Consider the following 55147-nt stretch of genomic DNA (forward strand, 5'->3'; position numbering starts at 1 on the left):
TTGGCGAGTTCCAGGACGTCGTCGTCGCCGCAGCCCTCGATGCCGCAGCCCTTCAGGATCTCGCCGTCGACTCCCAGGTCGCCGAATTCGTTGATCACCAACGCCAGGCGTTTGCCGCCGGCGTTCTCCAACATGTGCCGGATCATCGAGGTCTTGCCGGCGCCCAGGAAGCCGGTGATCACGGTGGTCGGGATCTTGGTGGTCTGCGTGTCCGCGCTCGGCGCGGCGGGAGACGTGCTGCTGTCGTCGGGTGCGGTCATGGCAAAGGGCCCGTTCGTGAGGGGTGGAGTCAGGTGTGCGGGATGTCTTTCAGGGTTTGCGGCAGGCCGGCGGTGACGAAGACGACACGTCCGGCCACGGCCGCGACGGCCTGGTGCAGCCGCCCGGCCTGATCGACGAAGGCGCGCGCCAGCTTGTTCTCGGGGATCACGCCCTGGCCAACCTCATTGGAGACCAGCACCGCCGGACCGGCCAGCGCCGCCAGCGTGTCGCACAGGCGTGCACGCTCGACCGCGACGTCGCGGTCGTGGCCCAGCAGATTGGACAGCCACAGGGTCAGGCAGTCGACCAGCACGGTGCGTCCCGGCGCGGCAGCCGAGGCCAGCGCGCCCGGCAGATCCAGCGGCGCCTCCACGGTCGACCAGCGCTCGCCGCGGCGGGCTTGATGCTCGGCGATGCGGCGGGCCATCTCGCCGTCATGCGGCTCGGCGGTGGCGAGATAGACGCACGCGCCCGGCTGCGACTCCACGAGGGATTCCGCATAGCGGCTCTTGCCGGAGCGCTGACCGCCCAGCACCAGGGTCGCGGGGGCGCTCATGCGCCTGCCTGTGGGATCAAGATCATGTGACGGCCCGAGCTTCCTGTGCCCCTGCTCAGGCCAGCGCGGACGCGCACGGCACCGCCCTGAATACGAGATGGCCAGGGCATGCCATGCACCGCCGGTTTCCCCGCCCGGGCGGCGTCCGCGTTGGCGCGGTCTGGGGCCGGCGGCAGGTCTCCTGGCTCGCGCCCTGCGGCCCCGTCGTCGCGGAGCCGCGTGCCCTGCCCGCCTTCCCGGCTGCGTCGTCTGATACGACGGCCAGTGGCCTACACGGCAGAGCGCCCGATAGCGCTTACAGTTGCGGGGACAGCCGGGGCCTTGGCGACGCACGCCGCACCCCGTTCCCTCTTGATCCCGAGCGAGGGCCGCCCGGGAACCGCCGGCAATGTCTGAGAGGCGAGCCTAGGACAGTGGACGCGCCGGGACAAGCTGGCGTTTGTGTTCCAGGCAACGACGGCGGCAACCACCTCATCCCGTCCCTCCTTCACCTGGCGGAGGGACAGGATAAAGCGCGGCGCACCTTATACAGCGCTGGCGTGACGGCGCTGCTGGGTAGACTCGAGGTAGGCGTCGAACACACTGGACACGGTACGCAACAGCGGCCGCCCGCTTTCGAGCACGGTGACGCGGCCACCGGTGATCCGCAGCAAACCATCCTGCTCCATCTCACGCAGCTGCTCGATCGCGTTGTCGAACACGCTCGGATCGGCACCGTGCCGTTCCGCAACCTCGCCCACGTCGACGGTCATGAAGCACATCACCTGTTCAATCGCGTCCGAGCGCATCGCATCGTCGGTCCCGATCGCCACGCCTTTGACCGTGGGCAACTGACTATCCTTGATCGCCGCCGCATAGTTCGGAACGTCGCGGTGGTTCTGCGTGTACCCCTGCGGCGTCTTGCCGATCGCCGAGGCCCCCAGGCCGAGCAGTGCGGGGGCCTGGTCGGTCGTGTAGCCCTGGAAGTTACGATGCAGCCAGCCCTCGCGCAGCGCCTGGGCCATCGAGTCCGTCGGCTTGGCGAAGTGATCCAGGCCGATCGGCCAATAGCCGGCGCCGACCAGCCAGCCGGCAGCCTCGCGATACTGCTGCCAGCGCTCCTCGGTGCCCGGCAGGGCATCTTCCGGGATCAGCTTCTGATGCTTCTTCATCCACGGCACGTGGGCATAGCCGAACACCGCCACGCGATCCGGCGACAACTCCAGATTCTGGCGCACCGTCTCATGCAGATCGTCGATCCCCTGGTACGGCAGGCCATACATCAGGTCGAGGTTCAGCTTGTTGACCCCGTGCTTGCGCAGCAGCTCAACGCACCGCGTGGTCGTCTCGTGCGACTGGATACGGTTGATCGCGTCCTGGACCTTCGGATTGATATCCTGGACGCCGATCGACGCCCGGGACAGGCCCGCCTCGGCGAAGGCCGCGATCACCTCTTCCGACAGCCCACGCGGGTCGATCTCGACGGCGACTTCGGCATCCGAACGCAGATCGAAGTTGTGGCGCAGGCGCGTGAACACGCGATGGACCTGCTCGGCGTTCAGGATCGTCGGACTGCCGCCGCCCAGGTGGATCTGCGACACCGCCCTGCGGTCCCCGATCGTGCGCGCGACCATGTCGATTTCCTGCAACAGCAGGTCGACGTAGCGTGCGACCGGCTCCGGCCGGTTCACCACGGTCGTATTGCAGCCGCAGAACCAGCACAGGCTGTCGCAGAACGGCACGTGCAGGTAGAGCGACAGCGGCGCACCCTCGGGCAGGTCACGCAGCCAATGGGCGTAGACCCCAGGCGTCACCCTATCGCTGAAGTGCGGCGCCGTGGGATAGCTGGTGTAACGCGGCACGCGCCCATCATACTTCTCCAGCAGCTCGGTGGTGGCGAGCTGGACATTGTCGGTGGGCGCAACGGTGGCGGCGGGGGTCGGGACGTCGGTGATCGTGCTCATGTGTGAACCCGACCACAGCGCTGGGTCGCTGTCCTTGATGTACCTCAAAAACCATTGCACCGACACTGACCGGTGCACATGAAAAGGCCCCCGGGGGTGCAACCCCGGGGGCCGTCGCAGTCGCAAAACGGAAGTGCGTCGGTGCGTTCTGGCAGAGCCAGCGACCCCGTGCCCGTGGACACCGCCACTAGGCGCCAGTGGTTGTGTCCACCGGCATGTCGGCGCTGCTCAGCACCCGCTTGCGCAACTCCTGCAGGGCGCGGTGCTCGATCTGACGCACCCGCTCCTTGGAGATGCCGAGTTCCTCGCCCAGTTCGGCGAGGGTAGTCGATTGTTCCTTGAGGTGGCGTTCGCGGATGATGTGTTGCTCGCGCGCCGGCAAGGCGGTGAGCGCGGCCTTCAGCCACTTGCCGCGGACCGCGTTGTCACGCGACTTCTGCACCATGTCTTCCGGCGAGGGGCCGTCGTCGACCAACAGGTCCTGCCACTCCGAAGACCCATCCTCGCCCAGCGGCGCGTTCGCCGACTGGTCCGGTCCCGCCAGACGAGCTTCCATGTTCTCGACCTGGCTGAGTTGTACCTTCAGCTCACTGGCGATCCTGTCGCGCGCATCGACGTCGCTGACCTTGCCATCGGCACTGGCGATCTTCGCGCGCAACCGGCGCAAATTGAAGAACAAGGACTTTTCCTGCGTGGTGGTGCCCAGGCGCACCATCGACCAGTTGCGCAGGACAAAGTCCTGAATGGCCGCGCGAATCCACCACACCGCGTAGGTGGAGAAGCGTACCTCGCGCTCGTGATCGAACCGGGCGGCCGCCTGCATCAGACCCAAGTTGCCCTCTTGCAGCAGGTCGGACATGTTCAGGCCATAGCCGCGGTAGGCCGTCGCTTGTGACACCACCAGTCTGTGGTGGGCGCTCACCAGTTCGTGGAGAGCCTCTTCGTCGCGGTCCTCGGTCCAGCGTTTGGCGAGATCGGTCTCGCGTTCGCGGGACAGCAAGGGAGCTTTCATCGCCTCGCGGATAAAGCGCTGCGTGGCGGCTTGGCTGTCAATACTCTCGCTGGACACCATAGCTTCCATCCTGCCGTTGAAGATCAGCCCGTCGTGCCCGCCTAGCGTTCGCCTTATACGGCTCTGTTCTTATTTACGCGGCTCCGCCTCCCCTAGATCATTTGGACCCCAAAGATGATCACATATCCACGAAGTAGTTCAAAATGCGCCCGAACGGCCCGGTCATCTTGAGCGGTGCGTCCGTGACCGCCAGGCAGATGCAATCACATTCCTTACCGGCCACCGGCTGGTGGGTGACCTCGTCATCCGCGACCGCAACGTCGCCCCGCGCGTAGCGACCGGTCGCGTCGGTGAAGCTGCCTTCCAGCACCAGCGTATATTCAGCCCCATCGTGCGTGTGCTGGGGAATGCCGGCGCCGGCTGCGATCCGCAGCAGCCGCGTCTTATAACCTGGAACGTCCGGCAGCAGGTCGAGTTCCGCGACACTGCCGCCGCGCTGGCGCCAGGCCGACGTCCCCGCCGCCCCAGCCAGGTAGTCCCGCAGCGGCGCAGGTACATCGGCAGCGATACGCACCCCCTCCGGCAGGGCCGCGCGGGTCCGCTCCGCATCATCGGCCGGCGCCCTGGCCGTCCCGCCATCGGCGACCACCGGCGCATCGGCCTCGATGCGCGCCATGACAGCCTCGAACGCGTCGTCAGCCAGGGGCACAGGCTCGCTTTCCTCCAGCAGGGCGCCGCCAACGTCCTCGTAGAAACGCAGGGTCCGACGACTTTGCGGCGACAATACGACATGGGTTGCGACCAGCAGGGACAACGGCTCCGACAGGTTGCCGGCCGCGTACTCCTGCAGCAGGTCGTCGGGTGCAAGATGCTGCGCCATTAAGTTGCGTCCTCCAGCAACGTCTTCAGTCGTGAAAGCGCGAGACGTAGGCGCGATTTGACGGTGCCCAACGGCAAATCGAGCTCTTCGGCAATCGCGCTGTGCGACTTTTCCTCGAAGTACGACAAACGAAGCAACGTCGCCTGCGCCTCCGGCAGACGCTGCACCGCCGAGCGCAGCAGGGCCTGACGCTGGCTGGCCTCGACCTGCTGGTCGGCCGGCGTCTCGGCTTCCGGGACGATCGCGGGATCCTCGGGGTCCAGTTCCGGCCGCTTGTCGCGGCGGATCGCATCGATCCGCTTGTTCCGCGCGATCGTGAAAATCCAGGTACTGGCCCCAGCCTGATGGCGGTCGTACAGCTGCGCACGACGCCACACCGTCAGCATCACCTCCTGCGCCAGCTCTTCCGACAGCTGGTCTTCCGCGCCGAGGCGACGGAGGTAGGACTTCACCCTGGGGGCGAAGTGCGCAAACAGACGCCGAAACGCCTGCCGGTCGGGCCCAGCGGCGAGCGCGTCCAACAGGTCGGCGGCCTGGGCGGGCGTCAGCTCGCCCGCGATCTCGTCGGCGTACTCAGGGTCCATACCTTTTTGTACGAGCCCACTTGCCGACGCCACAACCCAAGACGGCTCCACCCCGCGAACCCGGTGACCGTCACTGGCCCTTTCCAGATGCATGCACGTTCATCCATTCGTCGCTTTCTCTCCTAGCTACGCGGCCGGTTGGCGGACGGATCAGTGGCCGGGACGGATTTTTGACGCACCGCACACATTTTCGTGAGCGGCTGGGCCGACAGCACGTACCGCGCGTCCGCACACACGTGATCCAGCCTTGTTTGGCGCGCGTATTGAAGGCACAAGCGTAAATTGGCGCCCTTCCAAGGCGTCAGACCACGCAGTGTGGGGGCAGGGTCCTTAGTCGAGCTGTGTTATCCTGGTTGGAGTGGGAATGCGTATCGCCGTCGTCGGAAGCGGGGTCGCCGGTCTCGGTGCGGCCTGGGCTCTTTCACGCCGTCACGACGTCACTGTTTTCGAGGCCGAGGCGCGCTTGGGCGGACACGCCAACACCTTGGACGTCGCCTGGCCGGACGGTACGACGACAGCCGTGGATACCGGCTTCATCGTCTATAATCCGCGCAACTACCCGTACCTGATCCGTCTGTTCGACCAGATCGGCGCTCCGACCGAGGGATCCGACATGTCGTTCGCCGTCTCGCTCGACCAGGGACGGCTGGAATATGCGGGCAGCCCGATCGGCCTGGTGGCGCAGCCGTCGAACGTCCTGAAACCGTCCTACTGGGCGATGGTCCGGCAGATCCTGCGCTTCTACAAGGAGGCCCCGGCCCTGCTGGCGCTTGACCCCGAGGATCCAGCGGCGATGCAGGCGCTGGGCGACTATCTGCAGGACAACGGCTACGGCGACAACTTCACCTACAACCATCTGCTGCCGATGGCCGCCGCGATCTGGTCCTGCCCGGTCGACGCGGTCATGCGCTTTCCGGTGCGCAGCTTCGTTCAGTTCCTGGACAACCACGGTCTGATGCTGATCCGCGGCCGGCCGCAGTGGCGCACGGTGGCCGGCGGCAGTCGGGAATACGTCCAACGCATCGCGGACGCCGTCGGTCACGAGCGCTTCCATACGAACGCCCCGGTTCGTGCACTCAGGCGGAGTCGCGACGGTGTGACGCTGTTCACCGACGCAGGCCCGCACCATTTCGATCAGGTCGTGCTGGCCACCCACGGCGACCAAGCCCTGCGCATCCTCGGCGACGATGCCAGCGATGCCGAGCGGCAAACGCTGGGCGCGTTCACGTACGAGGCCAACCAGACATATCTGCACAGCGACCCGACCCTGATGCCGCGCCGCCGGGCTGTCTGGTCGTCCTGGAACTACATCGGCGACGGAACACAGGATGCCAGCGCCAAGGTCTCCGTGACCTACTGGATGAACCGGCTGCAGAACCTGCCGGGTCGGAACCTGTTCGTCTCGCTCAACCCGCTGACGGCACCGGCGCCCGACACGGTACACGCGGAGATGGCCTACACCCACCCGGTCTTCGACGGCCCGGCCATCGCCGCACAGGGACGCCTGCCCTATATTCAGGGCGCCTACCACACTTGGTTCTGCGGCAGCTATTGTGGCTACGGCTTTCACGAGGACGGCCTGGAAGCCGGGCTTGCCGTGGCGTCGGCGCTCGGGGCTCCGCCTCCCTGGAGCGAGGATGTCACGCCGGCAAGCCCGGCGGCGCGTTGCGCAGACGGCGCCCAGCCGACGCCACAGGCCGCGGCAGAATAGGCCAGACGCACGAGGCGCCCGATGACCGCAACAACGCCCCCTCCCCCTGCGCGCACACAAGCCTCGGCGCTCTACTTCGCCGGGGTCATGCACAAGCGCCTGATGCCGTTCCGTCACCGCTTCGACTACAAGGTCGTGACGCTGCTGGCGGACCTGGAGGAACTTCCGACGTTGGCTCGGCGGCTACGGCTTTTCTCGCTCGACCGCTTCAACGTCTTCTCCTTCCACCAGAAGGACCACGGGCCGCGTGATGGTTCGCCCCTGCGCCCCTGGATCGACGCCCGGCTGGCCGAGGCCGGGATCGATCTGGAGGGGGGATCGGTGCGCCTGCTGGCCTATCCGCGGCTATGGGGCTACGCCTTCAACCCGCTCACCGTGTGGTTCTGCTACCACCGCAACGGCCGCCTGATGGCGGTGGATTACGAGGTTTCCAACACCTTCGGCCAGCATCACCACTATCTGATCCCGGTACCGGACGGGCATCGTCCAGGCCACGCGCTGCACCAGGCCTGCCGCAAGGACTTCCACGTTTCGCCCTTCATGCCAATGGAAGGCGGCTACGATTTCCGCGTCAGCGAACCCGGCGACAAGCAGGCGACCGTGATCCGCCAGCATGTCGAGGCGGGAGAGATCCTGGTCGCAAGCCAGGTCGGCCGACGGATACCGCTCACCGACGCCAACCTGCTGCGCGCCCTCGGGGCGCATCCATTGATGACGTTCAAGGTGATCGGGGCGATCCACTGGCAGGCGCTGAAGCTGTGGCGCCGTGGCGCCGGCTTTCACACGTCGCCTGCCCCACCCGAACAGCCGGTGACGATCGTCTATCCCACACGTGAGGCCGCCGAATGAGTACCAGCGAGCGCACCGGACTTCCGAGCGTTCCCTTCCCTGGGCGTGGGCGTGCCGGCCTGCGCGTGATCGAGACGCTAGCCCGTCGGCTATCGGTCGGCCGGCTGGACCTGACCCTGCCCGACGGCCGGGAAATCGTCACCCACGGCAGCCAACCGGGTCCACACGCCCGTCTGACCATCCGGCACCCACGGTTCGCCCGGAAGATGCTGTTCGGCGGCGCGCTCGGCTTCGCGGAAGCCTATCTGGACGGCGATTGCGAAACCGACGACCTGGTCTCGGTGATGGAACTCGCCGCGCGCAACGACGCCGCGCTGGGCGCAACCCTGCGCGGCCAGACGACCAGCCGCGCGCTGTCGCGGATCACGCACCTGATGCGGCCGAACACCCGCCGCGGCGCGCGCAAGAACATCGCCGCGCACTACGATCTGGGCAACGCGTTCTACGGGCTGTGGCTGGATCACACGATGACCTACTCCGCAGCCGTGTTCCCGCGGCCCGACGCCGACCTGGCGACGGCGCAGACCGAGAAGTACCGCCGGATGGCGCAGATGGCCGAAATCCGCCCGGAACATCACGTGCTGGAGATCGGCTGTGGCTGGGGCGGCTTCGCCGAATTCGCCGCGCGGGAGATCGGCTGCCGGGTCACCGCGATCACGATCTCCCAGGCGCAGCGCGACTACACGACCAAGCGCCTTGCCGCCGCCGGTCTGGACGACCGGGCCGAGGTCCGGTTGATCGACTACCGCGACCTGGAGGGGCAGTACGACCGCATCGTCTCGATCGAGATGATCGAGGCGGTCGGCGAAAACTGGTGGCCGACCTACTTCACCCGCCTGCGCGAACTGCTGACCGCCGGCGGCCGAGCCGCCCTACAAGCGATCACGATCGACGACACGCAGTGGGACAACTACCGCCGCAGCGCGGACTTCATCCAGCGCTACATCTTCCCCGGCGGCATGCTGCCCGCGCCAGCCGTGATGAAGGAAAAGGTGCAACAGGCCGGCCTCGCCCATGCCGGGGAGGAGTGCTACGGCCTGCACTACGCGGAAACGCTCAAGCGCTGGCGCCACGCTTTCGAGGAGTCCTGGCCGCGCATCGCTGCGCTCGGGTTCGACGACCGTTTCCGTCGGATGTGGCGCTATTACCTCGCCTACTGCGAGGCAGGCTTCCGCACCGGCCGCATCGACCTACGTCAGCTGGCCCTGGTAAAAGCATAAGCCACCGCCTCGTTACGAAATCCGCGGCGCTTTCCATCCGTATTAAGTCCTAGGGCATCGAGCGCGCTCTTCACGCCGACCCCGGCATCGGAGCAGCGCTGCGGCGACGAGGGAAAGCTATGAAACCGGAAGATTTCGCGAGCAACGAACCGGCGTTTGCGCTGGAGGACTTTTTCGCCGGCAAGGGCAAGGCCTGGGGCCTGTTCCAGGACCGCTTCGGCAAGGTTCGCAAGCAGTTCGTCGCCGACACGCATGGCACTTGGGACCCCGTGGAGAACAAGCTCGCACTGACCGAGTCCTTCGTCTACGACGACGGCAGCCAGGAAGCCCGCACCTGGCATATCCGCAAGCTGGACAACGGATATTACCAAGCCGACACCGACGATCTGGTGGGCGCGGCGGAAATCGAAGCCGCCGGCAACGCAGTCAACCTGCGCTACCGGATGAAGGTTCCGATCAACGGCAAATCGGTCGCTCTCGATTTCGACGACTGGATGTTCCGACAGAGCGACGACATGGTGATCGACCGCGCGATCGTCACCAAATGGGGGGTCCAGATCGGCACCCTGATCATCAGCTTCCAACGCACCGCCGCCCAGAGCGGCGGACAGCAGGCGGCAGAATAAACGGGCTGTTCCTGTCAGCCAGCCATCTCTCAAGACGACCTTCCGGCGCCCCTAGGGTCACGCAACGGGAAGGAGCGCTGACGGTCCCCGGGGCCGTGCTTTACCGTGCTTCCGGAATCGCCAGCTTGCGGCGCACGCGGCGCAGCAGGAAGCCGATGCCGGGCAACTTTTCGTACAGCTGACGGCCACTGTCCCAGTGGTCCAGGTGGGCGCTCACCAGCGCCTTGTGGTCGAAGTGGACTTCCGTCATGCCTTCGACCTGCAAGGGCCCGCGCACCGGCAAACGGCAGTGAAAGGTCCAGCGCAGGTAGGCGACCTCGTTACGCTGCTGGCTGAACACATGATCGTGGACGTCGAAGCGCGGCTCGCCGACGTCCTCGAACATCTTGTCCATGCACTTCTCGAACAGCTCGACCCCGCGCACGTCGTTGAAGGGATCGCGGAAGTGCACGTCGGGACTACACAACTCGCGTAGTTCCTTGACCCTCGCGCGCTCCAGGTTGCCGCACAGGTCGACATAGCGTGCCAACGCCAGCCGAAGGTCCTCTCCGCTGGCGGTCGTGTACCCTTCGTTCGCGCGGTCGATCATCGGACGGCCTCCTTACTCGGCGCCCTGGTGCTTGGGCACCATGCGGGCGGTCAGCTTGAACAAGACAGCGTAGGGCAGAATCCGCAGCAGCTTCATGATCATGGCGAACCGCCAGGGAAACACGATCTCGAACTTGTCGCTGTCCAACTGCCGGCGGAACGAGGCGACGGCATCCTCCAACTCCATCAGCATGGGCATGTTGAAGTCGTTCTGGTCGGTGAGCGGCGTGCGCACGAAGCCCGGATTCACCAGCTGCAAGGTCACTCCGGTCCCGGCTAACTCGGGGCGCAGCGACTCGCACATGTTGATCACGCCCGCCTTGCTGGCGCCGTAGCCGGCCGCCGTCGGCAGCCCCCGGTAGCCGGCGACCGAGGCAACCACGGCGATCCGCCCGGCCCCACGGTCGATCAGGCGGGGCAACAGCGCTTCCAGCGGATAGGCCTGACCCATCACATTCAGGTTCAGGAGTTTCTGCACCGCACCGGCGTCGAACGCCCGCGCGCTGATCGGCTGGTGCGTACCGGCGGTCAGCACCGTGAGCGCGATCGCACCGTACTCGCGCTCGATGTCTTCGACCGCCTCGCGCACAGCCTTTGCGTCGGTCACGTCGAGCGGAACGGGCACGACCGCGCCCGCCATGTCGCGGGCCTCCTCGGCCATCTTGTCCAGCTCGCCCTGGCGTCTGGCGGAGGCGCAGACCTGCCAGCCTTCGCTGGCCAGCTGCATGGCGAGCCCGCGGCCGATGCCGCTGGACGCGCCGGTGATCCAGGCGATCCCCTGGGATGGGTGCGGGGCTACCATTCGCCCTCCTCGGCGTAATCGATTGAATTCAGGAACGTCTCCGCCTGCTGACGCAGGGCCTGCAGCTTCTCGGGCTGCATCTTCTTCAGCGTCGCGTAGGGCATGCTCATGCGCGGGTTGCCCTCCAGCTTGTCGCGGTTGCGGTCGATGAAGTCCCAGTAGAGCGCATTGAACGGACAAGCATCAGGGCCCGTCTGTTGCTTCACGTCGTAGCGGCAATGCCGGCAGTAGTCCGACATCCGGTCGATATACTTACCGCTCGCGGCGTAGGGCTTGCTGCCCAAGACCCCACCGTCGGCATATAGCGCCATGCCGGTGACGTTCGGCAACTCCACCCATTCATAGGCATCGGCGTACACCACCAGATACCAGTAGTTCACCGCACGCGGATCGAGTCCGGCCACAAGCGCGAACACGCCCGTGACCATCAGCCGCTGGATATGGTGGGCGTAGGCCTCCGTACGGGTCTGCTCGACCACCTCGTGGATACAGCGCATATCGGTCTTGCCGGTCCAGAAAAAGCGCGGCAACGGCCGTGTGGCGTTCAGCCGGTTCTCCTGCGCGTAGCCCGGCATCTTCAGCCAGTAGATGCCGCGAACGAACTCGCGCCAGCCCAGGATCTGGCGGATGAATCCCTCGACCGCGTTGAGCGGCGCGTGGCCGTCGCGGTACGCCTTTTCCGCCCGCGCGCAAACCGCATAGGGGTCGAGCAAGCCGCAGTTCAGGTACGCGCCGATTTGGGCATGGAACAGCAGCGGCTGGCCGACCTTCATGGCATCCTGATAGTCACCGAAGCTGGGCAGCTTGTCGCGCACGAACGCCTCGAACGCCTGCTCCGCCTGCTCGGCCGTGACCGCGTAGTCGAAGCCATCGACCGCCCCGAAATGGTGGCCGAAGCGCGCGCGCACCAGATCGACCACCTCGCGCGTGATCGCATCCGGCTGGAAACGCCGTCGATCCGGCGTGCCAAGCGCGTCCGGCGCAGCCTTGCGGTTGTCCTGATCGTAGTTCCATCGCCCGCCGGTCGGCTGGCCATCGGCCTCGATCAGAAAACCGGTCGCCCGGCGCATCTCCCGATAAAAGAACTCCATGCGCAGCGACTTGCGTCCGCGCGCCCACTGTTCGAACCCATCGGTGGAACAGAAGAAGCGGTCGTCGGCGCGCAACTCGACCGGTACGCCGCAAACCTCCGACCAGCCCTGCATCTCCTGCGCCAGACGGTGTTCCTGCGCCGAAACCGCGATCACGCGCTCGGGCGCGACACGCGTCACCGCACGGACGACCTCGCCGGTCAGATCGCCCGCGTTGTCGGGATCATCGAGCTTGGTGTAGGCGACCGCGATCCCCTCGCCTTCCAACTGCTGGGCGAAGTGGCGCATGGCCGAGAAGATCAGCGCGATCTTCTTCGGGTGATGGCGAACGTAGGTCGCCTCCGCCATCACCTCGGCCAGCAGCACCGTGTCGGCGTCGGGATCAAGGTCCTGCAAGCTCGCCAGTCCGCGCGAGAGCTGGTCGCCCAGGACGACGCGCAGCGTGCCGCCCATGCCCTATGGCCTCGGGCGCTTTAGCATGCCGCCGGCGGGGGACCTGGGCGAGATCGGACGGGGGTCGGTCATGCCCCCTATACGCGCCGCACCGACTGCTGGATTGCCGCGCGACCTCCCGGGACGCGCGCCCTACTCCTCCTTCGGCTGGCGGATGCCCTCGAACTCGATGATCAGCTCGATTTCGTCGCCGACCAGGCCGTTGTCGACGGCGTAGGTCATGCCGTATTCGCTGCGCTGCACCGTGCCACGGGCGGAGATGCCGATGGCGTAGTGTCCATCCCCGAAGGGATAGGTCCGGCCGCCTTCGTACGTGACATCGAGGGTGAGCGGGTGCGTCTCACCCAGCAGCGTGAGCTCGCCATGGATCTTGCCGCTGTTCTCGCCGGTGACCTCCGCCTCATCGGCCGTGAAGGTCATCGTCGGATACTCCTGGACGTTCAGAAAGTCGGTGCCGCGTAGGTGGTTGTCGCGCGCCTCATGATTGGTGAACACGCTGTCGGTCTGCACCGTGATCTCGACGTCGGAGAGGGTCTGGGCTTCCGCGTCGTAGGTGAAGGAACCACTGGCTTCACGGAACATACCGACCGTGTCAGCGAGGCCCAGGTGATGGACCATGAAGACGATGGCGAAGTGCTCAGGGTCCACCTGGTACTGGCGCGGCTCTGCCTTGGCGGGCTGCAGCGCAACCAGACCGGCGACTGCGGCAATCGCAAGCACGGCGGCGAAACGGCGGAAGGTCATCTGTTTCGATCCCTTTTGACGTGAGGCTTCCCTGGCGTGAGCGTTCTTTGGTTGTGGCGCAGCGGTCCGTGGCCAGAGGCCGCACCCGCACACTGCGACGCTACAGAGCTCGGGCGGGCTGCGTCGATTGACAAGGTCGTGACCGAGCTTACCTTCGCGCGGGCTTTTTCCGCCGTACCGACCGGAGCGCGACCACTCCCATGACCCAGGCGCAGGCCTTCTGGACCACCGCCAAAATGCAGGGCGAATTGCGCGGCGAGACGCTGCCGCCGCCGGGCGACGACGAGGTGCTGGTTCGCGCCCTCTACAGCGGCATCAGTCGTGGCAGCGAGGCGCTGGTATTTGCCGGCCACGTCCCGGAGAGCGAACGCACGCGCATGCGCTGCCCCTTCCAGGCCGGCGATTTCCCATTTCCGGTCAAGTACGGCTACGCCAGTGTCGGACTGGTCGAGCAGGGCCCGGCGGCCCTGCAAGGCCAGGTGGTGTTCTGCCTCTATCCGCATCAGGACCGCTACGTCGTCCCGGCCGATGCCGTGATCCCATTGCCCGACGACCTGAGCACCAAACGCGCAGTGCTGGGCGCGAACGCGGAGACGGCGCTGAACGCGCTATGGGACGGCGCCCCGCGCGTGGGCGACCGGATCGCGGTCGTCGGCGCCGGCGTCGTCGGCTGCCTGGTCGCGGCGCTCGCCGCGCGCATCCCAGGCACGCAGGTACAATTGATCGACGTCGATCCGAAAAAGGAGACGACGGCGCGCGTGCTGGACGTGCCGTTCGCCACCCCGGACAACGCCACGGGCGGTTGCGACCTGGTGGTCCACGCCACGGGCACGGGCGCGGGGCTCGGCACCGCGATCGCTCTCGCCGGGTTCGAGGCAACGCTGCTGGAGCTGTCCTGGTACGGGGCCGGCGACGTGCCAGCCCCACTTGGCGGCGCATTCCATTCCCAGCGATTGACGCTACAGTCGTCCCAGGTAGGCGCGGTATCGTCCGCCCGCCGGGCGCGCTGGACACACAAGCAGCGTCTGACGAAAGCACTTGAACTGCTCCGCGATCCCATGTTCGGCCATCTGGTCAGCGGGGAAAGCCGGTTCGACGAGCTGCCGCGAACCATGCAAACCTTGGCAGGGGACCCACCGGCGGGCACGCTGTGCCACCGGATCGCCTACCCCGCGTGACGCCAGTCCCCGCCGCTCACGCCTGATAGACGGGACGAACGGAAAAGCATGTTTTCAGTCACCGTGCGCGACCGCTTCATGATCGCCCACTCCTTCCGGGGCGAGACCTTTGGCCCTGCGCGCAACCTGCATGGCGCCACCTACGTCGTGGATTGCGAGTTCCGCTGCCCGACCCTGGACCGTGACGGGCTCGCCGTCGACATCGCCGCGGCAAGCGACCTGCTGAACGAGGTCGTCGGCGGCCTGCACATGCGCAACCTCGACGAGGCCAGCGAGTTCGAAGGCCAGAACACGACGACCGAGTTCCTGGCCAAAACGATCTACGACCGTCTTGCCTCAAGGATCGAGCACGGTGCGCTCGGCCCCGAGCAAGGCGGCCTGGTCGCGCTGAAGGTCACGCTGGGGGAATCCGACATCGCCTGGGCCAGTTACGAGGGTCCTCTCCCGGCCACGTTGGGCTAGGCCGGAGGAAGCAGCGCCGATGGCCGATCTCCACTTCGTCGTCCCAGGCAACCCGGACACCCATACCGGCGGCTTCATCTACGACCGCCGAATGGTGGAAGAGCTGCGCAAGCTGGGGCTGACGGTCGAATTGCACAGCCTGCCCGACGGTTGGCCCTATCCCGGCTTTCAGGCCGTCGACGCTGCCGAGCACCTATTGGCGCGTTTGCCCGACGGCGCGCGGGTGATCATCGACGGGCTGGCGCTCGGCGTGCTGCCGCGCCTTGCGGAGCGGGAAAGCGAACGTTTGCGGCTGATCGCGCTGGTGCACCACCCGCTGGCGGAAGAGACCGGCCTCGACGCCGGCGAGTCCAGGCGTCTGTTCGAAAGCGAGCACACGGCGCTCAGTCACGTCCACCACGTGATCGCGACCAGCGCGTTCACGGCGCAAGGGTTGGTCGACTACGACGTCACGCAGGAGCGCATGAGCGTGATCCCGCCGGGGGTGGAATCGCACGAACTGGCGGAGGGCAGCGGGCGTGCCGCGCCGGCGCTGCTGTGCGTCGCCTCCGTGACGCCGCGCAAGGGCCATGACGTGTTGCTGAACGCGCTGTCGCTCCTGACCGCACGGCCCTGGACACTCGACCTCGTCGGCAGCGAGACGATGGACACCCGCCACGCCCAGCAGATGCGTCGGCTGGTAGCGGAGCTCGGCCTGACTTCGCGCGTCATCTTTCGCGGCGAGCTGTCGGGCCGCGCGCTGGATGCGGCCTATCATACCTGCGATCTGTTCGTGCTCGCGTCGCACTACGAGGGCTACGGCATGGTCCTGACCGAAGCGGTCGCGCGCGGCCTGCCGGTGGTCGCCACCGCCGGCGGCGCGGTGCCCGACACCCTGCCGGAAGGCGCAGGCTTGCTTGCCCCACCGGGCGATATCGAAGGGCTGGCGGCCGCGCTGGACCGGGTGCTGGGCGCACCGGAGCTGTTCGCCCAGTTGGCCGAGGGCGCCCGGGAGGCCCGCGAGCGCCTGCCAAGCTGGGCCGACAGCGCACGTCAATTGGCGAGCGATCTGGAACAGGTCGGCCCCTGATGGTGGGGGACGCGTTCGAGGCCAATTGGCTGGACCTGCGCGAGCCGGTCGATTCCGAATCCCGCGCCCGCCCGTTGGAACGGCTACTGACTCAACATCTGCGCGGGCGCGAGCGCCTGGAAATCACGGATCTGGGAGCGGGTACCGGCAGCAATCTGCGCCATCTGGCCCCGCGCCTGACAGACTCGCGCGGCGTCCAGCAGCATTGGACCCTGCTGGATGCCGATACCGCCTTGCTGAGCGACGTGCCCGCCCGCACCCGTAGCTGGGCGCAGGCGCGCGGCTATACCGTCGTCGATCAGAACGAGGGCCTTGAGATCACGGGCCGGGCGGAAGCGCCCTTCACCCTCGACATCGCCCCCCGGCAAGCGAACCTTCAGGCCGACCCCTTGCCGGTCGCACGGGCCGATCTGGTCACCGCCTCTGCCCTGCTCGATCTGGTGTCTCGGGATTGGCTACAGGCATTCGCCCAGCGGCTGTGGGAGATCGGCGCGGCGGCGCTGATCGCGCTCAGCTACGACGGCCATATCGCCTGGCAGCCACAGGTCGCGGGCGACGAGGAGGTGATGCGCTTGGTCAATCAACACCAACGCGGCGAGAAGACCTTCGGCACCGCGCTGGGGCCCGACGGCGGTGCTGTCGCGGCGGCGGAACTGGAAGCCGCCGGCTTCGAGCTCGAGACCGCGCAAACCCCCTGGCGCCTGGGCCCAAGCGATCAGGCCCTGCAGCAGCACTTGCACGCCGGCTGGGCCGCCGCGGCAAGCGAGACGGCGCCCCACCGCGCCGAGGCGATCCGCGCCTGGCTGGAACGGCGGATCGACCTGCTGGAGAGCGGTCAGGGCCAGGTCACCGTTGGCCATCTGGACGTGCTGGCACTGCCACCGGGTTAATGCTCGGTGGCCTGTCGCGGCGGTGCTCCGCGGCACCAGCAGACATTGCCCCTCTACCCGCCAGGGCAGAGGGGCACGGACTGTTTCCGTCTCTCTTAGGCAGCTTTCTCATCGCGGGCCGGGGGTGCCATGAACTCCGGACCAACCGGATCGGTCACGGTGTCGGCCACGATGCGATCGATTTCGCTCAGGTCGTCCTGAGTGAGTGTGATGTCGTCAACATCGGCCAGGGCATCCAGCTGATCCGGCCGGCGTGCGCCCCACAGCGCGACGCCCACACCCGGCTGCGCCAGCACCCAGGCGAGCGCCAGGTGGATCGCCCGCTTGCCGAACCGCTCCTGGGCGAAGGCGTCCAGCTTGTTGACCGCCTCGACATACTGCGGGAACCGCGCGGCCTGGAACTTCGGGTCCGCATTGCGCAGATCGTCGCCCTCGAACGTCTGATCCGCCGTCATCTTGCCGCTCAGCAGCCCACGGCACAAAGCGCCGTAGGTCAGGGTCGTCAGCCCCTGCTCGCGCACGTACGGCAAAACGTCATTCTCGATGCCGCGCTCGAACAGGTTGTAGGGCGGCTGCACGACGCTGAGCGGTGCCTCCTTGCGGAAGCGATCCAACTGCTCGGGCGAGAAGTTGGAGACGCCGATCGCGCGGATTTTGCCGGCCTGCAGCGCATCCTTGAGCGCGCCGGCGGTCTCTTCCACCGGCACGTTCGGATCGGGCCAATGCACCTGCTCGATGTCGATCACATCGGTCTGCAGGCGCTGCAAGCTGTCGTCGATCTCTTGGCGGATGCGCTCGGGCCGGGCATCGCGGTAGGGCTGCGTGCCCGACCAGTTCAGCCCGCACTTGGTCGCCAGCACCACCTGTTCGCGCCGACGGCGCTCCCGCAGCGCCTCGCCGACGAAACGCTCGCTGGTGCCCATGCCATAGACCGGTGCGGTATCGACCAGGCTGATGCCCCGGTCGACAGCACTTTGCACGGTACGCACCGACTGTCCCTCGTCGGTACCGCCCCACATCCAGCCGCCGATCGCCCAAGTGCCAAGACCGATGCGCGTCGGCTGCAAATCGGTGCCTGGAATACGCGTGGTTGCCACCATGATCGGAGAGTCCTCCTTTGATCGCGGTTGCCTCTAGCGTCCAGGGGTACATGTGCGCTGCGCAACGGGGCTTCGCAACCGCAAGAAACCGGCACCGTCAGAACTACAGCCTGCGGCCTAGCCCCGCAGATCGCAGTCGAACAGGGTATCGGGGGACATCGCGAAGGTCCGCATGGGCGGCCGCCGGGCCTCCGACAGACGGGCGATTTCCGGCAAACTGACCGCAGCGCGGCCCGAGCCGATGATCAACGGCGCAACACAGATGTGCAGCCGGTCGAGAAGCTCCGCCGCCAGGAAGCGGGAGACGGTGACGCCACCGCCCTCGATCAGAACGTGATGCAGGCCACGCGCATGCAGATCGGCCAGGAGCGCGGCCGGATCGTAGCCATCCGGGCCGGCATCGAGCGCCGCGACCTCGGCCGCGCCCATAGGGACGTCGACGTTGGCGCCGCGATAGACCAAGGTCGGCGCCTGCCGGTCCTGAAACAGACGGTGGTCGGCGGTCAGCTGGCCGCGGCTATCGATCACGATACGCATCGGGTTGTCCCCGGCGCAGGCCCGTACGGTCAGCTGCGGATCGTCGTGCAGCACCGTCCCCGCGCCGACGACCACCGCGTCGACCAGCGCGCGCAAGCGGTGCAGATGGGTGCGATTCGCCTCGCCGGTGACGTAGTAGCTATCACCACCGGTGGTCGCGATCCGCCCGTCCAAGCTCTGCCCCAGCTGGCCGATCGTCAGCGGCCCGTCAGCCATTCGGTCGATCAGCGGCTGGTGCAGGGACACCAGCTCCTGCGCGGCGCTCGTGCGGCCGGGGGCGATCACCTGGTGCGGCCGCCCGGCGCGGGCGTTGGCGGCGGCATCCAGCAACGCGGGCCAGGCACGTTCCTGCGAACGACTGCTGGTCACGACCAGCTCCCGCCGGCACCGTCCAGCGGTCCATCGCGCAGGTTGGCGAGCGGGAAGCGCGCGACCTCCTCCACCAGTTCCGACAGGCAGCGGCCTACGTGCCGGACCATCCGCTTGCCCTTCTCCGCCTGCGCCTGGGTGGCGTCGCCGACCACGCCGGCCGGGTTCATGTCCTGCGCGGTCCAGCCGAAGGCGATCGGGCCTTCGGGACCCAGATGGCGATAATCGGCGGCCATCTGCAGCGACAGCGGCTCGAAGTTGTCCAGCGCTTCGGTGCGCACCAGATCGGGGCGCAGGTACAGCATCATCGACGTTTCGACCGCGCCGCCGTGAATGCCGTGGTCAAGCTCCTCGTCGTCGAACAGGTCATGCGGGACGCCGAAAGCGAAATAATTCGCCTTGACCGCCAGCATGCCGTGCGCACGGCGCAGGTCGAGCGCGACGATGTCGGCGATCTGCGGTTGACCGCCGTGGGTATTCAGGAAAATCAGCTTGCGCACGCCGGCCGCCGCGACACTTGCCCCCAGCTCGCGCCACACAGGGATCAGCGTCTCAGACGACAGCGCAAGCGTTCCCGGATAGGCCGAATGCTCGCCACTGTCTCCGACCGGCAGGGCGGGCAGCACCAAGAGAGAGGCGTCGTCGTCCAGCTGGCGGAGCGTCTCCGCCACGATCCCCTCGGCGATGCAGGCGTCGGTGTAGAGCGGCAAGTGCGGGCCGTGCTGTTCGATCGCACTGACCGGCAGCAGCGCGACAGTGCGCTCCGGGTCGACCTCGCCGAAGTCTTCGGTGGTCAGCTCGTGCCAATAGCCGCTGGGCAAGGTCATGCGGGTTTCGCGTCCGTCTGCACCTCCTCGGGCACGTGCAGGCCCAGGCGGCTTTCGGCCATTCCGGCAACTTCCGGGTCCAGGCGTGGTGGCGTCATCTCCAAGCCGTCGGACAGGCCCTCAAAGATCAGCTGCATCGCCCGCACCCGGGCGTATTTCTTGTCGTCGGCCGGAATGACGTGCCAGGGCGCACGTGTCGTCGAGGTGCGCTGAAGCATTTCCTCGATGGCCGCCTCGTAAGGCGCGCGCAGTTCCCAGTTGCGCAGGTCTGCCACGCCCAGCTTCCAGCGCTTCACCGGATCGTCCAGCCGCTTCTGGAAGCGGTGCAGTTGCACGCGCGGCGAGACGTTCAGGAAGATCTTCACCAGCCTTACGCCGTCATTCAACAGCATCTCCTCGAACTGTCGAATTTCCTCGAAGCCGCGTCGCCAGTCGACTTCCGGCGTCAGGCCCTCGACCCGTTCAACCAGAACGCGCCCGTACCAGGACCGGTCGAACACCGCCATCGCGCCGGGATCGGGCAACAGCGGCCAGAAGCGCGCCAGCCAGTGCTTGTTCTGCCATTCAGCTGTCGGGGGACCGATCGGGTGGAAGCGCGCCGCGCGCGGCTCCAGCACAGCAGCCATCCGGCGGATGATCCCGCCCTTGCCGGACGCGTCCCAGCCTTCCATCACCACCACCCCACGCGAGCGATGGGCGAGCTGGGCCAGTTGCAAGCGGCGCAGATCGTGCTGGCTTTCGATCAGCGCCTGGGTATAGCCACGGGAATCGTCGCGCGCGTGCCGGGTCGGCAGGTCGGCGAAGCGCGTCTCCGGTCCCGGAACCTCCTGAACGAGGTCGTGCTCGCGCCGCGTGTCACCCGACCCGCCCGTCATCGTGCGGCGCTTTCGGCGCAGTCGATGCAGGTCGGCGTCGCCGGATCGACCTCAAGGCGCTTGCGGCCGATCTCCTCGCCGCACGTGACGCAGGCGCCGTACTCGCCTTCCTCCAGACGCTTGAAGGCAGCCTGGATTCGAGTCAGCTCCAGCTGTCGCCGACGCTCGGCGGCCTTGGACATCTCCTGCCCCTGGATTGCGTCAATTCGGCTCAGACGCCCTTGGGTCGTCTGGTCGAGTTCGACCGTCTTCCGGGCTTCGGTGCCGCTCTCAGACACCTTTTCCAGCTCCGCCTTGCGCTGTTCCAGCAACTTGCGGAAGTACGCCGTATCGATCTCCGGTTCGTCCATAGGCTCGCAGGTCCACTCGCGCGTGTGCTAACTGCGCAAGTCTAGCCCATCTGCCGGCCAACACGACAAGATCGTATGGTTCTGGCCGGCCTCTTATAGAGCCACTCCAACAACCAAGTTCTCAGGGGACAGAACGAATGTTCGACATGACGGGAAAGGCTGCGCTGGTGACCGGCGGAGCCAGCGGCATCGGCTGGGCCTGCGCGCAGGCGCTGGCCGCCGCGGGCGCCAAGGTCGCTGTGGTCGACCGCGACAGCGATAACGGCAACAAGGCGGCCGACGCGCTGGCCGACGCCGGCGCCACCGCAACCTTCGTGGACGCGGAACTGAGCGACCCGGACCAGGCGCAGGGCGCCGTCGAAGCGGTCGAAAGCGCGTTCGGCCGACTGGACGCGGCCGTCAACGCCGCCGGCATCCTGGGTCCAACCGGCCCACTGCACGAGCTCGACCGCGACGCCTACAGGGCCGCGATGGCAAACAACCTGGACAGCGTGGTCTGGTGCCTGCAGCACGAGATCCCAGCGATGCTGCGCACGATCGACGCCGGCGGCGACGGCGGGGCGATCGTCAACATCTCCTCTTCCGCCGGACTCGTCGGCTTCCCGACCTGTCCGACCTATACCGCAAGCAAGCATGCGATTCTGGGACTGACCCGCACGGCCGCGATCGATTACGCCACTCAGGGTATACGCGTGAACGCGATCGCGCCCGGCGGCGTCGACACTCCGCTGATCCGCGCGACCACCTGCGCCACCCCCGAAGGCCAGGCGATGATCGAGGGCATGCACCCGATGCAGCGCCTCGCCCAGCCCGGCGAAATGGCCGGCCTCGCCCTCTACCTCTGCTCCCCCGCCGCCAGCTTCGTCACCGGCGCCGTCTTCCCCGCCGACGGCGGCTTGACCGCGCGGTAGAGGGCGAATCGGTCGCCCAACTTATCCCCTCTCCGCCCACGGGAGGAGAGGGGACGTAAGGCCCATCGTCGCTTCACTCAGCCACCCCACCGCGCCCCAAGCTTGCGCCCTACCCGCTCCCCGTCCCATATCAGGGCCAGCCCGAAAGACGAGACGACGACAGGAGAGCCCCTTGGCCGACGCAGCGCCGAACGTCCCCGTGGATGCCAGCAGCGCGCCGGATACGCCGGTCGGCCGCGCCGCGGCGAACCGGCGGACATTCGCCATCATTTCCCACCCGGACGCCGGCAAGACCACCCTGACCGAAAAGCTGCTGCTCCTGGGCGGCGCGATCCACATGGCCGGCCAGGTGAAGGCCCGCGGCGAGCGCCGACGCACCCGCTCCGACTGGATGCAGATCGAGCAGCAGCGCGGCATCTCGGTCACCACCTCGGTGATGACCTTCGAGTACGACGGCGTGACCTACAACCTGCTCGACACGCCAGGCCACGAGGACTTTTCGGAAGACACCTACCGCACGCTGACGGCCGTCGACAGCGCGATCATGGTGATCGACGCCGCGCGCGGCATCGAGAGCCAGACCCGCAAGCTGTTCGAGGTCTGCCGGCTGCGCGACGTGCCGATCGTCACTTTCGTCAACAAGATCGACCGGGAGGGCCGCGACCCCTTCGAGATCCTGGACGAAATCCAGGAGACGCTCGCTCTCGACACCGCGCCGATGAGCTGGCCGGTGGGCATGGGCGGCATCCTTTCCGGCGTCTATGACCTCGCCGGCCGGCGCTTCCTGCCCTATGCCAAACAGGGCGAACATCCCGAGCCGATCCAGGCGGAACCGTCCGACCTCGGCCAGTACGTGGCCGACGAGCAAGCCGCGCAGCTTGCCGAGGAAGCGGAGCTGGCGCAGGAGGCCTGCCCGCCGTTCGACCTGCAGGCCTATCGCGAGGGGCACCTGACGCCGGTCTTCTTCGGCTCCGCGTTAAAGGAGTTCGGCGTCGAGGAACTGCTGGCCAACCTGGGCAAGATCGCCCCCTCCCCGCGCACCCAGCCGGCGGAGCCCAAGCCGGTCGAACCGGCGAGCGAGAAGGTCAGCGGCTTCGTCTTCAAGGTCCAGGCCAACATGGACCCCAACCACCGCGACCGGATCGCCTACGTCCGCTTGGTTTCCGGCCACTTCAAGCGGGGCATGAAGCTGAAACAGGCACGCACCGGCAAGACCATGGCGGTGCACAACCCGATCATGTTCTTCGCCCAGGACCGCGACCTTGCCGAGGAAGCCTGGCCCGGCGACGTGATCGGCGTGCCCAACCACGGCACGCTGCGCGTGGGCGACACGCTGGTCGAAAGCGGCGACACCAAGTTCACCGGCATCCCCAACTTCGCGCCCGAGATCCTGCGCCGCGTGCGCCTGGACGACCCAATGCGCGCCAAGCACCTGAACCGCGCCTTGGAGGACTTGGCCGAGGAAGGCGTGACCCAGGTGTTCCGCCCGGTGATCGACAGTTCCTACATCGTCGGCGTGGTGGGGCAACTGCAGCTCGACGTGCTGGAGCAGCGCATCCAGAGCGAATACAACGTCAAGGCCCACTTCGAGCCGGCGCCGTTCGACACCGCCCGCTGGGTCAGTTGCGACGACGCCGACAAGCTGAAGCGCTTCCTGGACCGCAACCGCTCCGCGACCGCCCTGGACCGCGACGAAGCCCCGGTCTACATGGCCCGCAACTTCTGGGACCTCGGCCGTATCCAGGAGGACTGGCCGGACATCACCTTCTCGGCGACACGCGAGCGGACCTAAAGCGGGCAACGCGCTCGGGCGCGATACAACAAAAAAGCGATCTGGGCGCACTTGGGACTTCTTTAACCCAGGTTATATTCTATAGTGCCGGGGTCTGGTGGGAACAGCCAGGAGGGTCCTATGCGGCCAAGCGCGCCCGAACAACGACATCTGGCCACTTTGCGTGCAATCGCGCACCTGAAGCGGGGAACACACTGCGAGATCGATCCCCAACATGCCCGTGAATGCTGCGAGGCGGGCTGGGCCACCGTCGCGCCCGGGGACAACCAGTTCCACCTGACGGAAGCAGGCCGCGAACTGTTGGCCAAGGCCTCCGAACTAGAGAAGTGAACGCGCCCGTCCCGGCCGCGCCACCCCGTATTAAGTAAAAAAGTGCCCCGCCGTCCTTATTGTGCGGACGCGCGGGGCGCGTGAGGCTGGAGGCTGGGGTGCGAACCCGCTCGCACCCGACCCGACGGGTTCTGGCGCGAACCCCTCGGGCTACGCCCGGACGCCGGGGGAGCGACAAGGCCGCCTCAAAGCCGGGCGCCGCACAAAACCCGGCCAAGAGCTGGAAAGCGGCGGCCTGCCGCCCGCAATGGCGAAACAGCGTCCGGGACGTTCGCCGTCGTCTGTCGCCAAACCCGCCCGTCTTCCCGTTGCCGACGTCGCCCGGGCGCCCCGTAGCCCGAAGGCCACGAAGCGCCCGGCTTTTACGTCAGATCGAGAAGTACTTGGCGTGCTTGTTCAGCAGCACGAGCGCGCTCGTGCTCTGCTCCGGGTGCAGCTGGTCCTCGTCGGACATCTCCACGCCGATCTTGTCCGCGCCTAGAAGTTCCAGGAGCGGCTCCTGGCTCTTCAGGTCCGGGCACGCCGGGTAGCCGAAGGAGTAGCGGCTCCCCCGATAGTGCTGGTGCATCAGCTTATCGATGTCCTTGGCGTCCTCGCTGGCGAAGCCGCACTCCGCGCGGATGCGCTTGTGCACGTACTCCGCCATCGCCTCGGCCATCTCGACGCCCAGGCCGTGCAGGTAGAGGTAGTCCTGGTAGCGGTCCTCGTCGAACCACTGCCGGGCGACCTCGGAGACCTTCTGGCCCATCGTGACCACCTGCAGACCAATCACGTCACGGTTCTCCGGACCCTCGGAGATGTCGCGGACATAGTCGGCGATGCACTTGCGGTCCTTGCTGGGCTGCCGGGGCAACTTGAAGCGGTGCGCCTCGGTCTCGCCGTCGGGCTCGAACAGAACCAGGTCGTTGCCCTCGCCCGCGGCCTTCCAGTAGCCGTAGACCGCTTGCGGCAGCAGGATGTCCTGCTGTTCGCAGATGTCCATCATCCGCTTCATGATCGGCCGCAGCTCGGTCTTGGCCCATTTCATGTATTCGTTGAGCTTACGGCCCTGCTTCCGGTAGCCCCACTGGAACTGGTAGAGCATCCGTTCGTTCAGGTAGGGCAATACGGTCCGTGCGGGCACGCGGGCGAGCACGGTCGGCCCCCAGAACGGCGGCTCCGGCGGCGCTTCCTCGCCGGCCAACTCGATCCGGCGCTGACGCAGTTCCTCCGGGTCCATCGTGGCGTAGGCATCGTTGGCCGCCTGGGCTTCGCGCTCGCGGCGCTTCTTGCCCTTGTTGCCTTTCTCGCCACCGGACTTGCCCTGCTGGCCCTGGCCAGAGCTCGAGCCCGCGGAGGCCCCGTCGGTCCCGGTTGCCTGCTCCGCCTCGGCTTGCTGGCCGATCGTGCCCTTCTTGACCTTGTCCATCAGGGTCAGGCCGTCGAAGGCATCGCGGGCATAAGCGACCGCACCGCTCTCGTAGGCCTGGGCGCAGTCTTCCTCGACGTACTGCCGGGTCAGGGCAGCGCCGCCCAGGATCACCGGAACATTGAAGCCCTGGCGGGACATCTCCTCCAGGTTCTCGCGCATGATCACGGTCGATTTGACCAGCAGGCCGGACATCCCGACGGCGTCGGCATCGTGCTCCTCGACCGCCTTCATGATGTCGTTGAGCGGCTGCTTAATGCCGAGGTTCACGACCTTGTAGCCGTTATTGGTCAGGATGATGTCCACCAGGTTCTTACCGATGTCGTGGACGTCGCCCTTCACCGTGGCGAGCACGATCGTGCCCTTCTCCGAGCCTTCCTGCTTTTCCATGTGCGGCTCGAGATGGGAGACCGCCTGCTTCATCGTCTCCGCGGCCTGCAGGACGAACGGCAGCTGCATCTTGCCCGCGCCGAACAGCTCACCGACCTCCTTCATGCCGTTAAGCAGGTGGTTGTTGATGATGTCCAGCGGCTCGTAGCTCTGCAGCGCCTCGTCGAGGTCCTCTTCCAGGCCGTTGCGGTCGCCGTCGACGATCCGCTGGGCCAGCCGCTCGTCAACATTCTCGGAGCGCGCCTTGCTCTCCTGCGCCTCGCCTTCGCGGCCCTTGAACAGCTCGATGAAAGCGTGCAGGGGATCGTGGTTCTCGGTGCGGCGGTTATAGATCAGGTCGAGCGCCGCGTTGGCTTCCTCCTCCGGGATCGAATGCAACGGCTTGATCTTGGAGATGTGCAGGATCGCACCGGTCAGACCGCGCTGCTCGGCCTCGTGCAGGAACACCGAGTTCAGCACGTGACGGGCGACCGGGTTCAGGCCGAAGGAGATATTCGACAGGCCCAGGATCACCTGCGCATTGGGAATCTCCGCCCGGATCCGCTCGATCGCGTCCAGCGTGTTGATGCCGTGGTCGCGGTCCTCGTCGTTACCGGTGCAGATCGTGAAGGTCAGGGGGTCGAAGATCAGATCGCTTTCCGGCAGGCCGTGATCGGCCGCGAAATCGCGCAGGCGCTTGGCGATCTCGATCTTCTTGTCGACCTCCTTGGCCATGCCGTCTTCGTCGATCGTCAGCGCGATCACGCTGGCGCCGTACTTCTTGGCCAGCTTCAACCGCTCGGAGGGCGGCTCCTCGCCATCCTCGAAGTTGATCGAGTTGATCGCGCCCTTGCCGCCATAGAGCTTCATCCCCGCATCGAGGACCTTGAGCTCGGTGGAATCGAACACGATCGGCGGCGTGACCTGGCCGCGCAGCCGACTGATCACCTCCGACATGTCCGAGACCTCGTCACGGCCGACGAAGGCGGTGCAGACGTCGAGCGCGTGACTGCCCTCGCGCTGCTGCTCCTTGCCGATGTCGATGCAGGTGTCCCAGTCGTAGTTGTCCTGCGCCTCGCGGAAGCGCTTGGAGCCATTGGCGTTGCAGCGCTCGCCGATCGTCAGGACGGTGTTCTCCTGACGCAGCGGTACCTGCGTGTACAGGCTGGCCATCGCCGGCTCCCACTCGACCTGGCGGTCGGCCGGCTTGGGCCGGATGGCATCCTTGTCGCCCTGCTCCTGAGCGACCTCGCGCAGCATCTTGTCGAGCGCGCGCAGGTGCTCGCCGGTGGTGCCGCAGCAGCCGCCGATCACGTTGACCCCGTCCTCGGCGACGAAACGGCGCAGCCAGTCCGACAGCTCGCCCGCGGTCAGGGGATAGACGGTCTGGCCGTCCTTCAGTTCCGGCAGGCCGGCGTTCGGCTGGACCGAAATCTCCTTCGGCCAGTTCTCGCAGATCCACTGCAGGTGCTCGGCCATCTCCTGCGGCCCGGTGGCGCAGTTCATGCCCATCGTGTCGACATCGAGCGAGTCCAGGATCGTACCAGCCGCGGCGATGTCGGTGCCGACCAGCATGGTGCCGGTGGTCTCGACCGTGACCTGCACCATGATCGGCACGTCGCGCTTGAGCTTGCGCATCGCATTGCGGGCGCCGTTGACGGCAGCCTTGACCTGCAACGGGTCCTGGCAGGTCTCGATCAGGATCGCCGAAACACCACCGCCGATCAGCCCCTCGGCCTGATCGCCGAAGCCCTTCTCAAGGCTATCGTAGTCGATGTGATTCAGGGTGGGCAGCTTGGTACCAGGCCCGATCGAGCCGAGGACGAAGCGCTCACGCCCATCGCCATTGAATTCCTCAACGGTCGCCCAGGCCAGCTCAGCGGCCTTGCGGTTGATCTCCAGCGCTTGGTCCTGGAGATCGAACTCCGCCAGGGTGATCGAGGAGCCGCCGAATGAGTTGGTCTGAATGAGGTCCGAGCCCGATTCCAGGAAGCCGCGGTGAATCGTCTGCACCGCGTCCGGACGGCTCAGGTTGAGAATTTCCGTACAGTTCTCGGCCCCGCGGAAGTCGCGTTCCAGTTCGAGGTCGAGCGACTGCACCGCGGTCCCCATGCCGCCGTCGCACAGCAGCACACGGTTGCGGATGGCTTCGAGGAAGTCGCTCATGGTTTATGCGGCCTCCTTAAGGCGCGGCTTGACGCCCAGCCGACGGCAGACGGCATAGGTCAGCTCGGGTCGGTTGAGCGTGTAGAAATGGAAGTGGTGGACGTCCTCGCTGACGAGGCGGTTGCACTGGTCGGCCGCAACGGAAGCGGCGACCAGCTGCCGGGTCTCGGGATCGTCGTCCAGCCCGGCGAAGGTGTCCTCCAGCCACTGCGGAATCTTCGCACCGCAGCCGTGCGAGAAGCGCTTCACCTTGCCGAAGTTGAAGATCGGCATGATGCCGGGGATCAACGGCACGTCGATCCCGGCCTTGGCGCAGCGGTCGCGGAAACGCAGGAAATCGGACGTCTCGAAGAAATACTGCGTGACGATCCTGTCCGCGCCGGCATCAACCTTGCGCTTCAGGTTCTCGGTATCGGCCTGCTCGGAGGGGCTGTTCGGGTGCACCTCCGGATAGGCGCCGACCGCGATGCTGAACGGCGCGACCTCCTTCAACGCCGCGACCAGTTCGGCGGCGTGCTGGAAGCCGCCCGGGTGGGGCTGCCACTCGGTCTCGCCCTTCGGCGGGTCGCCGCGCAACGCAAGCACGTTGCGCACGCCCATCTCCCACCAGCGGTCCGCCTTCTCCAGAATCTCCTCCTTGCTCTGACCGACGCAGGTCAGGTGCGCGGTCGGAGTCTGGGTGGTCTTCTGCAGGATGTCGGCGACGATCCGCTCGGTCCGGTCCTGGGTCGATCCGCCGGCCCCATAGGTCACCGACAAGAAATCCGGCTCTAGCGGCGCCAGCTTTTCGACCGTATCCCACAGTCGGGCCTCGCCCTTGTCGTCAGCCGGCGGGAAAAACTCGAAACTGACCTTGATGTCGCCGTCTTGAAGCTTGCTCATGATCTCAGGCGCTCCCTGCTCGAGCCGTGATACGGCTGGTGTCTGAAGTCGTGTCGTTGGCGGCGTCGTTGGCCGGCCGGCGCCCGCTCCACAGGCACACGGTCAGCGAGCGTCCGGGCAGCCGGACCGGCTCGCCAGGCACCAACCCCACCGCGCGGAACCAACGTTCCAATTCGTCATCGGCGAAGCCGAGGCGGCGGTGCGCGTGCTGTTCGCGCAGGTACTCCTCATGGTGCGGGGCGAAGTCGACCACGATCAGCCGGCCGCCGGGGCGCAACGCACGCGCCGCTTCGGCAAGCGCGCCGACAGGATCGTCGGCATAGTGCAGCACCATGTGCACCGTAATAGTGTCGAACGACTCCCCGGGCGTGGGCAGGGCGTACATGTCGCCCTGCCGGATCTGGCAGTCGCGCAGGCCCGAACGTTCCAGGTTCGCCCGCGCCACCGCCAGCATCTCGCGCGAGCGATCGATGCCAACCGCGCGCTTGTAGCGGTCCGCGAAGACCTCGAGCATCCGCCCCGTTCCGGTTCCGATATCGAGCAATCGACCGACCTCGTCCTGCGGCACCAGACGCCGCAGCGCGGCCTCGACCTCGGTATCGTCGACGTAAAGTTTCCGCAGTTCGTCCCACTGCCGCGCGTTCTTACGGAAATAAGCGTCCGCGACCTCCGCCCGCTGACGCTTGACCGCCTCCAGGCGCTCCAGATCGCGGGCATGCGCCTCGTCGCCGTCGGGCAGCAGGTCGACCAGCAGGTTCGACAGCTTGGAAGCGGGGCCGTCCTGGGCGATCCGGTAGAAGGCCCACTGCCCTTCCCGGAACCGCTCCAGCAGCCGCGCCTCCACCATCAGCTTCAGGTGGCGCGACACCCGCGGCTGCGACTGCCCCAGGATCTGGGTCAGGTCGCTCACCGTCAGCTCGGCATGTGCGCACAGCCCCAGGATGCGCAGGCGCGTCGGCTCGGCCACGGCGCGCAAACCTTGCAGCAGATCGTCCATCGGCTCGGCTGCCCCTCTCTCGGTACGGGTTCCGGCGGCCCGCCCTGGGGCCACGCGCTAACTACATAACGATATCCTTATGTCGTTATGTCGTATCAGACCGCTGGAGTCAACATCGAGACACACCAAGCGGCTTTCGACAGGACGGGAAACGCGCGCCAAACGGCGCTTTTCGGCCGACAATAACGGCGCAGCCGAGGGTCCATTAACAGGACTTACGCACGACCGAGCGGAAAGTTCCCGCACACCCAACGCGCTGGCTGCATGGACCGGTCACACCGCAACGATGCAGCCCACGCCCTGCGGACAGCGATAAAACCGGGTATCGGCTGGAGAGACCATCCCCAGGGACCAGGGAGGTGGCTGACAGACCGCTTAAAACGACGAAACCCCGGACCCGGGGCTACCGGGACCGGGGTTTTGCGCGAGCGGTCCGACGCTTAGCGATGGCTCTCATGCTAGACAGCCAAGGCGCCCAAGGTCAGGAGCGCGATCGCGGCGACGTAGGAAACGCCGATCATGTTGAACGGGGTCATGGCGCGCGGGCTCCAAGCTATACGGTTGCGGTCAGCTTCTGTCCGCGTCGGGGATTTATCCCCCTACCGGACACGCGATATGTGCGCCGTTGGGGGCTGCACGACAACTGCAATCGCTGCCATCGAGCCCTGCCTCAATTGCATGGCTTTCAGTTAATCAGTTTAACGGTTTGCTGGCGATTTCTCCGATCCTTGCGCACCGCTCCCAGCATTCCGGGATAGCAGGCTTGCGACGAAGATCCGGCGATTATGGGCCGGCATCGTGCCATCGAGGCAAAGCCGCAGCAGCAGACAGGTCCGCGTGGCATCGCACGCCTGTCCGGGCGCCCGGCCGCCCAACTCACTCGCCAGGTCGCGGCCCATCGCGTTGATCCGCCATACCTCCCGGCCAACCTCGTCGACGTCGGAATCGAGGTAGCCAGCCGCGTGCAGCCCCGCAATGGCGTCGTCGATCCAGGCCGAATCGGCGTCGAAGCCAGGCGCCGCCAACCGCTGCATCCGGTCGCGCACCGCCGCTCCGCCGAGCGGCTGATCGTACACTGCCATCAGCACGGCGAGCGACAGCAAGTCGTGAGCATCTAGCGGTCGCTGCGGCGAGGGACACGCGTCGGACATGACACGTCCACGATACGTGGCTCGGCAGGGTCCTGCCCATAGCAAAATGCCACGCACCGGCGAACCGGCACATGGCATCGCCTGCCCTTTACGGCAGCTGATTGGCAGGCGTCAGGCGGGCTCGTTCTCCGGCAGCGGCTTCGCGCGAGCCTTGGCATGCTCGTGCCGGGCGATCAGCTTGCGGCCCTTCTTACTGTCCGGTTTGGCGTGCGTGTCCAGGATGCGCATCCACACTGCGTGCTTCTCCTGCGGGGTGAGCTTCTTCCAGCCCTTCTCCTCTGCCTTGGTCCGGCCGCAGGCCTTGCAAACTTTCTTCTTGTTGAACTCACAGACGTCGACACAGGGGTTCTTGGTCAGAAGACCGCTCATCGCCCTACCCCGCGACAGCCTGGAAAGCCGCCCCCGCGAGAACTACGAGCCCGAGCACGCCGATCATCGCGGTCGCCACGCGAACCCCTTCCCGACGGTCCGCAAGCCGCGTGGTGAGCTCCCGGCGGGCACGGCGCGCAGACAAGCGACGAGCCGCCTGCCGATCACTCTCATCTGTCCGCTGTTCGTAGGTTCCGTCTAGCGTTGCGGCCATGGCTTTCTCACGTTCCATCCCGGAAAGCCCCCACCCGCGACCGGTCAACGGGCCGGGTACTCTCGCCATTCGTCCCGGGCCAGCTGTAGCGCCAGCCCACCCATGCAAACAGGCAAGGTCGTTGGACCTCGCATCCTGTAACTGCACATCATTCTCAACTGCAGAGTACGCCGCGCCTCGTGAGACTGTCAATCATCCCAACACGTCGCACGCAGGTAACCTGACAGGGCCGCCGCCCCTCGGTTAGGCTCCGGGCAAACACGGCGGGAGGAACGGTCATGACGCTCGACGATCTGCACGGCAAACGGGTGCTGATCACCGGGGCCAGCACCGGGATCGGCGCGGCGGTGGCGCGGGCGTTCGGCGCCCAGGGCGCCCACGTCGGCGTGCACTACAACGCAAGCGCCGACCCCGCGCGGGCGGTTGTCCACGACATCGAGGCAGCCGGTGGGCGCGCCCATCTCTTACAGGCCGATGCACGCGACCCCGAAGCGATGCGCGGAATCGTCGCCGACTTTGCCGAAGCCGCGGGCGGGCTGGATGTCCTGATCAATAACGCCGGCGGCACGTACGGCCGCACGCCGATCGAAGAGATCGACGACGCGCACTACGACAGCCTGGTCGACCTGAACCAGCGTTCGGTCTTCGTCGCCAGCCAGGCCGCCGTCCCTCACCTGCGCGCGGCCGGTGGCGGGACGATCATCAACACCGTGTCGATCGCCGCGCGCTCGGGGGGCAGCGGGGGCATCGCCGTCTACGCTGGGACCAAGGGGTTCGTGGTGTCGTTCACCCGCGCGCTCGCCAAGGAACTGGCCGGCGACCGGATCCGCGTGAACGCGGTCAGCCCCGGCACGGTCGATACGCACTTCCACGAGGTCGCCTCGACCCCGCAGCAGTTGGAAAACGCCAAGGGCAAAATTCCGATGGGCCGTCTGGGAGACCCGGAAGACCTGACGGGGAGTTTCCTGTATCTCGCGAGCGAGACGCTGTCCGGTTACGTCACCGGACAGGTGATCGAGGTCAACGGCGGCGCGCTGCTGCGCTGAACGCGCGTTTGGAACAATCGGAGATTTGCCGCGATGCCCGTGGTCGAGTTCTACAGCGTGCTTTTGATCGCCCTGATGGGCTATCTGCTGCCCATCGGCGTGGCGGTCTTTTTCAAGCACCGACGCATGCGCCCGATCGTGCTGGTCAATATTTTCGCCGGCTGGACCGTGATCGGCTGGTTCATGGCGCTCGCCATGGCCTTCGCCGACCAGCCCGCTGGCCATGCCCGCCCGCGTGCGCCCGAACACCCGGAAGATGGGACGTCAGAATAGAGCGGTCGCGGCCGCGCTTAACCGATCATGCGACGTTGGGCGTCGTGTTTTCCCGGGTCCACGATCACCCGTTCGGCAGGCAGCACACAGGTCGCGGTTGTCCCCACGCCGGGCGCGGTATCAACCTCCAACGTTCCATCATGCAGCTCTGTGAGCATGCGGACAAGGGCCAGGCCAAGCCCGGTGCCCTGTTGTCGCCGGCTATAGACGTTGTCGAGCTGGGTGAACGGCTCGAACGCGCGGGAGAGTTGGTCGGGGGCCATACCGACGCCGGTATCGGCGACCGACAGACGCATCCGCCCCTGATCATCCAGACGTGCGGCGAGCGTGACCGTACCGCCCGGCTCCGTGAACTTCACGGAGTTTGACAGCAGATTGATCAGGATCTGCTTGATCCGCGTCCTGTCGACCATCACGGCCGGCAAATCCTCAGGCACATCCTCCCGAAGCTCCAAGAGCGCGCTCTGCGCCCGCTCGCCCAAAAGACGGGTACACGCCCTGGCCAGTTCGGCAAGGTTCACCGGCTCTTCGCTGAGGTCCGTGCGGCCTGCCTCGATCTTGGAGAGGTCAAGGACATCGTTGATCAATTCCAGCAGATGGTTTCCGCTGTCCCGAATGTCGTGCAAATACTCCAGACGCTGCTCTTCAGGGATATCCGGGCAACTGAACAGCAAGTCGGAGAAGCCGATCACGGCGTTAAGCGGTGTGCGCAGCTCGTGGCTCATCGCCGCCAGGAACTCGGACTTGGACTTGCTCGCGACCTCTGCCTCGTAGCGGGCGCGCTCCATCGCCTTCTGACGCGCCTCACGGTCGGTGATATCGCGCATGAAGGCATTGAAGGTCCGCCCGTGCGGCGTCCAGGTTTCTGTAATCGCCAGTTCGCAGAGGAACACACTGCCATCGCGCCGGCGCGCGGTGGTCCGTACCCGGCTGTTGAGGAACCAGGCATTACCCACGCGCAGTTGCCCCATCATCCGACGGTGCGCGTCGAGCTCGCCGCCGGGAACGATCAGCGCGGCCACCGACCGGCCCAGGGCCTCTTCCCGTGACCAATTGAAGGTTTGCTCGGCTGCGCGGTTCCAGTCGACGATGAGACCGTCGGGATCGAGCGAAAAGAAGGCGTCCAGCGCGGAATCCAGAACCCGACGCGCATGTGCTTCCGTCGCTTCCGCGTCGGCGCGCGCGGTCACCGTCTCGGTCAGATCGGTACCCGTGCCACGATACCCGATGAACCGTCCCTTACGGCTGAAAACCGGCTTGCCGTTGATCTGAAAGACGTACCGCCGGCCGTCCTCGCTGAAATAGCTATAGCGGAAGCCAAAGAACGGCTGGCGCGCCTGGATTGTCTTCAGATGCTGGGTCCATTCGCTGGCCACGAAGCCATCTCGCGAGAACAGAAATTCACGATTCTGTCCCAAAAAGAGATCGCGCGACAAACCGGTGACTTGCTCGAAACGCTCGGAAAAGTACACGAAGCGGTTTTCGGAATCGGTCTCCCAGACCCAATCGGCGGCAAGCTCGACGACATCGCTCAACCGCTGTTGGACTTCGCGTGCTTCCGTTCGTTGACGTGTCAGCTTGGCAACGGTCGCGACCAGGAAGCTCACACCGAGAATCAGCACGCCCGCCGCCAAAATGACCGCCACGACGATCACGCCGAAGAAATTTGTGGCCGTCACCCGAATTGTCCCGTCGAGATACACCTATAACGTGTCTCAAGCTGCCAGCCACGATGTTAAGAAACGCTTTAGCTCTCGGCAAATCAAACGGAGGCATGCCGGCAACAAGTTAGCGCGCGATCCCGGAACGTTCGTCCGGGGCGAGTTGCGACAGCCCACGATCCACCAGGGTCATGGCTGGCCCGATCAAACGGCTCGAACTGCACAAATCCTCCCAATCCACCGGCGCATGCGTGCGTGTGGCCAGCAGGTCGATCAAATGGCCCTCGCCCTGCCCCGCCATTCGGCACGCCTCGACCACATGTTGCTTGGCTTCCGCCTGCGGCAGGTGCTCGGCCAGCGCGAAGGTGGCCGCCTCCGCCAGCGGGAGGCCGCTGCCGCCGGTCACAGCGGCGGCCATCCGCTCCGTGTCGACCCTCAGCGCGTTCAGCAGCGCGCGGGCACGCCCCAGGCCGCCAGCCGCGCACAGAGCAACTTGCGGCAGGTTGAGCCATTCCAGGGTCCAGGCCATGCCGTCACGCTCCAGTCCGTGCAGCTGCGCCTGGTGCGCCACCGCCAGGCTTCCCGCCGCGTGCCGGGCAAGCGTGACCAGCGTCTCCGCAGCAACCGGGTTCTGCTTGTTCGGCATGGTGGAGGAACCGCCCGCGCCGGCGAGTTGCAACTCGCCCACCTCCACCTGGCAGCCGTGGGCGACGTCCTGCCCCAGCTTGCCGAGCGCACCTGAAATCCGAGCGAAGCTGTCGGCCAGCGCCAACAGCCCGTCACGCTCGCCATGCCAAGCCGGAACCATCGCCCCAAGGCCCAATTCCCCCGCCAACGCGTCGGCCACCTCGGGTCCCCGGTCGCCCAGCGCCGACAGGTTGCCAGCCGCGCCACCGAACTGCACGCACAGGACCTCCGCGCGCAAGACCTTCAGCCGTGCCCGCTCGCGCGACAGCGGCCGCGCCCAGGCAAGCGTGCGTAAACCGAAGCTGGTCGGTACCGCCGGCTGCGTGCGCGTGCGCGCCAGGCACAGCGTGTCGCGGTGCCCGGCGGCAAGGGTTGCCAGACACTGCACGACATCGCGCACACGCCGATCGACCAGATCGCACAGGTCCCTCAAGGCGAGTACGGTTGCGGTATCGATAACGTCCTGGCTCGTCGCCCCGAAGTGCACATAGCCAGCCGCTTCTTCATCCAACGCCGCGCGAAGCTGACGAACCAGTTCCGGCACCGGCACACCGTCGCTTGCGGTCGCGGCGCCGAGCGCCGCCCAATCGGGCTGCAGCGTCATGCTGGCATCGGCGATCCGGCGCGCGACGCCCGGCGGCAACAGGCCAAGGCGGCCCTGTGCGCAGGCGAGGCCACCTTCGACCCGCAGCATATCGGCGATCTGGCGTTCATCCGTGAACAGCGCCCGGACATCCGCGTCGCCAAGCAGATCGCCGGTCAGCGCGGAGGCGAACGGGGACAGGTTCATCACCGGCGTTCGTCAGGCAGCAGGCACAGTCTCGGGCAGCGACAGCAACCGCCGGGCCTCCCGACAACTGGCGGGGTGACGGCCGTAATCGCCGCACAATCTAGCCACGCGTTCGACTAGTTCGGCGTTGCTGGCGGCCAGGCGATCCTTGTCGAAACGGATGTTGTCCTCCAGGCCGGTGCGGCAATTGCCGCCCAGCTCCAGCGCCCAGTGGTTGACGGTCAACTGATGCCGGCCGATCCCGGCGGCGGTCCAGGTCGCCTCCGGCATATGCTTCTTGAGCTGGGCAACCTCGAATTCGAGCACCTCGCGATCCGCCGGCATGGCGTTCTTAATGCCTAGTACAAACTGAACGTGCAGCGGTGTCGACAGTTCCCCCCGCTTCGCCATCTCGAAAGCCGTGTAGAGCATCGACAGGTCGAACACCTCGATCTCCGGCTTGATGTCATGGCGCTGCATCGCCGCTGCCAGCTCGGTCACCAGCTCCGGATGATTCTCGTAGATCATGCTGGGGAAATTGCAGCTACCGGTGGACAGGGAGGCCATGTCGGGCGCCAAGTGCAGCATGCTGCCACGCTCCTCGGCGGCGCGGCCACGCCCACCGGTGGAGAACTGCACGATCATCCCTGGACAGTGCTTGCGCACGCCCTCCTGGTAGCGGGAAAACTTGTCCGGGTCGGAGGATGGGCTCTCGTCGTCGTTACGCACGTGCACGTGGGCGATCGACGCGCCGGCTTCCCAAGCGGCCTGGGTGGATTCGATTTGTTCCTCGACCGTGATCGGCACCGCCGGCGTATGTTCCTTGCGCGGCACGGAACCGGTGATCGCAACGGTGATGATACAGGGATCGGTCATGGGTCTGGCGTCTCGCTGAAGTGTCGCAATGCAGGGATCGGATCAGAGGTCGAAGAACACCGTCTCGCCCGCACCCTGCAGCCGGATGTCCATCCGGTAGACCGGCCCATCGGCCGCGTCCTGCCGGTCGGCGATCAGGGTGTCGCGCCGCTCCGCCGGCACCTGCGCCAAGACGGGATCGGCGGCATTCGCGGCCGCCTCGTCGGCGAAGTAGACGCGGGTGTAGAGGTGGCTCAGCAGGCCCCGGGCGAATACGACCAGACTGATGTGCGGCGCCGCATCCGCCGCCACGGCCCCCGGCTTGAGCGTGCGGAAGACGAAACGGCTCTCCGGATCGGTGCCCGTGCCGCAGCGCCCGTAGCCGCGGAAGCCAGGCCGGTTGCCCACGCCGTCGGCAGACGACGGCAGCCTGCCAGCGGCATCGGCCTGCCAGATTTCGATCAGGGCATCGTCGACCGGCGCTCCCTGGGTATCCAATACCCGTCCGATGAGCCAGATCCGCTCGCCGGCCACCTCTTCGCTTCCAAGCAGGTCCGGCCCGACCAGACCGGGCAGCGGATAGCCGTACTGCCGGGGTGTCAGGCCATAGGCAAAATAGGGTCCGACCGTCTGCGACGGCGTCTGCTTATGCTGGGCATCATCGGCCATGGGCGTGCCCCTCATCCGGTGGCGTCTGGGCGCGGCCGCGCAGCACGATGTCGAAGCGGTAGCCGAGTGCCAGCCCCGGCTCGGTCAATGACCAGTCGAACTCGGCGATCAGCCGCGGCCGCGCGACCCGGGGCGTCCCCAGGAAGATCGGATCGGCGTCCAGCAACGGGTCGCCCGGGAAATACATCTGGGTCACCAGCCGGGTAACCAGCGCCGGCCCGATCACGGAGAAGTGGATATGGTTGGGACGCCAGGCGTTGTGGTGGTTACCCCACGGATAGGCGCCGGGCTTGATCGTCTGGAAACGATAGCGCCCGTCAGCGTCCGTCAGCGCATACCCCGCACCGAGGAAGTTCGGGTCGAGCGGCGCCTCGTGCTGATCGCGGATGTGCACGTAGCGCCCGGCGGCGTTGGCCTGCCAAATCTCGATCAGGGTATGGGGCACGCCACGGCCGGCCTCGTCCAGCACCCGCCCGGCGACCACGATACGCTCGCCCAGCGGCTCGGCATTGACCCAGCCGTTGCGGGTCAGGTCGGCCTGCAGAGGGTCGATCATATTGGGGTCGAAACTGGGACCGGCCGCTTCCGGCAGATCGCCCGACAGACTCACCAGCGGCTGGCGGGGGCCGCGCGCGCGGGTCGACTTGTAATCCGGCGCGATCAAAGGGGGATGGCTATCCCAATCGCGAGCATGAAAGTTACCGGCGGTCACAAGGCTTCCTCCCCGTCCGCATCTATCTCCGCAAACACACGCTTGGCGACCTTGAAGGCCGTGTTGGCCGCCGGAACCCCAGCGTAGACCGCGACCTGCAACAGGGTTTCCTTGACCTCTTCCCGCGTGGCCCCGGTATTGGCCGTCGCACGCAGGTGCATCGCCAGCTCATCGTCGTGGCCGAGCGCGGCCAGCATCGCGATGGTCAGCAGGCTGCGCTGCGGCCGGCTCAACCCCTCGCGGGTCCAGACACTGCCCCAGGCGACCTCGGTGATGAACTGCTGAAAATCGGCGTCGACGTCTGTCGTGTTAGCCTGCGCGCGGTCGACGTGTGCATCGCCCAACACAGCCCGGCGCGTCTTCATGCCCGCGTCATGGCGCCCGTCAGTCACCGGCCGTCTCCCGCACGAAGTCCGCGATCAAGCCGGCGACCTCGCCCGGCTTCTCGATGCAGGGCAAATGCCTGGTCTCCGCGATCTCCTGGTAGCGGGCATGTGGCAGCAACTCCGCCAACTGCTGATTAAGCGCCGGCGGGGTGGAGGGGTCGTCGCTGCCGCACAGGACCAGAGCCGGCTGCGGGATCTCCGACAGCCTGGCCGTCAGATCGGTGTCGCGCAGCGCCGCACAGGTGCCGGCGTAGCCGTGCGGCGCAGGCGTCCGCGCAACCATGTTGCGCCAAGCCTGCGCCGCACCGGGGTTGGCTTGGCGGTAAGCGTCCGACAGCCAGCCAAGCACGATGTTGTCCGCCAACTCGCCCAGGCCCTCGGCCATCACAGTGTCGATGCGCTGCTGCCACCCATCGGCCGTGCCGATCCGGAACCCCGTGTCCATCAGCACAAGTCCAGCGATCCGATCCGGCGCATCCAGGGCAGCCTGCAGCGCGATCATGCCGCCTACGGAAATGCCGCAGACGATCGCTGTCTCGATCCCCTGCGCATCCAGCAGACCGATTAGGTCACCAGCATGATCAGCCATGCGATAGGGCGGCGGCGGGGCGCTGGAAAGGCCGTGGCCGCGCTTATCGTAGCGCAGCACGTCGAACGCCGCCGGCAAGGCGGTGACCGTGTCGTCCCACAGCCGCAGATCGGTACCGAGCGAGTTCGCAAACACCAACGCCGGGCCGCCGGGCGTTCCATCGCGCCGGACGCTCAGGTAAATGCCATTCGTTTCCACGACCTTCATGGCACCAGCGCTCCCCCAATTTTTTATTCCGTCCGGCCCCACGCGTCTCATAGCGCGCTTGATTCAAGGCCACGGGCGCAAGCCTGCGCCGGGCGGGCATGTCTGTAAAGCCGCTGGCATCGGGGAATTCACAGGCAGCATCCGAGCGCATAAGCTGCGACGCGACAACAAGACGCTGCGACCAGCTATTCCCGGCGCCCGCAGGCCAGGAGGTCGCGAACAAACCTTACGGGGAGGCGGCCCATGAAACGACTCATCAAACTCGCAGGCGGCGCCTGCGTCGGCGCGCTAATCGCCAGCAGCGCCCAGGCACAGGAAGTGACCCTTACGGTGCATCACTTCCTGTCGCCCAAGTCGGTAACCCACACCCAAATGATCGAGCCCTGGGCCAAGGAGGTCGAGGAGCGCTCCAACGGTCGGATCGAGGTGAAGATCTTTCCCTCGATGGCGCTGGGCGGCAAGCCGCCGGAACTCTACCGCCAAGCGCGCGACGGCACCGCGGACATCGTCTGGACGCTGATCGGCTACACCCCAGGCGTCTTCCCACGCACCGAGGTGTTCGAGCTGCCCAATGTGCATACCGGCGACGCGCGCGCCACCAACCTGGCGATCCAGGACATCTTCGACCAGCTCGCCGACGACTTCCAGGAAGTCAAGCCACTGCTGGTCCACGTCCATGCCGGCAACGCCCTGCATCTGCGCGAAGCGGAAGTGACCGAGCCCGCGGATGTGCAGGGCCTGAAGCTACGCACGCCTTCGCGCACCGGCGCCTGGATGATCGAAGCCTGGGATGCGGAACCGGTTGGCATGCCCGTCCCCGCGCTGCCGCAGGCGCTGTCCAAGGGCACGGTCGACGGCGCGCTGGTGCCCTTCGAGATCGTCGCACCGCTCAAGCTACACCAGCTCACCGACGTCTCGGTCGAGGGCGCGGACGGCAACCGCTTCGGAACCAGCGTGTTCCTATACGCCATGAACAAGGACCGCTACGAGAGCCTGCCCGCGGACCTGCAGCAGGTAATCGACGAGACCACCGGCCGGGCGTTCGCCGAAAAGATGGGCAAGCTGTGGAACCGCGTCGAACAAACCGGCAAGGACCTGCAGCGCGAGTCCGGTGGCAAGGTGATCGAACTCACGCCCGAGCAGACGCAGGCGTTCAACGAGATCACCCAGTCGGTGACCCAGCGCTGGATCGATCAGGCGAAGGACCGCGGTATCGAGGCGGAAGCCCTGGTCGAGGCCGCCAAAAACGCGATCGCGACACACGAAGACGGCGGCTCGTAAGCTTCAAGGTTGGGGGTGGGGCGCATACACACCTCACCTCCGACGCCGGTTCCGGCAGGATCAACAGATGCGCTAGCACGCCTGATGGCCTAGGCTGCGCGCCACCCGCTGCCGAGCGCAGACACGCCCCTCTCTTCACCCGCACAGCGGATTCATCGCACCAAAATGCAGCAGGCTCTCCACCGCGCAGCCGCGGCCTGGGCGATCCTGGGCGGCGCATTGCTGTTCGCGATTGTGGGCGTGACGATGACGAACGTCGCCGCCTTCACGCTGGACCGCGTGACCGAGCTGTTCGGCCACGATGTCCAAGGCTTGCCCGGGTACGAGGATTTCGTGCGGCTCGCCGTCAGCTCGGCCGCGTTGATGCTGTTTCCCTATTGTCAGGCCCGGCGCGGCCACGTCGCCGTAGACATCTTGGCGGAGACGGTAATGCCGCGTGGCGTCCAGCGCGTCCTCGACACGCTCTGGCATCTGCTGATCGCGCTGCTCGCCGGCTTCCTGGCCTGGAAGATGACCCTTGGCATGCTGGAGACCTACGGCGACCACGCGCTGTCCCGTGTGCTCGGCTGGCCGGTCTGGCCGTTCTACCTGCCCGGCATCGCCTCACTCATGCTCTGGGCCGCGGTCGCCCTGGCCGACCTGCGCCCGGCCAAGCTGGAGGTCTAGGTCGGCATGGGCGCGCTCGAGACGATCGGCATCAGTGGGCTGGCGGTCCTGTTCGGCCTTCTGGCCCTACGCATGCCAGTCGGGCTCGCGATGGTGGCGGTTGGGATCGGTGGTAACTACGTCCTATCGCTCGCCGCACCCTATCTGCGCTTCGGCCCCTATCTGGACCAGTTCAAGACACTGCTCTGGGGAACGGTCGCGAACTACGATCTGTCGGTCGTGCCGCTGTTCGTGCTGATGGGCTACCTGGCCTCGGAAGCCAACCTGAGTCGCGACCTGTTCCGCGGGGTCAACGCGCTGTTCGGACGGATGCGCGGGGGCGTCGCCATGGCGGCGGTGGGGGCGTGCGCCGGCTTCGGCGCGGTCTGCGGCTCTTCGCTCGCTACCGCTTCGACGATGGGCAGGGTAGCGCTGCCGGAACTGCGCCGGCTCGACTACCACCCGAGGCTCGCGACCGGGTCGCTCGCGGCGGGCGGGGTGCTGGGCATCCTGATCCCACCATCGGTGGCGTTGGTGATCTACGCCATCATCGTCGAGGCCTCGATCATCGACATGTTCCAGGCAGCCGTGATCCCGGGGGCGATCGCGGTGATCTTCTTCATGGCGGTGATCGCGCTCACCGTACGGCTCAAGCCATCGGTCGCCCCGGCAGCCGTGGCCATGGAACCGGCCGCACGTCGGCATGCCATACTGCGCCTGCTGCCGGTGCTGGCGATCTTTTCCGCGATCATCCTTGGGCTCGGCTTCGGGCTGTTCACGCCCACGCCGGCCGCGGCGGTGGGGGTGTTTGCCGTGCTCGCGTACGGCTTGGTGTTGCAAATCTTTGGCGATGGCCTGACCGGCGCCGGAATCGTGCGCGCGCTCAAGGACTCCGCGGTGACGAGCGGGATGATCTATTTCATCCTGTTCGGCGCGGAAGTGCTCAAGGGCTTCTTCACCCGTGCCGGCCTGCCGGCCGCCCTCGCCGACTGGGCATCGGCCAGCGGAATGGACCCCTGGCTGGTGCTGATCACGGTACTGGCGCTCTTGATCCTGCTCGGCTGTTTCATGGACAGCCTGTCGATGATCCTGGTCGTGATCCCTTTCCTGTGGCCTACGCTGGTGGCGATCAACGGCGGCGACTACGCGGTTGCGGCGACGGCGGCCTTCGGTATGGGGGCGGCGGACCTGAAGATCTGGTTCGGCATCCTGGCGCTGGTCGTGGTCGAATTGGGATTGATCACGCCGCCGGTGGGCATGAACGTGTTCATCATCAACGCCCTCGCCGACGACGTCCCGATGAAGGAGATTTTCCGTGGCATTCTGCCCTTCTTCGGCGTGGAGATCCTGCGGGTCGCGCTGCTGCTCGCTTTCCCGGCGCTGACACTGGCGTTACCTCACCTCCTATCCGGCTAGCCGCTTGTCCCTGCCCCCAACCGGAGGCGTCCCATCATGAAGCGTACCCAGGTTGCGATCATTGGTGCCGGCCCTGCCGGGCTGATGCTGTCCCAACTGTTGGCGGCGCGTGGCATCGACACCGTCGTCCTGGAACGACACAGCCGGGACTACGTCGAAAGCCGGATCCGCGCGGGCGTGCTGGAACATCAAAGCGCCGCGGCCTTGCGTGCGGCAGGCGTGGGGGCACGCATGGACGCCCAGGGCATGGCGCATTCCAGCATCGACCTCGCGTTCGCCGGCGCGCACCACCGGATCGACCTGGAAGGTCTGACCGGCAAGAAGATTATGGTCTACGGCCAACACGAGGTGGTGAAGGATCTGATCGCCCAACGCCTGGCCGATGGCGGCGATATCCGGTTCGAAGCCGAGGTGAACGCAATCGAAGGGTTGGACGGCGACCAACCAAAAGTCCGCTACACCCACAATGGCCAGCCCCACGAACTCGTGTGCGACTTCATCGCTGGCTGCGATGGCTACCACGGCGTCAGCCGGACCAGCGTTCCAAGCAACGCCCTTAAAGTATACGAGCACCGATATCCCTATGCCTGGCTGGGTGTGCTCGCTGAAGCGGCCCCGACCAGCGATGAACTGGTCTACGCCCGCCACGAAACCGGCTTCGCCCTCTACTCCATGCGCTCGCCGAGCGTGACACGGCTCTACTTCCAGTGCCGGCCGGATGAGGACCCAGAGGCCTGGTCGGATGCCGCGTTATGGGCGGAGTTGCACCGTCGGCTGGAGACCGGCGACGGCTGGACGATCAATGAAGGCCCGATCCTGCAGAAGAACGTCGCGCCGATGCGTTCCTTCGTCGTCGAACCGATGCGCTATCAACGCCTATTCCTGGCCGGCGACGCCGCCCACATCGTTCCCCCAACCGGCGCCAAGGGCATGAACCTCGCCCTCGCCGACGTGCAAGTGCTGGCCCCGGCACTTGTCCGCTGGTTCGAAGCCGGCGACCCGCGCGGCCTCGACAGCTATTCCGAAGTCTGTCTGAAGCGGGTCTGGCGGGTGCAGCGCTTCTCGGTCTGGATGACCCGCATGCTGCACGCCCAGCCGGATGCCGACGCCTTCGAGGAGCGTCTGCAGCAGGCCGAACTGGCCAGCGCAGCCGCCTGCGAGAGTGCCGCCCGGCACTTGGCGGAAAACTACGTCGGCCTGCCATTGGAGGCGCCGGCAACGTAACTTGGCGGACGTGCCTACGCAGGAAAACACGCAGCGGTGTTACAGAACGCTCTAGCGTCGGCCGGCCGTAGCGGATTCCGGGGTGGAGCCTGCGGGTTCCGCAAGCTGTACTTGGTTCCGGCCCGCGTTCTTGGCGGCATAGAGCGCTGCGTCGGCGCGCTCCAGGATAGCATCGGCCATCTCGTCCGCGGTCTCGGCCGTGGCCAAGCCGATCGAAATGGTGACGCTGAGAGGCGAACCATCCGGTAGCTCAATCGAGCTATCGGCGACCTGTGCGCACAAACGCTCGGCCACCTGAAAAGCGGCGGCGCTATTGGTTTCCGGCATCACCGCCACGAACTCCTCGCCCCCCAGGCGGGCGACCAGGTCGATCGAGCGCAGGTTGTCGTTCGCAACCTCGGCGAGCTTGACCAGAACGTCATCACCCACGCCGTGGCCGTGGGTATCGTTGACCACCTTGAAATTGTCGACGTCGAACAGCATCACCGAGACCGGCTTTTCGTTGTCGGCAATGCCCATCAGCTTGCGGTCCAGATGGGTCATCAAATAACGACGGTTGTACAGCCCGGTCAGGCTGTCGATAAACGCCATCGACATCGAGGCCTGAATCCGCTCGCGCAGACGGTCGTGGTAGCGTCGGCGGCGCACCTGCGTCCGCACGCGTGCGAGCAACTCGCCGCGGTCGAGCGGTTTCACGAGATAGTCGGTCACGCCGAGGTCGAGCCCCTTGGCCAGCCGCGGCAGGTCCATATCCTCCAAGAGCAGCAGTAGCGGCAGGTGGCGCGTCTCCTCCTGCGAGCGGAACTGGGAACAGAGCCTCAGACCATCTTCTCCACCCAGGTCGATGCTGACGATCACCAGGTCGAACGTCTGGTCGCGCCCCAGTTCCAGGGCCTGCTCGCCGGTGTCGGTGCAGACGACCTCGTGCTCGGCCTCCGAGAGATATTCCTTCAAACGCTGGGTGGTGAAACGGCTCTTCTCCACCACCAGCACCTTGGCTGGCGCGTCCGCGACCTCGAACTCGCTCGCGATTGCCCCCAGGCGGCCAGAAGTCTCCTGGCGCACGCGCAACTCGTCCATCATCATCTTCAGACGAACCAGCGAGCGGACCCGGGCGAACAATGCGATATCGTTGACCGGCTTGGAGAGGAAGTCGTCAGCCCCGGATTCCAGCCCGCGCACCCTGTCCGCGACGTCCGACAGCGCGGTCACCATGACCACCGGGATATGCGACGTCTTGGGGTTGGCCTTCAATTCGCAACAGGTCTCGAACCCATCCAATCCCGGCATCATCACGTCCAGCAGAATGATGTCGGGATGGTTGGTCTCCGCAACCTCAAGCGCCTTGCGACCACTATCCGCCGTGACCACGTCGTAATATTCCGCAGAAAGCTTAGCTTCCAGCAGCTTGACGTTGGCGGGGATATCGTCGACGACGAGGATGCGTGCGGTCATGCCTGCAGGTCCGTTCCGAGATCTGCCCTTTTAGCGAGGTTCAGTTAAGGAACCGCTGAACGGTCTGCAGAAAATTCGCCACCGAAATCGGCTTGGCGATGTAGGCCTCGCAGCCCCCTTCGCGAATCTTTTCCTCGTCCCCCTTCATGGCGAACGCGGTCACCGCGATCACCGGGATCGACTTGAGGTTATCGTCCTCTTTGATCCATTTCGTGACCTCCAGGCCAGACACCTCCGGCAGCTGGATATCCATCAAGATCAGGTCGGGCTTATGATCGCGGGCGATCTGGAGGGCCTCCATGCCGTCCTTGGTCTGCAGGATGCCGTAGCCGTGTGCTTCCAGCAGATCGTGGAACAGCTTCATGTTGAGCTCGTTGTCCTCGACAACAAGCACCGTTTTGGCGCCGCCCGAGTCCATAGTACTTTCCGACTCCGCGTGGTGTGAGGCGGGGCTTTCTAGCATGCTCAAAAGCTCTCTGCGATTGTGGACCCGGATCGTGCCGAGCCTGCACTTCCCCCTAACAGGCCCGCCCATGCTGCACGGCAACTTACCGGATTAATAGGCTAAGATCATAGCCTTAATGAATCGTAACGACCACCCTGGTTCTGCCATGCGACTGGGTATCGACCTAGGCGGCACCAAGATTTCCGCACTCGCGCTCGACGCTGCGGGAATGGTGCGCGCCCGCCGCCGGATCAAGTCGCCGCGCGACAACTATGCCGCCACCCTGTCGACGGTCTGCGGGCTGGTGCAGGAGATCGAGGATACGCTGCTCACGCCCGACGCACCACGCGCCCGCGTTGGGGTGGGTATCCCCGGCACGATCTCGCCGGCGACGGGGCTGATCAAGAACGCCAACTCCACCTGGCTGATCGGCCAGCCGCTCGACCGCGACCTCGAGAGTGTGCTGGGCCGGCCGGTGCGATTGGCCAACGATGCCGACTGCCTCGCCCTTTCGGAGGCCTGCGACGGCGCGGCAACAGGCCGCAGCCCGGTGTTCGGCGTGATCCTGGGCACGGGGGTCGGCGGCGGCATCGTCGTGAACGGCCAGCTCGTAACCGGTCCGAACGCCATTACCGGGGAATGGGGCCACAACCCCCTGCCCTGGCCGAACGACCAGGAACGCCCAGGCCCCGCCTGCTATTGCGGGCGTCACGGATGCATCGAGACGTTCCTGTGCGGCCCTGCCCTCGCGCGCGACTATATTGAGAACGGAGGCGACGGGGAGCCCGACGCCGCCACGGTCGCCCAGCGGGCCCGCGCGGGCGAACCGGCCGCCATCGCCGCCCTGGCGCGTTACACCGATCGGCTGGCACGCGCCCTCGCCACCGTGATCAACCTAATCGACCCAGCGTACATCGTCCTCGGCGGCGGTCTGGGGAATATCCAAGCGCTGTACGAGGCACTGCCGAACCATCTCTCCCCGTATGTCTTCTCCGACCGGATAGATACGCGCATCGTCGCCCCGCAGCATGGTGACGACAGCGGCGTGCGAGGCGCCGCCTGGCTGTGGCCAGCCGACGAGGCCCGGTCATGACCGGCACCACTGAGGGCGGTCAGCCGACGGCGCTGTGCCGCGACTGCCTGAGCTTATTCGAGAGCAAACCCGTAACCGGGCGCTGTCCGCACTGTCAGTCGCCCCGCGTGGTCGCGCACCCGGAACTCTCCACCCTGTCGGTTGCGCACCTGGACTGCGATGCCTTCTACGCCAGCATCGAAAAGCGGGACAATCCGGCGTTGGCCGACCGCCCGGTGATCGTCGGCGGCGGCCGGCGCGGGGTGGTCGCCGCCTGCTGCTATGTCGCGCGCATCTATGGCGTGCGCTCGGCGATGCCGATGTTCAAGGCGCTCGATCGCTGTCCGGACGCCACCGTGATCAAACCCGACATGGCGCGCTACCGAACCGCAGGTCAGCGCATCCGCGAGATGATGGAAGCGACCACGCCGCTCGTGGAGCCGATCTCGATCGACGAGGCCTTCCTCGATCTGAGCGGGACCGAGAAGCTGCACGGCGGTCCCCCGGCCCGCACGCTGGCCGCACTGGTGCTCCGGATCGAGCGGGAGGTCGGCGTCACCGCGTCGATCGGCCTCAGCTACAATAAGTTCCTGGCCAAGATCGCCTCGGACCTCGACAAGCCGCGCGGTTTCGCCGCCGTCGGCGAGGCGGAAGCGCTAGACTTCCTGGGCGACAAGCCGGTCGGCACGATCTCCGGTGTGGGCGGTCAGTTGCAAAACGCGCTGGCGCGCGACGGCATCACCCTGATCCGTCATCTGCGCCGCTACGAGGAAACCGAACTGATGGCGCGGTTCGGCGCCATGGGCCGACGGCTCTACGCCTTCGCCTGGGGCCGCGACCCACGCCCGGTCGCTCCGAACGAACCAGCCAAAAGCATCTCCGGGGAAACGACCTTCGACGACGACGTGGACGATCCTGAGGAGCTGCTGCGCCGCCTGTGGCCGCAATGCGAACGGGTGGCGCGCCGGCTCAAGACTGCCGACCTCGCCGGTCAATCAATCACGCTCAAGCTCAAGACCCGGGATTTCAAGATCATCACCCGGTCGCATAAACTAAGCGATCCGACCAACATGGCCGACCGCCTGTACCGCACCGCCGAACCGATGCTGCGCCGGGAATGCGACGGTCGTCAGTTCCGCCTGATCGGCATCGGCGCGGGCGACTTGACCGCCGGCGTGTTCGCCGACCCGCCCGATCTGCTCGACCCCAACCGGGACCGACAGAAGAAGGTCGAGTCCGCGATCGACGCCGTGCGCAAACGCCTGGGCGACGACGCCATCACGAAAGGCCGTGGGTTCACAGGAAGCCGGCAGTAGAGACCAACGACGATGACGTTCAGACGACTTGGCAGCCAAGCTGACACGCCATTCGCCGCGGTGCGCCTCTGTGCTCAGGCGCTGGTTTACGGCACGCTGAAGCCAGGGGAACGCAACCATCGTTTGATCGCCGACGCACACCACCACGGACCCGCTCAGACTGCGCCGAACTTCCGGCTGCTGAACGCAGATATCCCGGCAGCCGACCACGGCGGCGCGGCGCGCATCGAAGGCGAATTGCTCACGATCACCAGCGAGCAACTGGCACGGATGGATCGGCTGGAAGGTCACCCGGACTGGTACCGCCGGGAATGCGTTCCGCTGGCCGACGGGACCTGGGCATGGCTCTACCTGCACCCGATCTCGCCGAGCGCGCCCGCCTACCGCGTCATCGAGCGCGGCATCGCCCGCTGGACCGGCGGACAACGCGGCGCCCGCCGGCCGGCTGGCGGACGCGCGTAGCGGTCCCCGGCCCACACCATCAGCTATCCACAGCGATCATCCCCGAACCCGGTGGACAGTCCTGTGGATGACAAGCTCCGACTCGCCGGCAACCGGACGTCTGTTTAGGCTGCCTAGAAGCTAGGCAGCCTACCTTGCGGTGCGGACACACCCCGAGTTAATCGCAGGCTTCCGCCTCCAATGCCGACAACTCGCTGAGCTCGGCATTTACGACGAAGTCGCCGTAGTCGATCTCGATCGACCCCGCGATGCCGTTGGCGAACAGTCGGGTCAGCTGCTCGCTCTCCGGCGTGCTCTCCTTCTGGCTGCTGGGGAAATACGCCAGTTGCACCTGCCAGGAGCGCTGATCCCGAAGCAGCGGGTGATCGAGCGGCAGTGCCTGGTTCGCGGGGATCTCCCGGGTTACGGCCGCGGACACCCCAAACAGTCCGTCGCCTTCGCCGGTGCCATCGAACACATGCCGCCAGAAGAAGGTCGCGCCTTCGCGCGCGCGCTCCAGAATCGCCTCGCTGTGCGCCTTGGGGAACATCGTATCCGAAGGCAGCCGGACGGTCGCCTCCTCCGGTTGTTCCAGAGTTGCCGTGCCGCCCTCTCCCAGGGTCAAGCGCGCGCTGCCCCGGCGATGCTCCGGCGCTGCGCCCGCACCGGTGCTGCGGCGCGTGAAGAAGCGGAAGTGCTCGCCATCGTCGCTTTCCCAAGCGGAATACTGCCAGGCGATCTGATGGCTCCCGCGCTCGGCGAACGACACGCGCATCTGTGCCTTGTAGTCGAGCGACCAGCCATCGCACACGTCGCGCCAGATGAACACGATCTGGCCCGAGATCGCGCTGGCCGCCTGCGAACTGCGCGCCTTCGCCAGGCTCAGGTCGTAGACCGCCTTGTGCGGCACCATCGCCGACACCGGGGATGCGCCCGCGCTAACGCCCAGCACGAGCACCAGGGCACCGGCCGCGGCTGTCGCTGCACGACGGCGCCACTGGGCCTTTGAAGAGGTTCGATTGATCGCGAAGTCGGTCATGGCACCTTACTATGAAGCAGTGAACGTTATCGCCTGGCGCGGCCAGACGCGCGGTGCGCGTCTTTCGCCACCCGTCCCGCGGACGCTAGAGTGTCGGGCCCACGCCTTAGCAGAGCGCGGACCGCGACACCGCCGCACCCCACGGCGCCCCTTTCGCCGCGCTTTCGCCAGCCCAGCATACACGAATGGGAGCCATGACTGTGTCCGCCAAACCGCGCATCTTTGTGACCCGCCGCGTGCCCGAAGCCGTTACCGACCGCCTGCAGCGCGACTACGACGCGAACATCAACACGGACGACAACGCGCTGACGGCCGACCAACTGGTCACCCAGGCCGACGGCATGGACGCGCTGATCGTCACCCCGCCGGACAAACTGGGCGCCGACGTGATCGAGCGGCTGCCCGACAGTGTGCGCGCGATCGCCTGCTTCTCGGTGGGCACCAACCACGTCGACCTGGAAGCGGCGAAGAAACGCGGCATCGCGGTCACCAACACGCCAGGCGTGCTGACAGACGCCACGGCGGAGATCGCCATGCTGCTGATCCTGGGCGCCTGCCGGCGCGCCTGGGAAGGGCAGAAGATGCTGCGCCGGCGCGACTGGGACGGCTGGAAGCCGACCCAGTTGATCGGCCTGGAACTGACGGGTCGGCGACTGGCGATCTTCGGCATGGGCCGGATCGGCCAGGCCACGGCCGCCCGCGCCCGGGCCTTCGGCATGGAAATCCACTACCACAACCGCTCCCGCCTGCCGGAAGAGCAGGAACAGGGCGCGACCTACCACGAGACGCCGGACCAGCTGCTGGAGGTCGCCGACGTGCTCTCCCTGCACTGCCCCGCCACGCCGGAGACGCAGGGTTTTCTGAATGCCCAGCGGATCGAGGCGCTGCCCGCACCGACCGTCGTCATCAATACCTCGCGCGGCGACGTGGTCGACGACGCCGCGCTGATCGACGCACTGAAGCGCCAGCGCGTGGCCGCGGCCGGGCTGGATGTCTTCGCCGGCGAGCCGAACCTGCACGACGGTTACTACGAGTTGGAGAACGCCTACCTGCTGCCCCACCTGGGCTCCGCGACGGTGGAAACCCGCAACGCCATGGGGTTCATGTGTCTGGATAACCTGGACGCCCTGTTCACCGGCCGCGACGCACCGAACCGCGTCGCCTAACAGGGTCCGACCGCCCCTGCAGAGTCGGCAACTCCGTTCCAGCCTGTGCGGCATACCCCGGCAGAAATTGCCGGGGTATGCCGCCTATTAACCGTGTGGGGCCATTCATGCTTGGCACGCTACTTGCTTAAATTTTGTTGTGCGAAGTCACCGGGAGGGGCCGGGGGCAACACAAACGGGGGACATCGGCTATGGCGCCACAAAACGTCGCGGCTGCGACCGCGACGATCCACGCGTTCCGGCAACCGGATGCCGACGCGACGACGCGCGTTTCACCGTTGGGAGAAACACTCGAACAGCTGTATCGCCTGAGCCGTAAAGCGGGCCTGTACAACCAAGGCGACTGGGAAAGCACGCTCACCCGCCTTGCCGAGGCAGCACAACAGATGGAAACGCGGCTGGCGGAACACGCCGCCCGGCTCGACCATCTGGAGAGTTTATCGGTCACCGACGAGCTTACCGGGCTGAACAACCGCCGGGGCTTCCGCCGCGAGCTGACCAAGGCCCTTGCGCGTGCCGACCGCGGCGGGGAGACCGGCATCCTGATGCTGGTCGATCTGGATCACTTCAAGCCGATCAACGACACCTACGGCCACGGGGCCGGTGACGCCGTGCTGGTCGCAATCGGCCGGGTACTGAATACTGCGGTGCGCCATAACGACGCCACCGGTCGCATCGGCGGCGACGAGTTCGCCGTGCTGCTGTCCAACGCCGATCCGGTCGCGGTGCAGCCGCGGGTCCTGCGCCTGCGGAACGCCCTGTCGCAACTGGTCGTCCAGCACAACGGCGTCCGGATTCCCATGCGCGCGACCCTCGGGCAGGCGGACTACGGCCCCGGCACGGATGCCGACGCGCTGCTGCATGCCGCCGACGTCGACCTGTACCGCCACAAACGCTGATCCTTGGACGCCCAACGCCCTTAAGTCCCGAGGATGACATCGCCCCGGGGCGTCCCTTACCCTCTCTCGCATGAAGTTCCCGCGCGTCATCCGTCTCGACGGCTCCGATCCACGCGTCTACGCCCGCGCCGCCGAGCCGGGCGAACCGGCCGTCACCGGCACCTTCGCGTTCGCCGACACGGAGCCCGAGAGCTTGGCACACGCAGACCGCCTGGCCTTCGCCGGGGGCTGGCTGGGGACCGAAAGCTTCGGCCGCGCGACTCTGGTCGAGGTCGCCAAGATCACCGAGGCCACCTTCTTCCAGATCGTCGAACAGCTCGCCCGCCATTTCGTCGACCACTATGGCGCCCCCTCCCTGACCGAGGCGCTGCCGGTCGCCCGCGAGGAGTGCGACTACGCCGCTGGCCTGTGCGACCACCCGATGCACACCCTGCTGGCGATCGAGCGCGCGCCCAGCGACGAGGGCGTGCGCGAACGCATCAAGGTGATCCAGCCGAGCCGCGCCGACGAGCACACCAAGATCTGGGAGATCGGCGCGGACGATGGAGCGTCCTAAGCGCAGAAGACCATCGCGACCTTGAATTTACGGGCGCGATGACGCATGTATGGAAGTGCCCGGTCGCTCCGGGTGATGGTGCTGAACACCTCACTAACTACTCGTACTGGACCCGGGGGCAGTACCCGGCGGCTCCACCAGACACGCCGGCGCCGAGCCTTCAAGGGCGCGCCGGCCTCCCTGGGGCCGAAACAGGCTCGACAGGCGGGAAAAGGTGCGGTTTGTACCCGGCATGGTACCGCCGTTATCGGGCCATTAGAGAGTTGCGAACGATAACGCTGCTCCGGAGATGGCCGTCGCTGCGTAAGCAGCGAAGGTGAACTCCACCTTTAATCCCAACGGCGTTAGCTGCCGTTGGTGGGGTTCCGGCGGGGCCCCTCGCAACAGAATGCCCCGCCACTCTCTTTCCCGATATTCGCTGTAGGTTTTGGCGGGATCGTAAGCGGCAACCGCCCCGACGGATTGGCGCGCGGCGGCTCGGCACCACGTACGCACGCCCAATCGCGGCGCGACCCCCTCTCCTTCACGCAGGACGAGGGGCGTTACATCTCGTCTTGGTTCTTAATCCAACACACCCGTTGGCTGCTGCTGGGTGATGCAGTGCAGCCCGCCGCCCCCGTGAACCAGATCGGTGGCGACAATCGGGACCGCCTCGCGCTTAGGGAAGGCCTTGGCGATCGTCTCCAGCGCGGCATCGTCGCGCCCGTCCTCGAACTGCGGGACCAGCACGCCGCCGTTCACCAGGTAGAAGTTCAGATACGACAGCGCGAGCCGCTGCCCCTGATCGCCCTTGCGCGCCTTTGGCTGCTGGATCTCGATCACTTCCAGCCGACGGCCCTTGGCATCGCGCGCCTTCTTCAAGCGGTCGATATTATCCTGCAAGGCGGCGTAGTTGGAATCTCTGGAGTCCCGGGTGGACAGGGCCAGCACCACCCCCGGCGCCACGAAGCAGGCGAGATTATCGACATGGCCGCCGGTGTCGTCGTCCGTCAGCCCGTCGCCCAGCCAAATCACATGTTCGCAGGCGAGCGTCGCGCACAGTTCGCGTTCGGCGTCCGCGCGGCTCATGTCGGGATTGCGGGCCGGGTCGAACACCACCGATTCGGTGGTCAGCAACGTCCCCTCGCCGTCCGTGTGGATCGCCCCACCTTCGAGCACCATGCGGGATTCGTAACGCTCCACGTCCAGGTGCTCGCACAGCCGACGGCCCAACTCGGCATCGCGGTCGTACGGCGTGTAGCGTTCGCCCCAGCCGTTGAAGACCCAATCGACGCCGGCAATGTTACCGGCGCCGTCGGCCAGGAAGGTCGGCCCCGCGTCACGCATCCAGGAATCGTCGTGGTCCATCGGCAGGCAGCCCACACCGCTGCCGCAGTAGAGCGAGACATCCGCCACGCTCGACGGCTCGGCAATCACGGTGACCGGCTCGAACTGCTGAATCGCGCGGGCGACCTTGGCATAGGTCTCGCGCGCAGCTTCCATGCGCTTGCCCCAGAGAGTCTCGCGCACGGGCCACGCCATCCAGGTACGCGCATGCGGCGCCCACTCGGGCGGCATCCGGAAGCCTTCGTCACGCGGGGTGTGAGGAACCAAGGCGCCCTCCACTGTGCCGGTCGGTCGGGCAGACTACCCTCGTCCGCCTACTGGGAGCAATTGCGGACGCGGCGCGACCTTCAGCCGCTGGTAGCGGTTGTGTCCTGCCCGGACGCCGCGGCACCGGGTTGCTCGCCGCCCTGGCCACCGCTTTGGGTCGGCTGCGCCTTCTTCTTCGGCAAGCTGAGCTTGAGGTGCAGTTCCTTGAGGCGGTCTTCCGGCACGTCGGCCGGCGCCCCCATCATCAGATCCTCCGCCCGCTGGGTCATCGGGAACGGGATCACCTCGCGGATGTTCGGCTCGTCGGCCAACAGCATGATCATCCGGTCGATGCCAGGCGCGCAGCCGCCGTGCGGCGGGGCGCCGTACTTGAGCGCGTTGATCAGGCCGGAGAAGCGCCGGTCGACCTCCTCCGGGGCGTAGCCGACGATCCCGAAGGCCTTGTACATCACCTCCGGCAGGTGATTCCGGATCGCCCCCGAGGACAGCTCGATACCGTTGCAGACGATGTCGTACTGCGAGGCCTTGATGGTGAGCGGGTCCTGGGTCTCCAGCGCCTCCATGCCGCCTTGGGGCATCGAGAAGGGGTTGTGGGAGAAGGCGAGTTCGCCCGTCTCCTCGTCCAGCTCGTACATCGGGAAGTCGACCACCCAGCAGAAGCGGTAGCAGTCGGGCGCGATCAGCTCCAGCTCGTTCGCCACCTCGGTGCGCACCGTCCCGGCGAACGTCGCGGCCTCGCTTGGCTTGTCGCAGACGAAGAAGACGCCGTCGCCGGCTTTGAGACCGGCCGCGTCCGTGATCTGCTGCAAGCGGGTGTCTTCCAGGTTCTTGGCGATCGGCCCCTTCGCGGTGCCATCCTCGGCGAAGATGATGTAGCCGAGACCGGCCTTGCCCTGCTTCTGCGCCCAGTTGTTGAACTTGTCGAAGAAGCTGCGCGGCCGACTGCCGGCGCCGGGCGCCGGGACCGCGCGCACGACCGAGCCCTTGTCGACCGCCTTGGCGAAGATGCCGAAGCCGGAGCCACGGAACGCCTCGGAGACATCGGCAATCTCGATCGGATTGCGCAGGTCCGGCTTGTCGGAGCCGTACTTCAGCATCGCCTCGTCATAAGGAATCCGCCGGAATGGCGGCGCGTCGACCGCACGGCCGCCGCCGAACTCCTGGAACACGCCGGCCAAC

55 protein-coding genes, 1 other RNA gene and 1 riboswitch (2 of these 57 only partly in view) are annotated in these 55147 nt (G+C 66.4%); of the genes, 24 read left to right on the forward strand and 32 right to left on the reverse strand.

What is annotated here, in order from left to right:
* From cobW to RHOSA_RS0114085, 6 genes are all read right to left on the reverse strand, one after another.
* A protein-coding gene (cobW, locus tag RHOSA_RS0114060; protein WP_051432156.1) for a cobalamin biosynthesis protein CobW crosses the window boundary here: on the reverse strand, positions 1-260 show its start. 823 nt of this gene lie to the left of the window's left edge; the window shows 260 of its 1083 coding nt (coding positions 1-260); the start codon lies at positions 258-260; its stop codon lies beyond the left edge, outside the window.
* 29 nt (positions 261-289) lie between these two features.
* On the reverse strand, positions 290-817 hold the full coding sequence (gene cobU / locus RHOSA_RS0114065; RefSeq protein WP_027289170.1) for a bifunctional adenosylcobinamide kinase/adenosylcobinamide-phosphate guanylyltransferase: 528 nt from the start codon (positions 815-817) through the stop codon (positions 290-292).
* 154 nt (positions 818-971) lie between these two features.
* A riboswitch (cobalamin riboswitch) is annotated at positions 972-1216 on the reverse strand.
* Between the two features lie 125 nt (positions 1217-1341).
* Positions 1342-2760, reverse strand: a complete 1419-nt coding sequence (gene hemN, locus RHOSA_RS0114070; protein WP_081728734.1) for an oxygen-independent coproporphyrinogen III oxidase — start codon at positions 2758-2760, stop codon at positions 1342-1344.
* A gap of 187 nt (positions 2761-2947) precedes the next feature.
* The gene (locus RHOSA_RS0114075) at positions 2948-3832 is read right to left on the reverse strand and encodes an RNA polymerase factor sigma-32 (protein WP_027289172.1); all 885 of its coding nucleotides are present in this window, start codon (positions 3830-3832) and stop codon (positions 2948-2950) included.
* Positions 3833-3950: 118 nt separating this feature from the next.
* Positions 3951-4652, reverse strand: coding sequence for a ChrR family anti-sigma-E factor (locus RHOSA_RS0114080; RefSeq protein WP_027289173.1), 702 nt, complete (start codon positions 4650-4652; stop codon positions 3951-3953).
* A complete protein-coding gene (locus tag RHOSA_RS0114085; protein WP_051432157.1) occupies positions 4652-5236 on the reverse strand; it encodes a sigma-70 family RNA polymerase sigma factor in 585 nt (194 codons plus the stop codon). The genes RHOSA_RS0114080 and RHOSA_RS0114085 overlap by 1 nt, the downstream gene beginning before the upstream one ends.
* Positions 5237-5600: 364 nt before the next feature.
* Between RHOSA_RS0114085 and RHOSA_RS22640 the strand changes: the two genes are divergently transcribed.
* The 4 genes from RHOSA_RS22640 (at position 5601) to RHOSA_RS0114105 (ending at position 9642) form a co-directional block, all read left to right on the forward strand.
* A complete protein-coding gene (locus RHOSA_RS22640; protein ID WP_037256386.1) occupies positions 5601-6947 on the forward strand; it encodes an NAD(P)/FAD-dependent oxidoreductase in 1347 nt (448 codons plus the stop codon).
* Positions 6948-6968: 21 nt separating this feature from the next.
* The gene (locus tag RHOSA_RS0114095; protein ID WP_027289175.1) at positions 6969-7796 is read left to right on the forward strand and encodes a DUF1365 domain-containing protein; all 828 of its coding nucleotides are present in this window, start codon (positions 6969-6971) and stop codon (positions 7794-7796) included.
* Entirely contained in the window at positions 7793-9016 is a 1224-nt protein-coding gene (locus RHOSA_RS0114100) for an SAM-dependent methyltransferase (protein ID WP_027289176.1), read from the forward strand. The genes RHOSA_RS0114095 and RHOSA_RS0114100 overlap by 4 nt, the downstream gene beginning before the upstream one ends.
* 119 nt (positions 9017-9135) lie before the next feature.
* Entirely contained in the window at positions 9136-9642 is a 507-nt protein-coding gene (locus tag RHOSA_RS0114105) for a DUF3833 family protein (RefSeq protein ID WP_037256390.1), read from the forward strand.
* Positions 9643-9742: 100 nt separating this feature from the next.
* On the opposite strand, the gene RHOSA_RS0114110 is transcribed toward RHOSA_RS0114105, so the two are convergent.
* The 4 genes from RHOSA_RS0114110 to RHOSA_RS0114125 all read right to left on the reverse strand — a co-directional run bounded on the left by RHOSA_RS0114110 (position 9743) and on the right by RHOSA_RS0114125 (position 13320).
* Entirely contained in the window at positions 9743-10231 is a 489-nt protein-coding gene (locus RHOSA_RS0114110; protein WP_051432158.1) for a nuclear transport factor 2 family protein, read from the reverse strand.
* A 12-nt stretch (positions 10232-10243) separates the two neighbouring features.
* Positions 10244-11032, reverse strand: a complete 789-nt coding sequence (locus RHOSA_RS0114115; protein WP_027289179.1) for an SDR family NAD(P)-dependent oxidoreductase — start codon at positions 11030-11032, stop codon at positions 10244-10246.
* The gene (locus RHOSA_RS0114120) at positions 11026-12576 is read right to left on the reverse strand and encodes a cryptochrome/photolyase family protein (protein ID WP_027289180.1); all 1551 of its coding nucleotides are present in this window, start codon (positions 12574-12576) and stop codon (positions 11026-11028) included. Before RHOSA_RS0114120 ends, RHOSA_RS0114115 begins: the two co-directional genes overlap by 7 nt.
* 132 nt (positions 12577-12708) lie before the next feature.
* The gene (locus RHOSA_RS0114125; RefSeq protein ID WP_027289181.1) at positions 12709-13320 is read right to left on the reverse strand and encodes a YceI family protein; all 612 of its coding nucleotides are present in this window, start codon (positions 13318-13320) and stop codon (positions 12709-12711) included.
* Positions 13321-13520: 200 nt separating this feature from the next.
* On the opposite strand from RHOSA_RS0114125, the gene RHOSA_RS0114130 reads away from it, so the two are divergent.
* Genes RHOSA_RS0114130 through RHOSA_RS0114145 form a run of 4 tightly spaced genes read left to right on the forward strand, consistent with a single transcriptional unit; the run spans position 13521 to position 16919 of the window.
* Complete coding sequence (locus RHOSA_RS0114130) at positions 13521-14498, forward strand: zinc-dependent alcohol dehydrogenase (RefSeq protein ID WP_027289182.1); 978 nt, start codon at positions 13521-13523, stop codon at positions 14496-14498.
* A gap of 48 nt (positions 14499-14546) precedes the next feature.
* The gene (locus RHOSA_RS0114135) at positions 14547-14960 is read left to right on the forward strand and encodes a 6-pyruvoyl trahydropterin synthase family protein (RefSeq protein ID WP_027289183.1); all 414 of its coding nucleotides are present in this window, start codon (positions 14547-14549) and stop codon (positions 14958-14960) included.
* Between the two features lie 19 nt (positions 14961-14979).
* Positions 14980-16029, forward strand: coding sequence for a glycosyltransferase family 4 protein (locus tag RHOSA_RS0114140; protein ID WP_027289184.1), 1050 nt, complete (start codon positions 14980-14982; stop codon positions 16027-16029).
* Positions 16029-16919: a class I SAM-dependent methyltransferase gene (locus RHOSA_RS0114145; RefSeq protein WP_051432159.1), complete on the forward strand. Its 891-nt coding sequence runs from the start codon at positions 16029-16031 to the stop codon at positions 16917-16919. The genes RHOSA_RS0114140 and RHOSA_RS0114145 overlap by 1 nt, the downstream gene beginning before the upstream one ends.
* A gap of 95 nt (positions 16920-17014) precedes the next feature.
* On the opposite strand, the gene RHOSA_RS0114150 is transcribed toward RHOSA_RS0114145, so the two are convergent.
* The 5 genes from RHOSA_RS0114150 to RHOSA_RS0114170 all read right to left on the reverse strand — a co-directional run bounded on the left by RHOSA_RS0114150 (position 17015) and on the right by RHOSA_RS0114170 (position 20977).
* Positions 17015-18019: an aldo/keto reductase gene (locus RHOSA_RS0114150; RefSeq protein WP_037256393.1), complete on the reverse strand. Its 1005-nt coding sequence runs from the start codon at positions 18017-18019 to the stop codon at positions 17015-17017.
* A gap of 117 nt (positions 18020-18136) precedes the next feature.
* A complete protein-coding gene (locus RHOSA_RS0114155; RefSeq protein ID WP_037256395.1) occupies positions 18137-18925 on the reverse strand; it encodes a RibD family protein in 789 nt (262 codons plus the stop codon).
* Positions 18922-19752, reverse strand: a complete 831-nt coding sequence (locus tag RHOSA_RS0114160) for a creatininase family protein (protein WP_027289188.1) — start codon at positions 19750-19752, stop codon at positions 18922-18924. The genes RHOSA_RS0114155 and RHOSA_RS0114160 overlap by 4 nt, the downstream gene beginning before the upstream one ends.
* Positions 19749-20627, reverse strand: coding sequence for a polyphosphate kinase 2 family protein (locus RHOSA_RS22645; protein WP_051432160.1), 879 nt, complete (start codon positions 20625-20627; stop codon positions 19749-19751). The genes RHOSA_RS0114160 and RHOSA_RS22645 overlap by 4 nt, the downstream gene beginning before the upstream one ends.
* Positions 20624-20977, reverse strand: a complete 354-nt coding sequence (locus tag RHOSA_RS0114170) for a TraR/DksA family transcriptional regulator (protein ID WP_027289189.1) — start codon at positions 20975-20977, stop codon at positions 20624-20626. The genes RHOSA_RS22645 and RHOSA_RS0114170 overlap by 4 nt, the downstream gene beginning before the upstream one ends.
* A gap of 137 nt (positions 20978-21114) precedes the next feature.
* Between RHOSA_RS0114170 and RHOSA_RS0114175 the strand changes: the two genes are divergently transcribed.
* The 3 genes from RHOSA_RS0114175 (at position 21115) to RHOSA_RS0114185 (ending at position 24010) form a co-directional block, all read left to right on the forward strand.
* The gene (locus tag RHOSA_RS0114175; protein ID WP_027289190.1) at positions 21115-21888 is read left to right on the forward strand and encodes an SDR family NAD(P)-dependent oxidoreductase; all 774 of its coding nucleotides are present in this window, start codon (positions 21115-21117) and stop codon (positions 21886-21888) included.
* Positions 21889-22087: 199 nt separating this feature from the next.
* On the forward strand, positions 22088-23680 hold the full coding sequence (locus RHOSA_RS0114180; RefSeq protein WP_051432496.1) for a peptide chain release factor 3: 1593 nt from the start codon (positions 22088-22090) through the stop codon (positions 23678-23680).
* Positions 23681-23800: 120 nt separating this feature from the next.
* Positions 23801-24010: a hypothetical protein gene (locus RHOSA_RS0114185; protein WP_027289192.1), complete on the forward strand. Its 210-nt coding sequence runs from the start codon at positions 23801-23803 to the stop codon at positions 24008-24010.
* Positions 24011-24377: 367 nt separating this feature from the next.
* On the opposite strand, the gene metH is transcribed toward RHOSA_RS0114185, so the two are convergent.
* From metH to RHOSA_RS22650, 5 genes are all read right to left on the reverse strand, one after another.
* Positions 24378-27953, reverse strand: coding sequence for a methionine synthase (gene metH, locus RHOSA_RS0114190; protein ID WP_027289193.1), 3576 nt, complete (start codon positions 27951-27953; stop codon positions 24378-24380).
* Between the two features lie 3 nt (positions 27954-27956).
* Positions 27957-28835, reverse strand: coding sequence for a methylenetetrahydrofolate reductase [NAD(P)H] (gene metF / locus RHOSA_RS0114195; RefSeq protein WP_027289194.1), 879 nt, complete (start codon positions 28833-28835; stop codon positions 27957-27959).
* 4 nt (positions 28836-28839) lie between these two features.
* Positions 28840-29832: an ArsR/SmtB family transcription factor gene (locus RHOSA_RS0114200; RefSeq protein ID WP_027289195.1), complete on the reverse strand. Its 993-nt coding sequence runs from the start codon at positions 29830-29832 to the stop codon at positions 28840-28842.
* A gap of 698 nt (positions 29833-30530) precedes the next feature.
* Positions 30531-30983: a hypothetical protein gene (locus RHOSA_RS0114205; protein ID WP_156092744.1), complete on the reverse strand. Its 453-nt coding sequence runs from the start codon at positions 30981-30983 to the stop codon at positions 30531-30533.
* A 111-nt stretch (positions 30984-31094) separates the two neighbouring features.
* Positions 31095-31352, reverse strand: coding sequence for a DUF1289 domain-containing protein (locus RHOSA_RS22650; protein ID WP_037256398.1), 258 nt, complete (start codon positions 31350-31352; stop codon positions 31095-31097).
* 492 nt (positions 31353-31844) lie between these two features.
* Between RHOSA_RS22650 and RHOSA_RS0114220 the strand changes: the two genes are divergently transcribed.
* Together RHOSA_RS0114220 and RHOSA_RS22655 are read left to right on the forward strand one after the other, a co-directional pair.
* The gene (locus RHOSA_RS0114220; protein ID WP_027289198.1) at positions 31845-32612 is read left to right on the forward strand and encodes an SDR family NAD(P)-dependent oxidoreductase; all 768 of its coding nucleotides are present in this window, start codon (positions 31845-31847) and stop codon (positions 32610-32612) included.
* 33 nt (positions 32613-32645) lie between these two features.
* Positions 32646-32885, forward strand: a complete 240-nt coding sequence (locus RHOSA_RS22655) for a superinfection immunity protein (RefSeq protein WP_037256400.1) — start codon at positions 32646-32648, stop codon at positions 32883-32885.
* 17 nt (positions 32886-32902) lie between these two features.
* Here RHOSA_RS22655 and RHOSA_RS22660 read toward each other — a convergent pair whose 3' ends face one another.
* From RHOSA_RS22660 to pcaD, 7 genes are all read right to left on the reverse strand, one after another.
* Complete coding sequence (locus RHOSA_RS22660; protein ID WP_051432161.1) at positions 32903-34564, reverse strand: sensor histidine kinase; 1662 nt, start codon at positions 34562-34564, stop codon at positions 32903-32905.
* Positions 34565-34673: 109 nt separating this feature from the next.
* Positions 34674-36023: a lyase family protein gene (locus RHOSA_RS22665; RefSeq protein ID WP_051432162.1), complete on the reverse strand. Its 1350-nt coding sequence runs from the start codon at positions 36021-36023 to the stop codon at positions 34674-34676.
* Between the two features lie 12 nt (positions 36024-36035).
* Positions 36036-36878 carry a 3-oxoadipate:acetyl-CoA acetyltransferase gene (locus tag RHOSA_RS0114240; RefSeq protein ID WP_027289199.1) on the reverse strand — a complete coding sequence of 281 codons (843 nt, stop codon included), beginning with the start codon at positions 36876-36878 and terminating at the stop codon, positions 36036-36038.
* 42 nt (positions 36879-36920) lie between these two features.
* Positions 36921-37526 carry a protocatechuate 3,4-dioxygenase subunit alpha gene (pcaG, locus tag RHOSA_RS0114245; RefSeq protein WP_027289200.1) on the reverse strand — a complete coding sequence of 202 codons (606 nt, stop codon included), beginning with the start codon at positions 37524-37526 and terminating at the stop codon, positions 36921-36923.
* Entirely contained in the window at positions 37516-38238 is a 723-nt protein-coding gene (gene pcaH / locus RHOSA_RS0114250) for a protocatechuate 3,4-dioxygenase subunit beta (protein WP_027289201.1), read from the reverse strand. Before pcaH ends, pcaG begins: the two co-directional genes overlap by 11 nt.
* Positions 38235-38630 (reverse strand): 4-carboxymuconolactone decarboxylase, encoded by a 396-nt coding sequence (pcaC, locus tag RHOSA_RS0114255; RefSeq protein ID WP_027289202.1) that lies wholly within the window; start codon positions 38628-38630, stop codon positions 38235-38237. Before pcaC ends, pcaH begins: the two co-directional genes overlap by 4 nt.
* The gene (gene pcaD, locus RHOSA_RS0114260) at positions 38623-39420 is read right to left on the reverse strand and encodes a 3-oxoadipate enol-lactonase (RefSeq protein ID WP_027289203.1); all 798 of its coding nucleotides are present in this window, start codon (positions 39418-39420) and stop codon (positions 38623-38625) included. The genes pcaC and pcaD overlap by 8 nt, the downstream gene beginning before the upstream one ends.
* Before the next feature lie 243 nt (positions 39421-39663).
* On the opposite strand from pcaD, the gene RHOSA_RS0114265 reads away from it, so the two are divergent.
* The 4 genes from RHOSA_RS0114265 (at position 39664) to RHOSA_RS0114280 (ending at position 43986) form a co-directional block, all read left to right on the forward strand.
* Positions 39664-40701, forward strand: a complete 1038-nt coding sequence (locus RHOSA_RS0114265; RefSeq protein ID WP_027289204.1) for a TRAP transporter substrate-binding protein — start codon at positions 39664-39666, stop codon at positions 40699-40701.
* Between the two features lie 165 nt (positions 40702-40866).
* Positions 40867-41367, forward strand: coding sequence for a TRAP transporter small permease (locus tag RHOSA_RS0114270; RefSeq protein ID WP_027289205.1), 501 nt, complete (start codon positions 40867-40869; stop codon positions 41365-41367).
* 6 nt (positions 41368-41373) lie between these two features.
* On the forward strand, positions 41374-42762 hold the full coding sequence (locus RHOSA_RS0114275) for a TRAP transporter large permease (RefSeq protein WP_027289206.1): 1389 nt from the start codon (positions 41374-41376) through the stop codon (positions 42760-42762).
* Between the two features lie 36 nt (positions 42763-42798).
* A complete protein-coding gene (locus tag RHOSA_RS0114280) occupies positions 42799-43986 on the forward strand; it encodes a 4-hydroxybenzoate 3-monooxygenase (protein WP_027289207.1) in 1188 nt (395 codons plus the stop codon).
* A 51-nt stretch (positions 43987-44037) separates the two neighbouring features.
* Here RHOSA_RS0114280 and RHOSA_RS0114285 read toward each other — a convergent pair whose 3' ends face one another.
* Both RHOSA_RS0114285 and RHOSA_RS0114290 read right to left on the reverse strand, forming a co-directional pair.
* On the reverse strand, positions 44038-45441 hold the full coding sequence (locus RHOSA_RS0114285) for a PleD family two-component system response regulator (protein ID WP_027289208.1): 1404 nt from the start codon (positions 45439-45441) through the stop codon (positions 44038-44040).
* 40 nt (positions 45442-45481) lie between these two features.
* Positions 45482-45859 (reverse strand): response regulator, encoded by a 378-nt coding sequence (locus RHOSA_RS0114290; protein ID WP_027289209.1) that lies wholly within the window; start codon positions 45857-45859, stop codon positions 45482-45484.
* Between the two features lie 193 nt (positions 45860-46052).
* On the opposite strand from RHOSA_RS0114290, the gene RHOSA_RS0114295 reads away from it, so the two are divergent.
* The 3 genes from RHOSA_RS0114295 to RHOSA_RS24370 are packed head-to-tail and all read left to right on the forward strand — an operon-like array spanning position 46053 to position 48736.
* Complete coding sequence (locus RHOSA_RS0114295; RefSeq protein ID WP_027289210.1) at positions 46053-46979, forward strand: ROK family protein; 927 nt, start codon at positions 46053-46055, stop codon at positions 46977-46979.
* Positions 46976-48274 carry a DNA polymerase IV gene (locus tag RHOSA_RS0114300; protein WP_027289211.1) on the forward strand — a complete coding sequence of 433 codons (1299 nt, stop codon included), beginning with the start codon at positions 46976-46978 and terminating at the stop codon, positions 48272-48274. The genes RHOSA_RS0114295 and RHOSA_RS0114300 overlap by 4 nt, the downstream gene beginning before the upstream one ends.
* Positions 48275-48286: 12 nt before the next feature.
* Positions 48287-48736 carry a gamma-glutamylcyclotransferase family protein gene (locus tag RHOSA_RS24370; RefSeq protein WP_051432163.1) on the forward strand — a complete coding sequence of 150 codons (450 nt, stop codon included), beginning with the start codon at positions 48287-48289 and terminating at the stop codon, positions 48734-48736.
* A 157-nt stretch (positions 48737-48893) separates the two neighbouring features.
* On the opposite strand, the gene RHOSA_RS22675 is transcribed toward RHOSA_RS24370, so the two are convergent.
* On the reverse strand, positions 48894-49754 hold the full coding sequence (locus RHOSA_RS22675) for an EipB family protein (protein WP_051432164.1): 861 nt from the start codon (positions 49752-49754) through the stop codon (positions 48894-48896).
* A gap of 194 nt (positions 49755-49948) precedes the next feature.
* Between RHOSA_RS22675 and RHOSA_RS0114315 the strand changes: the two genes are divergently transcribed.
* The 4 genes from RHOSA_RS0114315 (at position 49949) to ssrA (ending at position 52773) form a co-directional block, all read left to right on the forward strand.
* Entirely contained in the window at positions 49949-50920 is a 972-nt protein-coding gene (locus tag RHOSA_RS0114315; RefSeq protein WP_027289212.1) for a 2-hydroxyacid dehydrogenase, read from the forward strand.
* A gap of 191 nt (positions 50921-51111) precedes the next feature.
* Positions 51112-51819 carry a GGDEF domain-containing protein gene (locus tag RHOSA_RS0114320; protein ID WP_051432165.1) on the forward strand — a complete coding sequence of 236 codons (708 nt, stop codon included), beginning with the start codon at positions 51112-51114 and terminating at the stop codon, positions 51817-51819.
* 70 nt (positions 51820-51889) lie between these two features.
* On the forward strand, positions 51890-52375 hold the full coding sequence (locus RHOSA_RS22680) for a DUF6505 family protein (protein WP_037256403.1): 486 nt from the start codon (positions 51890-51892) through the stop codon (positions 52373-52375).
* 17 nt (positions 52376-52392) lie between these two features.
* Positions 52393-52773, forward strand: a transfer-messenger RNA (tmRNA) gene (ssrA, locus tag RHOSA_RS24810).
* A 163-nt stretch (positions 52774-52936) separates the two neighbouring features.
* On the opposite strand, the gene RHOSA_RS0114330 is transcribed toward ssrA, so the two are convergent.
* Both RHOSA_RS0114330 and aspS read right to left on the reverse strand, forming a co-directional pair.
* The gene (locus RHOSA_RS0114330) at positions 52937-53932 is read right to left on the reverse strand and encodes an agmatine deiminase family protein (RefSeq protein ID WP_037256405.1); all 996 of its coding nucleotides are present in this window, start codon (positions 53930-53932) and stop codon (positions 52937-52939) included.
* 116 nt (positions 53933-54048) lie between these two features.
* On the reverse strand, positions 54049-55147 hold the 3' portion of the coding sequence (aspS, locus tag RHOSA_RS22685; RefSeq protein WP_051432166.1) for an aspartate--tRNA ligase. 767 nt of this gene lie beyond the right edge of the window; 1099 of the gene's 1866 nt are visible here — the last part of the coding sequence; its start codon lies beyond the right edge, outside the window; its stop codon occupies positions 54049-54051.

This window comes from Rhodovibrio salinarum DSM 9154 (genome assembly GCF_000515255.1).
GTDB classification, from domain to species: Bacteria; Pseudomonadota; Alphaproteobacteria; order Kiloniellales; family Rhodovibrionaceae; genus Rhodovibrio; species Rhodovibrio salinarum.

Bases quoted from the DNA above. Each gene is read 5' to 3' on its own strand.
- RHOSA_RS0114085 (WP_051432157.1), bottom strand. From the start codon at position 5,236: ATGGACCCTGAGTACGCCGACGAGATCGCGGGCGAGCTGACGCCCGCC.
- RHOSA_RS0114295 (WP_027289210.1), top strand. From the start codon at position 46,053: ATGCGACTGGGTATCGACCTAGGCGGCACCAAGATTTCCGCACTCGCG.
- RHOSA_RS22665 (WP_051432162.1), bottom strand. From the start codon at position 36,023: ATGAACCTGTCCCCGTTCGCCTCCGCGCTGACCGGCGATCTGCTTGGC.
- RHOSA_RS0114330 (WP_037256405.1), bottom strand. From the start codon at position 53,932: ATGCCGCCCGAGTGGGCGCCGCATGCGCGTACCTGGATGGCGTGGCCC.
- RHOSA_RS0114160 (WP_027289188.1), bottom strand. From the start codon at position 19,752: ATGACCTTGCCCAGCGGCTATTGGCACGAGCTGACCACCGAAGACTTC.
- pcaD (WP_027289203.1), bottom strand. From the start codon at position 39,420: ATGAAGGTCGTGGAAACGAATGGCATTTACCTGAGCGTCCGGCGCGAT.
- RHOSA_RS0114285 (WP_027289208.1), bottom strand. From the start codon at position 45,441: ATGACCGCACGCATCCTCGTCGTCGACGATATCCCCGCCAACGTCAAG.
- RHOSA_RS22680 (WP_037256403.1), top strand. From the start codon at position 51,890: ATGAAGTTCCCGCGCGTCATCCGTCTCGACGGCTCCGATCCACGCGTC.
- RHOSA_RS0114300 (WP_027289211.1), top strand. From the start codon at position 46,976: ATGACCGGCACCACTGAGGGCGGTCAGCCGACGGCGCTGTGCCGCGAC.
- RHOSA_RS22640 (WP_037256386.1), top strand. From the start codon at position 5,601: ATGCGTATCGCCGTCGTCGGAAGCGGGGTCGCCGGTCTCGGTGCGGCC.
- metH (WP_027289193.1), bottom strand. From the start codon at position 27,953: ATGAGCGACTTCCTCGAAGCCATCCGCAACCGTGTGCTGCTGTGCGAC.
- metF (WP_027289194.1), bottom strand. From the start codon at position 28,835: ATGAGCAAGCTTCAAGACGGCGACATCAAGGTCAGTTTCGAGTTTTTC.
- RHOSA_RS0114315 (WP_027289212.1), top strand. From the start codon at position 49,949: ATGACTGTGTCCGCCAAACCGCGCATCTTTGTGACCCGCCGCGTGCCC.
- RHOSA_RS0114170 (WP_027289189.1), bottom strand. From the start codon at position 20,977: ATGGACGAACCGGAGATCGATACGGCGTACTTCCGCAAGTTGCTGGAA.
- RHOSA_RS0114320 (WP_051432165.1), top strand. From the start codon at position 51,112: ATGGCGCCACAAAACGTCGCGGCTGCGACCGCGACGATCCACGCGTTC.
- RHOSA_RS0114135 (WP_027289183.1), top strand. From the start codon at position 14,547: ATGTTTTCAGTCACCGTGCGCGACCGCTTCATGATCGCCCACTCCTTC.
- RHOSA_RS24370 (WP_051432163.1), top strand. From the start codon at position 48,287: ATGACGTTCAGACGACTTGGCAGCCAAGCTGACACGCCATTCGCCGCG.
- RHOSA_RS0114290 (WP_027289209.1), bottom strand. From the start codon at position 45,859: ATGGACTCGGGCGGCGCCAAAACGGTGCTTGTTGTCGAGGACAACGAG.
- RHOSA_RS0114280 (WP_027289207.1), top strand. From the start codon at position 42,799: ATGAAGCGTACCCAGGTTGCGATCATTGGTGCCGGCCCTGCCGGGCTG.
- RHOSA_RS0114275 (WP_027289206.1), top strand. From the start codon at position 41,374: ATGGGCGCGCTCGAGACGATCGGCATCAGTGGGCTGGCGGTCCTGTTC.
- RHOSA_RS0114270 (WP_027289205.1), top strand. From the start codon at position 40,867: ATGCAGCAGGCTCTCCACCGCGCAGCCGCGGCCTGGGCGATCCTGGGC.
- RHOSA_RS0114200 (WP_027289195.1), bottom strand. From the start codon at position 29,832: ATGGACGATCTGCTGCAAGGTTTGCGCGCCGTGGCCGAGCCGACGCGC.
- RHOSA_RS0114185 (WP_027289192.1), top strand. From the start codon at position 23,801: ATGCGGCCAAGCGCGCCCGAACAACGACATCTGGCCACTTTGCGTGCA.
- RHOSA_RS0114240 (WP_027289199.1), bottom strand. From the start codon at position 36,878: ATGACCGATCCCTGTATCATCACCGTTGCGATCACCGGTTCCGTGCCG.
- RHOSA_RS0114205 (WP_156092744.1), bottom strand. From the start codon at position 30,983: ATGTCCGACGCGTGTCCCTCGCCGCAGCGACCGCTAGATGCTCACGAC.
- RHOSA_RS0114140 (WP_027289184.1), top strand. From the start codon at position 14,980: ATGGCCGATCTCCACTTCGTCGTCCCAGGCAACCCGGACACCCATACC.
- RHOSA_RS0114095 (WP_027289175.1), top strand. From the start codon at position 6,969: ATGACCGCAACAACGCCCCCTCCCCCTGCGCGCACACAAGCCTCGGCG.
- RHOSA_RS0114120 (WP_027289180.1), bottom strand. From the start codon at position 12,576: ATGGGCGGCACGCTGCGCGTCGTCCTGGGCGACCAGCTCTCGCGCGGA.
- RHOSA_RS22675 (WP_051432164.1), bottom strand. From the start codon at position 49,754: ATGACCGACTTCGCGATCAATCGAACCTCTTCAAAGGCCCAGTGGCGC.
- RHOSA_RS22645 (WP_051432160.1), bottom strand. From the start codon at position 20,627: ATGACGGGCGGGTCGGGTGACACGCGGCGCGAGCACGACCTCGTTCAG.
- hemN (WP_081728734.1), bottom strand. From the start codon at position 2,760: ATGAGCACGATCACCGACGTCCCGACCCCCGCCGCCACCGTTGCGCCC.
- RHOSA_RS22650 (WP_037256398.1), bottom strand. From the start codon at position 31,352: ATGAGCGGTCTTCTGACCAAGAACCCCTGTGTCGACGTCTGTGAGTTC.
- RHOSA_RS0114125 (WP_027289181.1), bottom strand. From the start codon at position 13,320: ATGACCTTCCGCCGTTTCGCCGCCGTGCTTGCGATTGCCGCAGTCGCC.
- RHOSA_RS0114075 (WP_027289172.1), bottom strand. From the start codon at position 3,832: ATGGTGTCCAGCGAGAGTATTGACAGCCAAGCCGCCACGCAGCGCTTT.
- RHOSA_RS0114150 (WP_037256393.1), bottom strand. From the start codon at position 18,019: ATGGTGGCAACCACGCGTATTCCAGGCACCGATTTGCAGCCGACGCGC.
- cobU (WP_027289170.1), bottom strand. From the start codon at position 817: ATGAGCGCCCCCGCGACCCTGGTGCTGGGCGGTCAGCGCTCCGGCAAG.
- RHOSA_RS0114130 (WP_027289182.1), top strand. From the start codon at position 13,521: ATGACCCAGGCGCAGGCCTTCTGGACCACCGCCAAAATGCAGGGCGAA.
- RHOSA_RS22655 (WP_037256400.1), top strand. From the start codon at position 32,646: ATGCCCGTGGTCGAGTTCTACAGCGTGCTTTTGATCGCCCTGATGGGC.
- RHOSA_RS0114080 (WP_027289173.1), bottom strand. From the start codon at position 4,652: ATGGCGCAGCATCTTGCACCCGACGACCTGCTGCAGGAGTACGCGGCC.
- RHOSA_RS0114145 (WP_051432159.1), top strand. From the start codon at position 16,029: ATGGTGGGGGACGCGTTCGAGGCCAATTGGCTGGACCTGCGCGAGCCG.
- RHOSA_RS0114105 (WP_037256390.1), top strand. From the start codon at position 9,136: ATGAAACCGGAAGATTTCGCGAGCAACGAACCGGCGTTTGCGCTGGAG.
- pcaG (WP_027289200.1), bottom strand. From the start codon at position 37,526: ATGGCCGATGATGCCCAGCATAAGCAGACGCCGTCGCAGACGGTCGGA.
- RHOSA_RS0114110 (WP_051432158.1), bottom strand. From the start codon at position 10,231: ATGATCGACCGCGCGAACGAAGGGTACACGACCGCCAGCGGAGAGGAC.
- RHOSA_RS0114100 (WP_027289176.1), top strand. From the start codon at position 7,793: ATGAGTACCAGCGAGCGCACCGGACTTCCGAGCGTTCCCTTCCCTGGG.
- RHOSA_RS0114115 (WP_027289179.1), bottom strand. From the start codon at position 11,032: ATGGTAGCCCCGCACCCATCCCAGGGGATCGCCTGGATCACCGGCGCG.
- RHOSA_RS0114175 (WP_027289190.1), top strand. From the start codon at position 21,115: ATGTTCGACATGACGGGAAAGGCTGCGCTGGTGACCGGCGGAGCCAGC.
- RHOSA_RS0114220 (WP_027289198.1), top strand. From the start codon at position 31,845: ATGACGCTCGACGATCTGCACGGCAAACGGGTGCTGATCACCGGGGCC.
- RHOSA_RS0114265 (WP_027289204.1), top strand. From the start codon at position 39,664: ATGAAACGACTCATCAAACTCGCAGGCGGCGCCTGCGTCGGCGCGCTA.